This is a genomic window from Rhizobium sp. AP16, from assembly GCF_000281735.1.
GTDB lineage: Bacteria > Pseudomonadota > Alphaproteobacteria > Rhizobiales > Rhizobiaceae > Rhizobium > Rhizobium rhizogenes.
In genome coordinates this window covers 1-50,610 of the sequence record NZ_AJVM01000044.1, presented here as the reverse complement: position 1 = coordinate 50,610, position 50,610 = coordinate 1, and the positions used below count along the sequence as shown (strand labels likewise).

Here is a 50,610-nt window from a genome sequence, read left to right as displayed (position 1 = left end):
ACGTCATGCAAACCTTCCTGAAGTCAAAATTATTGGATTGCGCAAGGGGACCTTGCTCATCGACAGATCATCAAAATCATGAAAAAGCACCGCAGACGGTGCGGCCGATCATCGGCTTGATCCGTTCCATAGCATGCTCTACTTAATACATCGATAAGTAGTGCTCACGCTACGACGTCGCATGCCCGTTTTTGGAGAGCCGTGTGCATTTTGCAACATAGGCGGATATGGACGACAACCACCTTGTCATAGCTTTCTTGGCGGCCCAACGCGGCGCAATCGTCGCCACGCATGACGCAGTCATGATAATGATCGACCGACACGGCATTTTCAGTATGGGCATTGGTTACACGGATGCCCACTTGCTGGCGTCAATCCTCCTTGACCACAAAGCGTCCTTGTGGACCAGAGACAAGCGCCTGCGGGCAGCGGCCGAAAAGGCAGGAGCGTCACTGCATATACCGGTCTGTGAACCGGCTCTGAACAATGACCCTATTGAGATCCCCTGCAACAATTTGAAATTGATAGGAAAATCGGACCATCAACGGGGTCATGGGCCACGCCGGTATATTCGCCACGTTCTCGGCAAAACGGAATATATTTCAATTACCTAAGCTTCATCCCAGCGGGGTCATCCTTGGATGCTTTTTCACATGCAGGAGCGCTGAACCAGATGGAAAGCTCCGCAAAGCCAAAAAACCAATCCAGAAGGATGCACGAAAGATGATGACCGCACGGAGCTCTTTGCATATCGGCTTATTATCGGGTCTCGCTTTTATGTTGTCAGCGTGCGTTGGAGTGACAAACCAGGAGCCTGAGACAAGCACGGTAAAGTCCGGCCGCAGAACCGAATTGGGAACGATAAGTGCCATCACACCTGGATGTAGGGACGTCACGGGCATCTATCCCGATACGGTTGATTATCCGAAACATGGGCAGGTGAGCTTCGAGTGGAAAGATGTGCTTGTTGGATTGATTAAGGAAGGGCCGCGTCGAGCCTGTAGTGGCAGGCGGGGAGCGATTGCCTTTGTCTATTATCGCCCAGATCCTGGTTTTACGGGTGACGATCACTTAACCGTACGTCTGGGTTCCAAGATTACCCGGATCAATATCAAGGTCGTGAAATAAGAGAAACCCGTCTAGACGGTTCTCTGTGGAAATCAACAAACTACCAAATGTCAGAAATTGAGCAAAGAACTTGCCTGAAACAGCTAATTCACCTATTTTAGGGGAAAGGAGATTGTCATGGCGAGTTTCACCCTCACAGATCTTGGCAACAAATCCGGGGAAGTCGTGGAGGCCGCCTTCGGCGGCCCTGTCGACATCACCAAGCGGGGCAAACGCAAGTTCGTCCTGTTGACGGCCGAACAGTTCGACCGTCTAGCAGGGCGGAACACCCAGCGGGCGCATCGTGTCGAGGATTTGACGGGCGAAGAGCGCGATGAGTTCCTGGCTGGCCTTGACGCTATCGTACGTGACGATGGCCAAGATGATTGAACCCAAACATGGGCACATCATTCTCTATTCCTATTTGTGGGCACGGGAGCATGATCAAGGGGAGGAAAGTGGTCGTAAGGCGCGCCCGACCTGCGTAATGCTGATTGTTGTGGGTAAGGATGGTCGCCAGAAACCCCTACTTTTCCCGATCACGAGCCAGCCGCCACGACCTGGCGCACACTATGTGGAAATTCCAGAAACCGAAGCCCGCCGCGCCAAACTCTATACGCCGGCTTGGGTCATTGTCGACGAATTCAACACGGATGATCTCGCGACGTCTTGGGCACTCGAGGATGCCAAACCGCTTGGCCAGTTCACGCGCAAGTTCATGTCGCGGATCGCCGCCGAAGCCGCAGCAGCGATCCGCGTTGGCGCCGTGCGCAGCGTACCAAGGCGATAGTCGGGCCAGGAAGGGAGACAATCGGCCCACTCGTGATGGCTGAACTCCCTACTGATTGGCTGTACATCACTCGTCTCTATGGGTGGAAACTGAAGATGGCCGCCGATTTGTTCCGCGCAATGGGCTGGATAACCAGGCACGGAGGCTCTGAGAATGTCTGGCCTCTGCCTGGAGTCTTCAGGCTCAATTTTCGTCGACTAGAGCGGACTTGAATTTTCGACCCCGTCATTTCGTTGAATCGAAGAAATTTTCTACGAAAGCCGCAGTTGGCGCTCCTGACAGGATTCGAACCGCGGCCCCCGATAATCCCATCAGCGCTAACATCATATTTCCATTACGTAACTGCTTTCCAATGGGGCCTGTCGTAGGAACCTTTAGAATATCCCTTAAAATGAGGTTTCGCCGCAGGTTATAATGCTACACAACTGGACATTGCGACGAAATTTTCACTCGCAAACGATCAGGATCGTTGATCTGGGATTCGCGACATTTGGCCGTATTTCAACGCGACCTCCGCGCCGCCATACGGATCAGCTTTGAGGGCAGCATAGCCAATAGCGTTTGAAGACGGACTGTTTAAATCCATACCAAACGCACCCCGATGCGGTCAAAACACGGCGAAATTTAACACTCGGCTGTTCTAACGTTTCGCTCGCTTCTTCTGACGATAGACGTCGATGGCCACGGCAGCGATGATGATGACGCCCTTGGCGATTTCCTGATAGTATGCGTCGACGTTCAGGAAGGTGAAGCCCGAGATCATCACGCCGAGGATGACCGTGCCGATCACCGTGCCGGCGATGCGTCCGACGCCGCCGGTGAGCGAGGTGCCGCCAATGACGGCCGCTGCGATCGCATCCAATTCATATGTGACGCCCATGCCGGCCTGCGCCGTCTGGACGCGAGCCGCCGTGATGATGCCCGCAAGACCCGCCAGCAGACCGGCGATCGCATAGACCTTGACCAGATGCGCCTCGACATTGATGCCGGAGACGCGCGCGGCCTGAATGTTGGCGCCGATCGCATAGGTGAATTTGCCGTAGCGCGTGTAGCGCAGCACGATATGGAACGCGAAGGCAACCACCAGGAAGACGATGACGGGCCAGATGCCGGTGCCGATGAAGTTGAACTGGTCGGTGAGGCCCGAGATCGGCTGTCCCTTGGTATAGAGCTTCGACAGGCCGCGCGCCGACACCATCATGCCGAGCGTCGCGATGAAGGGCGGTATTTTCGTTCTCGTGATCAGCAGGCCGTTGACATAACCGGCGGCAAGACCGATCAGCAGGCCGATGCCGATCGGAACGAAGAACGGCAGATCGGTGAGCGCCGGATAGAGCGCCCGCGCCCAGGTGGAGGACTGGGCAAAGCTTGCGGCGATCATCGCCGTCAAACCGACGACGGAGCCGGATGAGAGATCGATGCCCCCGGTGATGATAACCTGCGTCACCCCGACCGAGATAATCCCGATGACCGAGACCTGCAGGATCATGATCTTCAGGCGCTGGATGTTGAGCAGGAAGCTCTGGCCGACGAAAATCCAGCCGAGAACCTCGCAGACAAGTGCAATGCCGATCAGCACCAGAAAGATACCGAGTTCTGGCGGCACGCGACGGCGTCTCGAGCGCGTCAGCTGCGGTGCGACCGTCTCTGCGACTTTGCTAACCATGGTTCAATCCTCCCTTGCGATGGCCGGCGCGGATCATTGTGCCGCCAGCTCCATCACCTTCACTTGAGTTGCATCCGCACGATCGAGGAAGCCGGTCACCCGCCCCTCATGCATCACCATGATACGGTCGCTCATACCGAGCACTTCCGGCATCTCCGAAGAGATCATGATGACGGCGACGCCGTTGCGTGCCATTTCCGTGACCAGGCGATGGATCTCCGCCTTGGCGCCGACATCGATGCCGCGGGTCGGTTCGTCCAGGATCAGGATGCGCGGATTGGTGAGCATCCAGCGGCCGATCAACACCTTCTGCTGATTGCCACCGGAGAGATTTTCGATGCGTTCGTCGAGGGTCGGCGTTTTGACGCGCAGCTTGCGCGCCATCTCCTCGCAAACGTCCGCGACCGCACCTTCCTGCACGAAGCCGCCACGAACGAATTTGTCCTGCAGCACGGCGATCTGCATGTTTTCAAGCACGCTGAGGATCAACAGACAGCCGGTATCCTTCCGGTCTTCCGTCAGGAAGGCCATGCGATGGCTGATCGCCACCGCCGGCGAAGAGACGTTGACCGTCTTGCCGAACAGCTCGATCGTGCCGGAGGAAGCCGGCGTCACGCCGAACAGCGTCTCGGCGACATTCGAGCGGCCGGAGCCGACTAGCCCGGCGACACCGAGAATTTCGCCGGCCTTGACCTCGAAGGAAACATTGGAAAAGACGCCATCCAGGCTGAGATCCTTGACGGAGAGAAGCGTCTCGCCGATCGGCACCTCTTCCTTTGGGAACATCTGGGTGATCTCGCGGCCGACCATCATGCGAATGATGTCGTCGCGCGTAACATCGATCGAGGCGTGCGTGCCAATATATTTACCGTCACGAAACACCGAGAATTCATCGGCGATCTCGAACAGCTCGTTCATCTTGTGGGTGATGTAAACGATGCCGATACCCTGCTCACGCAGGCCGCGGATGATCTCGAAGAGATGCGCCACCTCGCGCTCGGTCAGCGCCGAGGTCGGCTCGTCCATGATCAGGACGTCGGAATCATAGGAGACCGCCTTGGCGATCTCAACCATCTGACGGCTGGCGACCGAGAGCTCGCCCACCTGGATTTCCGGATCGATGCTGATGTTCAGACGACGGAAGAGATCTTCCGTCTTCCGGCGCATCTCGGCATGATCGACGAAACCAAAGCGGTTCTTCGGCTCGCGACGGATCCAGATATTCTCCGCAACGGTCATATATGGCATCAGGTTGAGTTCCTGATGGATCATCGCAATGCCGTTTTCCAACGCATCGAGCGGCGATTTCAGGCGGATCGCGACGCCTTTCAGAAGCACTTCGCCCTGATCAGGCACATAGATGCCGGCCAGGATCTTCATCAGCGTCGACTTGCCGGCGCCGTTTTCGCCCATCAGCGCATGCACCGTGCCGCGCTTCAGACGAAAGGAAACGTCATCGAGAGCCACCACGCCCGGAAACTCCTTGCGGATGCCTTCGGCACTCAGCAGATAGGGGGCGTTGGGAACAGCGCCGCTGGCGCGTACCGCAGCCATGGTGGATGGGCTGACAACCATCTTTTCTCTCCCGGAATGTGGCGGAATTTGTGAGGATGCGGGCTCACGCACCCGCATCCGTCGATATGAACGCGATCAGTTCTTCTTGACGAAGTCCTTGACGTTTGCCGGCGTCACGAGCTGGAAGGGAATGTAGACCTTCTTCTCAACCTTTTCGCCCTTGGCAAGCTTCAGCGCGGCATCCACCGCACCCTTGCCCTGGCCGGCGGCGTCCTGGAACACCGTGACCTTCAGATCGCCAGCCTGCATCGAAGCCAAGGCATCTTGCGTCGCGTCGACACCGGCGACGACAATCTTGTCCAGCGACTTGCCAGAAGCCTTCAGCGCCTGGATAGCACCAATTGCCATTTCGTCGTTGTTGGCAATGACGGCATCGAATTCGAGACCGCTGGAGAGCCAGTTGGTCACAAGGTCGGCGCCCTGGGTACGCTGCCAGTTGGCGGTCTGCTCCTGGACGATGGTGATGCCCTTGCATTCGTCGGTGGCGAGAACGTCATGCACGTCCTTGGTACGCATGCGGGCCGCCTGGTTGGACAGTTCGCCCATCATGACGACGGCCTTGCCCTTGCCGCCGAGAAGACGGCAAACTTCCTTGGCTTCCAGCGTACCGGATTCCACCTCGTTCGAGGCGACAAAGGCTTGCCCTTCCGGCAGGCTGTCGACGTTCGCCGGCTCGCGGTTGACGAAGATCAGCGGGATCTTCGCTTCTGCCGCCAGCTTCGAGATGGCAGCCGTCGCATCCGTATCGACCGGGTTGACGATGATGGCATCGACCTTACTGGCGATGAAGTTCTGGATCTGGCTCTGCTGCTTGGCGATGTCGTTCTGCGCGTCTTCGACCTGCAGCTTCACGCCATCAACCGTCTTGGCATAATCCTGCATGCCGTTGCGCAGAACGGTCAGGAAGTTGTCGTCGAACAGCGCCATCGACACACCGATGGTTTCGGCATGCGCCGCCGTCGAGAGCATAAGCGCCATAGCGGAGCCAATGATAAGTTTTCTCATGATTTTCCTCCCAATTGCGGTGTCCGGCCACACCCCTCATTAATACCGGAACCCTCGGCTTCGACCGTAGGGCCAACAATCCAAGCTGCCATCACTCCCATAACGGCGGCCTAAAAACGGAACAAACAAACCGTAAAATTCACTATGCGGAATATTTATTCCATTTCCCAAGGAAAACGTCAACACTATTTTGTAACCGTCCCGGCGGAGACGAAGTTCTCAGGGCAATAGCGGAATTTTTGATGGGGAAAGGCTGTAAAAGCCGGCGTTCGAACCCACATCTCAGCCACTCGATCCGATGGAACGGACATTCCATCGACATCGAAGTGGCGTAAAACGCCGATACTATCGGGCCGAATACCCCCACCGGCCGACAATGGAGAACCAGCATGCCCTCGATGTACAGCTTCTCAGTTCCCGTCTTTCAACGCGGTCTTACGATCCTTGCGACCTATCTCGATGCTATCGAGACCTATGCCGCGGAGAAAGGCATCGACCCAAAAGAGCTTGTCGGCGCACGGCTCATCGATGACATGCTGCCGCTCTCCGGCCAGTTCCAGCGCGCCTCTGACAGCGCCAAGCTTGCCATTGTCCGGTTGACCGGCGTCGAGGCGCCGCGTTTCGAGGACAATGAGACGACCGTTGCCGAACTGCGCGAACGCCTGAAAAAGACACAGGATTTCCTGGCGACGATCACGCCGGAGACGATGGCGGGCAGTGAAAGCCGTGAAGTGACGATTTCGCCCGGCGGCAAGACGATGGTCTTCACCGGTGAGAACCTGCTCGCAAGCTTCGCCCTGCCCAATTTCTTCTTCCACATCACGACCGCACACGCCATCCTGCGCAGTCGCGGCCTGCCGGTCGGCAAGATGACCTATCTTGGCGCGTTCTCTTGATGGACTGCTGCTGAACGTTGATTAGGGCCGGCGTGAAACCGGCCCTTTTTCTGTCAGCTCGGTATAGGCAAGCGTCTGGTCGAGATGCTGCGCCCGCAAGGACAACAGCTTTTCGGCATAATCCAGCCGCACCGCCGCATAATCGGCGTCAGCGGCAACATTGGTCAGCTCCATCGGATCCTTCGCCAGATCGTAGAGCAGCGGCGGCAGACCGGCAAAATGCACGTATTTGAAACGCACGTCCCTGATGACGGCGAGATTGCAGGCATTTGACTTCAACCCGAAATGCCGCTCCGCCTCGCCCTTGGCGATATCGCGGAAATCGAACTCCCAGAACGCCGCGTCGCGCCAACCCTCCGGCTCGCCGCCCTCCAGAAAAGGCACGAGTGTCCCGCCATCGAGATGATTGTCGGGCACGAGGCCAAGCCGGTCGCAGAGAGTCGGAAAGATATCGGCGGCACTGGTGAAGCGTTCGACCTGCCGGCCCGCACCCGCCGGATGGCCGGGATCACGGATGACCAGCGGCACATGATAGCTGCCGTCGAAAAAGCCGCCCTTGCCGAGCATCCAGTGATCACCCATCATTTCGGCATGGTCGGAGGTGAAGATGATCAGCGTATCGTCCCAGGCTCCGACATTCTTGAGCGCCTGCCAGATCCGCCCGAGCTGCGTGTCCACCTCGGCGATCATGCCGTAATAGATGGCGCGGATGGCCGATAGATCCTCTGATGTCCAGTCGCTCGCAGATCCTTCACCGCCATAAATGAAGCTGTCCTTGCCGATCAGCGGCAAGGCGAAGGCGAGAAGGGGATGAACCGCCTGTTCCGCCTCACGATTTGCAGCACGCGCAAAGGCCGGTCCGTCGCTTGGCGTAAACATGCGATTATAGGGTTCCGGCACTGAAAACGGCGGATGCGGCCTCAGGAACGAAACATGCGCGAACCACGGCGCGTCCTGTTCGCCGAGCCAGCGGATGAATTCGCCGGCGAGAAAGGCCGTCTGTGTCTCATCCTTGGAATAGGCCGGCGCGGCATCGGAAATTTCGCCAGGCTTTGCCCCGACGGGAATATGGATATCGCGGCTCGTCGCTTCCGGATGGCCGCGCGAGCGCAGCCAGGAAAGCCACTGCTTCTCATGCTCGGGCAGGAGTTGGCGGGCACTGAAGCCGGGGAGCACACCTTCATAGGTGGTCAGATGCGGATCGTTCGGATCCATGCCGCGCGGATCGGGAGCCGTATCGGTATAGCCAAACAGCGTCGGATCGTAACCGCCGCGCCGGGCGGCAAGCGCCAGATTGTCGAACCGGGCATCCAGCGGCGATCCATTGCGGCAAACGCGATGGTTCATCTGATAAAGGCCGGTATAAAGCGTCGCTCGCGCCGGCGAACAGGGCGCCGTCCCGGCGAAATGCCGGGTAAACAACACTCCATCTTGCGCTAACGCATCGACATTCGGCGTCTTCACGCTGGCATGGCCGACAGCGGAGAGGCAATCACCCCGCCACTGATCGGCCGATATCAGCAACACATTGGGGCGCTTACCCGAGGGACGCCACTCAATGCTGGTTGGATTTGGCATGCCAGTTCCAGGCGGATTCTATGATCCGCGACAGATCGTATTGCGGTGACCAGCCGAGAATATCGCGAGCCTTGTCGTTGTTGGCGACCAGCGTAGTCGAATCACCCTCGCGCCGGCCGACATATTCGACCGGGAACGGCCGTTCCGACACAGTTTCGATGGCTCCCAGCAGTTCCTTAACCGTCGTGCCTGTGCCTGTGCCGAGGTTCAGCGCAACGGACCCGCCGCCCCTGAGCAGATATTCCACCGCCCGCACATGCGCGTCCGCAAGATCGAGGACGTGGATATAGTCGCGCACGCAGGTGCCGTCGCGCGTGTCGTAATCGCTGCCGAAGACCTTGAAGCCCTGGCGGCGGCCGAGCGCCGCGTCGATCGCCAGCGGAATGGCGTGGGTTTCCGGCGTATGCCATTCACCGATGCGCCCTTCGAAATCGGCGCCGGCAGCGTTGAAATAGCGCAGCACCACGGAACGCAGGCCCTTGTACTGATCGTAGTCGGCGAGCGCCTGCTCGACGATATATTTGGTGCGGCCATAGGGATTGATCGGCACCTGCCGGTGGCTCTCGTCGAGCGGCACGCTCTGCGGCAGGCCATAGGTGGCGCAGGTAGAGGAGAAGACGAAGGCGCCGATACCGGCCGCCTGCGCCGCCGCCAGCAGCGTCAGCGTGCCAATGACATTGTTTTCATAGAAGGAGACGGGATCCTTGACGGATTCGCCCACCTCGATCAGCGCCGCGAAATGCAGGATGGCGGCCGGCTTGTATTTCGCCAGGACTTCATCGAGGCGCGCCCGGTCGCGGATATCGCCTTCTTCGGCCGGACCCCATTTGACGAATTCGCGATGACCGTTGGAGAAATTGTCGTAGACGACGGGCTGGAACCCTTTGTTCGCCAGATCCAGACATGTGTGCGAGCCGATATAGCCGGCGCCTCCGACCACAAGAACCGTTTCCCCTGCCATAGTCATCCCTTCTCAACGATGTACTGCCCAAGCATGCAAGATCGTGCTTGATCCGACGCCTAGAATTAGAGACCTCTGGACGAGTTGCAAGGCTAGAAAAATTTAGGGAGAAACAGGCCGATCCAAAACCGGCATTCAGGCCTGTCGCTATCTCGCCACCACTCATCACCAGCCGGACAACCCGCATCTTCGCTTCCGTTGCACTACCCGAAGGCGGCTCCTCGACAAAGGACCCGGATATGAGCCTGTCGTTTCCCTATAACATCTCCGCACATTCTCAGCGATCAACTCCGCGGGCACGGCTGATCGTTCGACGTTGGCGCTCGGCGATAATCTCTTCTGCCCTATCTATGGCGACGGCACGCTGAACTGTGCGCAATTGCCCAAGGATGGCTTTGAAGGCCGATTGCTGAGACTTTGAGACCATGTTGGCAACGCCAGCCTCGTTGCGTGAAATTGCACCCGGTCCGAAGCGAGCATCAAGTGCCTTGCTGACAAGAGAAAATTCCTGCCGGACGTCCGGTGACAACGACCGGACCAGTCGTGCCAACTCACGCGGGTTCTTCTCCGTCTCGGACGTGATGTGACGCAGCTCAGTCTGGGCAATTCTTGTCAACGCTGGAATAGGGACTGCCATCCGCCCCCGCTCGATCACGACCGCCGATTTTTCGTTCTCAAAAGCGCTCAAGTAATATCGACTGAGAGAGTGAATATCAGCACTAACTGCGTCAACCGCCTGCAGCGCTTGCCTGCGCTCGCGACCACCGGCGAGCAGCCTATCCATCGTCCTGCCACTACCGCGTAGAGGGCCATAGGCAGTTGGTTCTGTGGCAACGGCACGCGCAATACGCTCAGGGTCGACCTGCTTGCGCACCAGATCTTCGATTGTCGCCACGGCGGCTGCGGGGTCGCGCCAGATCACGGACGCGGTGGCAGCGAGTGCTGCTCTTGCCTTTTTGTAATGCGCAGTCTCGCTCACGCGCACCCGCGCCTCTTCATCGAGGCTTGCCTTGAATTTTGTAACCGCCGGCAACATCGCAGGTATGCTGTTGAGGTCGTCGGAGGTGGCCGCGGCAACGATCTTGGAAGGATCCCGTTGCTCAGCGAGCTGATGCTCGGCGGCGAAGCGTTTGACAGCAGCAAATATCGCGATCAACTCGGTCCGCTTTTCCTTGTCAATCGCTTCCGGCATGCCCATCGCGATATCGCGCTCTGCGAGCTGATCAGTCTTTTCCGTAAAGGCATTCCATCCGAACCGGCGGCTCAAGGCTTCACTCACCGCCTTGATCTCCTGAACAACGAAACGATCCTCCGCGGCAATGCGCAATACTGTGCGGTTTGCTTCCTGCCTATTCTTCTGCCGGACCGCCTCGACCTCAGCAAGTCGCCTTTTCGCATTGTCGGAAAGGCCTGGCACCGCAATCTCCATACGCAACCGACGCCTTCGTTCGCGACCGTCGAACCGATCCGCCTGCTTGCGAAACTCGGTTGCGTGCGCCCGTGCAAGAGCCGCCAATTCGGGCACCGCGGCCAAGGCGGCGGCCCTCTTCGCTCGATCACCGCGGCCGTCGATCAGCGTGTTGCTGCCCTGCAACGCACCTAGGCTTTGCGGAGAGCGTGACAACCGGTCCGCCATGATGCCTGGATCCAGTGGGAGGTTCCATGATTGTTCGTTCAGACGGGAAAGCGCTCTATCTGGCTCACGATAGATTCGCTCAAGCAGCGGACGCAGGATCGCTTCTCGTTCCTTCCATTGAGGAGATGCCAGTTGGGCAAGACGCGCATCTTCCGCAATCGATCGGGTAAAGGATTTCACTGCGGGCAGTAGATCGGAAGCATCCGCGATTGAAGCGGGCAATGCGTTTTTGTGCTGTGTTGCGTGAATAGCGGTATTTCGACCCGGAGTTTCGATCGCGATACCGAAAGCAACGCTTGCCCGCTGCCAGAGCCGCACCACGTGATCACGTTGTTCGGCAAGCCAACTGGATAGACGCTCAGTCTGCGCCTCGACGGCGTGACTATAATCCGCGATGGTGTCGATGCCGCGCCGCCGAGCGAAGTCGAAAGCCACGGATCGATAAGACGCCTCATTTTCGAAATCGAGCGTCGCCGTCTTTTCGCCGGAGCGCGACAGCCGTTCGACTAGTTGCGCAAAGAGCGCCGGCCGGTGATGTTCGGTGGCAAGCTGCTCCATCCGATCCTCGGCCTTTTCAATTGAATACGCTGTCCAGATATTGCGTTCGACAACACGATCCTCAAAGTGCTTCGCGCCCGTTTCCTCATCAATGACAGGCACTTTAACGATAACTTTTTCGGTTCCATCCTTGCGCAGGGTCGCGGTATCGCCGATCCTCACGCCGGCATCCTCAAGCGCCTTGGGCAGACTGACGCCCCAAAGGCGATGCGTGGTTCCATCGCCCGTTTTGACGTCAACATAAGGAGAAGGACCGGCATCGTCCTGCTTGCGAAACGTCGCAAGCCCGGTTTCAACAAGCTCGCCGGTGATGCCGGCGGCATGTTCGACACGTGCCGTCTTGCCCCATTCCAACTTTGGCTGAAAATCTTCCATTGCCGCATAAAGATCGACACGCTCGCGATGACGCGTCATGGCAACATAGGTCAGGTGTCGGTCCATCATCCCGCTTGCCAGCACGAAAGCGCGGTCGAAGGTCGATCCTTGGGTCTTGTGAATCGTTGCGGCGTAGCCATGGTCAACATTGCGATAAGTGTCTTCCGCAAACATGACGTCCCGACCATTATCCAACCGAACGAAAAGGAATGGTTTTCCACCCCGATCCGCTGTCGATATCACCGTTCCAAACATGCCGTTCTTGACATGCTGAACAGTTAGATGAGAGGCCCTGGGTTCGACGAACCGCGCATTTTCCAGAAAGATGATCCGGTCGCCCACGGAGAAATCACGTCTGCCGCGCTCGGTGCGAAACGACCGACCCTCCCCGAGCACATCCTGGTGCAACATAACTGCGCGGATCGCGTCGTTGAGGCGTCTCACATCGCTATTGGTGTGGGCGAGAACCATCAACTCGTCGCCACGCAACTTACGACCTTCAACCTCTGCCTTGGCAATGGCATCATTGCGAGCGTTGGCCCAGTCGGAGACGATCCGTTGAACCGCATCGTTCCGCGTGTCACTTTCGAGGAGATGGCCATGGGCGCTATAGACACTCAAGGCTTCCTCGACCTTTCCACGGGCAAACAGACGAGATGCATCTCGAGCCCATTCGTGTCTCTGGCGGCGAACGCCGACCAATTCGACAAAGCCGATGCGCTCGACGATGGCACGGAAGGAAGCTCCCGCCCGGATCGGCTGGAGTTGCATCGCGTCGCCGACAAGAACCGCTTTCGCGCCGGCATCCTCGACGCGTTTGAGAAGACGCGCCATCTGTTCCGACGACACCATGCCAGCTTCGTCTAGAACCAACACGTCGCCCTTCTGCAGCAGGTCATGTTCGTTTTCCCAGGCAAGCTCCCAAGCGGCAATCGTACGCGAGCGGATCCCGGAGCTATCATTCAATGCCGCCGCCGCCTTACCGGCGAGCGCTGCTCCGAGGACGCGTCTGCCTTCTCCTTCCCAAGCGATGCGTGCCACACTCAGCAATGTCGATTTGCCAGCACCCGCAATACCGACGACTGCGACAATGCCGCTGTCAGCTGTGATATACCGGACCGCATCCACCTGTTCGGCGTCCAGGCGGATGACCTTGCCGAGTGTTGCTTCAAATTCAACCATCGCGGCATCAACTTGGGATGACGATACCGCGAAGCCACCGATGTTCGAGAGGTTGAATGCCGACCGCGCCATATGGAATTCGGTCCTGATCGTCGCGCGCGTAGTGAAGACTGCCGGCTGCTCGACCCCACCAGTTTCCGCACTCATCTGCTGCGGCCGCAGCATCACCAAATCATCCGACGCCATCAGTTTCGCGCGGATATTGGCAAAGACGATTGGATCATCAACATAGCGGTGCAGGGCGCGGGCGATCTCGGTTTCATCGAAAGTCGAGCGCTCGTTGCTGAGTTGCCTAAGCAGTAGGCCGGGGTCGGCGGCGAGACGATCCGCCCTCTCGTAACGCTGCGCCAATGCTGCCGGGGCGAAATAGACATCGGCACCTTTGCGTAGACGCGCCGTACGGACAGGATCGAGATGGCGCTGCCCCATTCCCCGCAACCCCTGCTCCTCGTAGGAGCGGCCGTCTATGCGGATATCGTGACCGGCAAGTGCCAGATGGTGCGTTACCGTTTCAGCCCAGGCAAGCTTCCACTCCTCCATCGTTGCCTTGTTGCCCGCCCACGGACGGTAAATGTTTTTTCCTTTCGGCATGTCGGGGGTTTTGAGGCGCAATGGCTCACCGCTGTCGTCGACGACAGCGACTCCCTTCGGCCCGAATCCGTCCGCTGTCAGTGGACGTAGCGTGGTCATGACGTGGACGTGCGGATTACCCTTCTTGTCGTGATAAACCCAGTCGGCCACCATCCCGCGCGACACCAAATTCTCGCGAACGAAGTCGCGCACCAGGGCGATATTCTCCTTCCTGCTGAGCTCGTTTGGAAGCGCAAGGATGATCTCGCGGGCCAACTGTGCATTACGCCGGGTCTCGAAATAATCGACCGCATTCCAAAGCGCTTCGCTGGCGCCGGCAACCGATCGTCCGTCGATCGCAATTCGCAACCATGCCGGCGTGTCGTCAGGCAGAGCGAGTTCCTCATGGACGAGTTCGTCCGCCCCTGCGGTGTAGCGGAACTTAGTACCCACCTGTTCATCCATCATCTTGGCGCGATGACGATAGGCAGCAGCCGAGACGACGTTGTGTCCCGCTCCGCGGCTAATCGATTTCACTCTCAAAAACATAATAGCCAAATTTGACTCCCTTATTTAAAGCACATCGATACCGCGGCAGATATCGAGGTATTTGGCGACAAGACCTATGAATTGGCCGATTTTCAAAGATGCATTCCATTTTCCTACATTATTCGACCTGATTTGACTACCGTATTTAAATTAGTATAAAAGATGCCATCAAACTCGACCCTGATGAAAGAAAGGACAGCCATGCGTGCAAAAACCACGGTCTCCGAGATCGACACACAGATCGAACTGCTCAAGGAGAAACGCGAGAACATGGTCGCGAAGGCCAACGAACGCTTTGTTCGCGCGGCACTGAAAGCCGGCCTCGCCGAACTGGACATTCCCGACGCCGAGCTCAACACCGCCTTTGCCGAGATCGCGGCGCGATTTCGCGATGACGAAAAAAGGGCGACCGGCGCATCCGCTTAAGAGGCTTCATCAACGAATTTTATTTCTCGAACGAAGGCGGCAGCGTGACATGACAAACGATCGCAAGCGCGAAACGCGCGACAAGATCATCTTCGGCGGATTGATCATCAAGGCTGGCTTGAGAAAAGCCGATCGCGCATTCCTGCTCGGCGCTCTGATCGAGGCAAGCCGGATTCCGCTAGGTACGGCGCAATATCGTCAACTACATGAGATCGGAATGGAAGCATTCCGGGCCGACGCGCGCGTGACCAACTCAGAAGGCGACGGTCTAGCGTGACGGTGAAGTGACGATCGAGCCTAATGCTTCTGAGGACATTGCGTCAGCGGTGGTGATCACTACGACACTATTTTTCGCGGCATATAGATGGCCGGCGACGACAACGATATTTTCGCCTCGGCACGTCGAGTGGTTCAAGCCTGCTACGCCGGCTATGTTGGCTGTGGCGGTTGATTGAATTTGTGTCTGGCATCGCAGAAATAGGCTCATATCCGTGACGCAATGCCATAAAGACAACGCCAGCACACATAGGACACGAATGCACATTCGCGCGTTGAACATTTCGTGCTCGGCCGAATAATAGTCAGGCAATGGTAGATAGACAGAGCAATGCCTAAACCGGCCTTGCCGCCACCCTGCCTGCATGCAACAGAATTCCAGCGAGTGCCAGAACCGGCGGCACGATGAAACATGCGACGCCGATCAACAAGAAAAGCAGGGCCGCCGCGGCACAGCCAAAGACAAAGCCGCCAAGCGTCGCCCCCATCCGGCCAAGTCTCGCCTTGGCGGCGGCCTTCGCCTCGGGTTCTACCCCGCGCAGGAGATCGGCGATATCGATCATGATCTGCGTCGTCGTCCCTGTCATCATCGTCGTTGGCGGCGCCGTTCCGAGATGAACGCGGTGCAAGGCGTTCTGAACGGCCATCGCCGACACCAGGGTCATTCCCGTCAGGATCGCCTGCCAGCCGTCGCCGCTGACAAACGGGCCGAAGCCAAGGGTAAAGACAGCGGCAAGCGCCAATAGCAGGAAATTCAGCATCAGGATCACCGGCAACACCGGCAAATTGCGCCGAGACAGCTCGCCGCCGAGCAGACGGGCAAGGATCACGACCATGCAGAAGACCGGCAGCGCCAGCAGCTTGGCTGCAGCGCCCGAGGTTCCCAGCACCATCGCGGCGGCGAAGGTAACGAAGTTACCAGTGACATGGGCGGTAAACAGGCCATGCAGGGCCAGAAAGCCGGCGGTGTCGACATAGCCGCCATTAATGCTCAGAAGGGTGGGCAGGCTCGGCTTCATCGACAACCTCGTCTCCGCTGCGATCCATCAGAGAGTATGAATCCTTATCACGCGGAAACGAAGATGATGTCTAGCTATTATGTCCCTGTTCCAGCACGGCGATCTCGTCGGATATCTCGCGGATCCTCTCTTTCAGATCCGCTTCGGTGCCGTCCTCGACCTCTCCGTCGCCGAAACAATAGCGCGCTATATACAGTTCGAGCTTGGATTCCAGCTCCGTACGTCGGGCATATAATTGCTTCAGATATTTGTTACGCATAACGAACCACGCATTCCGAGAAAACATGTCTCAGGATACTAAATAGGCATGCGAGCAAAAAGTTTCGATAGATGCGACCAAAAGCACCTATCAGCGCGCCGGCATCATCCGCGCAAGTACACGGTCGCGGAGCACATAATGATGCACGAGGGCGGCCGCGGCATGAATGCCGGCTATGGCGATAATGGCCCAGGCAGTGGCGCTGTGCAGTTCGCTGAACAGACGCCGCATTGCCGGATCGACGATGACAAAGGGCGGGATGGAAAACAGACCGAAGAATTCCGGGTCGCTCGCAGACGCCCAGCGCATCAGGAACCCATAGGACACCTGCGAGATCATCAGCGCATAGAGAACGAGGTGCACGAGGGTAGAGGCCACGTGCTGAAGCCCGGAGACGGCGGGCGCCGTGCGCCGATACGTCATGAGGCGCCAGACGATGCGCAGGACAAGGACGACGGCAAGCAGGATGCCGAGCGAGACATGTAGCGAAATCAGCCCCAGACGCAGGGGCGTGCCGCGATCGGCAAAATCCCAGACCTGCGCCATCACAAACAGCGTCAGCACCAGGAGTGCGGTCAGCCAGTGCAGCGCAATGGTGAAGGCGTCATAGTGGGTTGCGCGCTCGTCTGCGGTAGCCCTATTGAAATTGCTCATGATTTAAGATCTCCTTGGGAGGAACGAGCAGCAAACACCTGGGGCCTCCATTTTATTCGGCCGCCTCAAGGTGCCGGGCGACATACGGCAGCGCTTCGCGGATCCGCCTATTGCAAAGCCTCCGCCTGATATTCACATTGATCTGACATGCACCTGAATTGGCACGGTACTGCAAAGATTTGCGCTGACACGCGGCTCGGATATGCGCTAATTCAGGTCGATTGTTCGAGGTAGAGTGTGTTGAGCGAAAAAATTGCCGTGATCGGCCTGGGTTATGTCGGGCTGCCCGTCGCGATTGCCCTGGCCGGAAAATTTCCCGATGTCGTCGGTTTCGATATCAAGGCGTCCCGCGTCGCGGCCCTGAAAGCGGGCGAGGACGACACGCGCGAGGTCTCGCCGGAGCGTCTGAGGGAAAGCGGGCTGCGCATCAGCAGCGACATCGAAGACTTGCGCGACCGCGACATCTTCATCGTCGCCGTTCCGACACCGATCGATCGCAACCGGCAGCCGGATCTGCGCCCGATGATTTCCGCCTCGCGCACCGTCGGCAAGGCCCTAAAGAAGGGCGGCATCGTCGTCTATGAATCAACCGTCTATCCCGGCGTCACCGAGGACGTCTGCGGCCCCGTGCTCGCCGAAGTCTCCGGCCTGCGCCAGGGCGAGGATTTCCACCTCGGCTATTCGCCGGAGCGGATCAACCCCGGCGACAAGGAGCACACCTTCGAGCGCATCGTGAAGGTGGTCGCCGGCGACAGCGAGGAGACGCTGGAGAGGATCGCCGCTGTTTATGGCACGGTGGTCGAGGCCGGCATCCATAAGGCGCCCAGCATCAAGGTGGCGGAGGCCGCTAAAGTCATCGAAAATACCCAGCGCGACCTCAACATTGCCCTGATGAACGAGCTCTCGATCATCTTCGAAAAGATGGATATCCGCACCGCCGACGTCCTGAAGGCGGCGCGGACGAAATGGAATTTCCTGCCATTTACGCCGGGCCTCGTCGGCGGCCATTGCATCGGCGTCGACCCCTATTATCTCACCGCCAAGGCCGAGGAACTCGGCTACCACCCCGAAGTCATCCTCTCCGGCCGCCGCATCAATGACGGCATGGGCGCCTTCATCGCCCAGAAGCTGATCAAGATGCTGGTTTCGGCGCAAAAGCCGATCAACGGCGCCCGCATCGGCATTTTCGGCCTGACCTTCAAGGAAAACGTGCCGGATCTGCGCAACAGCCGCGTCCCCGACATCATCCGCGAGCTGCACCAGTTCGGCATCAAGCCACAGGTGCACGACCCCATGGCCAGCCATGAGGAGGCAGAAGAGGAATATGACGTGCGGCTGGCGGCGCTCGAAGACTTCGGCGAACTCGACGCGATCGTGCTGGCTGTACCGCACAAATCCTATCTTGCCGATGATGCAGCGGAAATTCTCAACCTCCTGGGCGAGAACGGCGTGGTGGTCGACGTGAAAGCGGCGCTGGAACGCGACAATCCGCGGCTCGACGGGCACGCCGTGTGGAGCCTGTAAGCAGCGCTTAGCGGTCGCCAGGCGAAGCAGCGACCGCCAGCCGCAGCCCCTCATCGACCGAATAGGGCGGTGACCAGCCGGTGATCGCCATTGTTTCGCCGATATCAACCTGCAGCGAACCGAGAAGGCGCTGTGCCGCCGCACGACGCCCGAGCAGCGCCGCCAGCCCTTCCAGCAGACGCGGCGGGATCGGCAGCAGCAGAGCTTTCCGCCCCATTGCCGTAGAAAGCTTGCCGATCAATTCACCAATGGAAAGATCAGCACCGTCGCTGATCAGGAACACCCGATTTCCGGCTGCGGGATGATGTGCCGAGAGCAGGATGAAATCGACGAGATTGCCGACAAAAACCAGCGATCTGCGGTTGGTGACAAGCCCGAAAGGCCAGGGAAACGGCCGCCCAGCCCATTTCATCAGGCTCGCAAAATTCGCCTTCACGCCCGGCCCGTAGACCAGCGGCGGGCGGATGACGACGATCTCCATGCCTGTCTCAGCACCGATGGCAAGGAGCGCCTCCTCCGCCTCCCGCTTCGACTGGCCATAGGGATCCTCGGGATGCGGCATATCGGACGCCCTAAACGGACGACCTAGCACCGTCGCCTCGCCATTGACCTTGATCGAGCTCAGGAAGATGAAGCGCTTGACGCCAGCCCGTGCGGCCTGACGGGCCAGATTGACCGTGGCATCGACATTGGCGGCGCGAAAGGCGGCGAGCGGATCGGACGAAGTATCGTTCATCACGTGAACGCGCGCCGCCAGATGCACGACGGTTTCGACGCCCGCAAGCGCTCTCGCCCAATCGGTCGCACCGTCGAACGTGCCCATGGCTACGAAACCCGGCTTTGGTGCACGGCTGACCGGACGATAATCCATTTGTCGCCTGGCAAGCTCGGCACAAAGCGCCTGCCCGACAAAACCCGTTGCACCCGTAACCAGGATCATGCGCCCATCGTCCCTCAATGACGCCCATGCGTCCGCTCAGGCCATGCTTCGCACATTATCTTCCTGAGAAACAAGGCGCCCTTGCGGGACAAGCCCAGCAAAATTCGTGCTCCGAACGATTGTGCAGAAATGCCTGATATGACATGGACAGCGCAGAAACCATCACCGACGCTGCGAAACCAGCGCCGGTAAAACCATCAGAGACGATGCCCTATACGATCGCCAAGCGCCTTTTCGACTTCCTCGCCGCCTTTGCGGCTGTCGTCGTCTTTTCCATCCCGATCCTGATCGTCGCGGTCGCCGTGCGGCTGACCTCCCCCGGCCCCATTCTTTACTGGTCGAACCGGGTCGGCCGACGAAACCAGATCTTCCACATGCCGAAGTTTCGCAGCATGCGGACCGACACGCCCGCGGTCGCGACGCACCTCCTGAAGGATGCCGACGCCTATCTGACGCCGATCGGCTCCTTCCTGCGCAAGTCCAGCCTGGACGAGCTGCCGCAGCTGTGGTGCATCCTGAAGGGCGAAATGAGCATTGTCGGCCCTCGCCCGGCTCTCTTCAACCAGCATGACCTGATTGCTCTACGCACCGAGCGCGGCGTCGACGCCCTGCTGCCGGGTCTCACCGGCTGGGCGCAGGTCAACGGCCGCGACGAGCTGCCGATCCCGCAAAAAGTGGCGCTGGACGAGGACTATCTACAGCGGCGTTCCTTCTTCTTCGACCTCAAGATCATCATCCTAACGGCACTGAAAGTCGTTCGCAGCGATGGTGTGACCCATTAACAAGACTCGGGCAGAAAAAGGCATGGCAGGTGCAAGACCGCCGAAATGCCGTATTCATGCCCCTTTACAGCCCTACTGGCTGTCGTGAATGCTCCGGCATACCAGACGAATCGAACGTGGACGAAGGCGGAGATACCATTGGACGACTTGCGCGCGAAGAAACCGCATGCTGATCCCGCAGCCGGGGCTATCGCCGGCAAGATGACCACAGGCATCATGGCGCAGCCGGTGGCGATCTTTGGGAGCCTGCTCTGGATTCTCGTCGCATCCGCTACGCTCGTGGAAAGCGACGCCTACCGCTATGCCGTCGCCCTGCTCTCGTTGATCGCGCTCTATTACTATCTGAAGGCACCGGTGCGGCCCCGCACCGATTGGATCGGCTGGTTGTGCATGGGCTGGGGTGCCTATGTCATGACCCGCTTCGGCATCACCTATTGGCTGACGCCCGAACACGATATCGGCGCCTCCGACTGGCTTTATGCCTTTCCCTTCTTCTTCCCGATCCTCGGCGTTGCGGTCCTGCTCTACGAACCGCTGTTCGAAAAGATCATCGCCGCCTATTTCGCCGCGACCCTCGCGATGCTGATTGCCACGCAGCATTTCCGTGAGGTTTTTGCCGGCGAAACCGTAAAGCCACTGATCATGAACAACCAGATCCACGGCGCCGTCGCCTGCGGCATGATCGTGATCTTCACGCTGTTCTGGCTGCTGCACTATCTGACGGACAAGTCGAGCGACCGCAGGATCGCGCGCTTTGCTTATATCGTTTCGCCCTTCATCGTCGGTCTCTGTTTCATCGCGATCTATGGCGCCAAGTCGAAAGGCGTCTGGCTGGCACTCAGCATCACCCTGCCGCTACTGGCGCTGGTGGCTCTGAGCTATCTGCGCCTGAAGCTCGGTACCATCGTCATCGCCGTTGCCGCGGTCCTGCTCGTCGCCGGCATCTACACCGCGCGCCATAATCTCGACAAGACGGCCGGCCCGACCGTGTCGGCGACCATCGCCATGCTGGAAAGCGTCACCGGCGGTCATGACCTGGGTGGCACAGTGACAAGCACCATCGGTTCCACCGACACGCCGGTACCGATGGACGAGCGGCTGCAGCTCTGGTCGAACAGCTGGGAAGTCTTCTCCTCCGCACCGGTCTTTGGCTGGGGCAACCGCTGGCTGGAGCGCTGGTATCAGACGCGTTATTCGCATATCCAGTATACGCTGCTGCACAACGGCTATCTGGAAATCCTGGTGCGCTACGGCCTGTTCGGCGCCGCCATAATGGCCTTTATGCTCGCGATCTTCATCCGGGCGGTCTGGCGCGCCTACAAGGCCGCCATCATCCCCCGCGCCGCCTGGCACGCCTATTCCGTCTGCCTGTTCTTCTTCTCACTGACGCTGCTCAGCAACTCCAACAACCGCCTGGCTATCGGCGAAAGCCTGGCCTTCGCCAGCTCCGCCTTCGCCTGCTGGTGTCACATGCGGCTGAAGGGCGAGTATTTGGCGATGTCGAAGGTGGAAAGGAAAGATGCGGCGGTGGGAACTTGATCATGACAGTTGCACGAGAGCCTCGATAGCAACACAGAGCACCCCACGATCGAATGTAGGATGGTTCGCCCTTCCGGAGGCATTGATTGTGATGTCGTCGTTTCGAAAGGCGAGTGCGGCTGTTAAGTTTCATGTCCTTTTCAGCCATTTTGCCGTTCACAACGAACCGCGGCTGAAGTGAACAAAGTAAAATGCCGGGACTAAACATCTCTGCGCTCGATCATGGCTCAAAGTAAATCTCGTTCACCCGAAACCGCCCGTCGATCCGCTTGCACTGGACAATGATATCGATTGCGACCTTGAGCAAACTACGAACATCGTTGCGCTCGAGGTCGCGACCTCCTTCCGACTCTTTCACGAGCAACGTCAGTTGCTCGAATGCTAGCGCCGCAGAATCGGCATGCACCGTTGTGATCGATCCAGGGTGTCCTGAATTGACATTGCGGATGTAGTAGAAGGCCGAACCGTCGCGCAGCTCCTGTAAAAGAATGCGATCGGGTCGCATCCTAAGGCACGATTCGAGCAGGTCTTTCGCGCTGATTTTCGCCAGCCCCTGCCCTCCTTTCGAATAGAAAAGCCTGACGTGATTGGGCTGCGGGATGATCAGCTCCGGCGTATCCTCGATCGAGATAATCCGCTCATGCTCCGGGATATGCCGGATCAATGCCTTCGACAGGGTGGTCTTGCCCGATCCGGTCGCGCCCGAGATGATGATGTTCTTGCGCGCAAGAACCGCCGCACGCAGAAACGTCGCGTAATTGCCTGCCTTAAGGATCTTGTCCAACTTCGCATCGGAGGATTCGACATAACGGTTCAGCGAGGAGACATTGGAAAATAATCCACCCTCTTCGAGATCATCCAACGTCAGCGTCACTGACGACGGCTTTCTGATCGTGACGCTGACCGTGCCCTTGGTCGTTGCCGGCGGAACAACGACCTGAATCCGCTCTTCATCTGGCAAGGTGGCCGACAAGACCGGCCGGACCTCGTCGATTGCCTGGTTCGAATAGCTTGCAATGGCCCGGGCCAGACGCATGAGCTTCTCGAAGCTAAGATCCGGCAGCGCATGGTGCTGCCATCCCTCCGTTCCCTCGGTCAGGACTTCACCCGGGCGGTTGATGACGATCTCATAGAGCGACGTATCCTTTAGGAAGCGAGACAGTGGCAAAAGCAATTCACGCACGACACCAGCATCTGAAGCTTCCGCCATCTTCCCCCCTACTTCGTGACAAGCGTCGATCGGGGCCTGAAATCCCCCAATACCGCCCGATCGAGGATCCTGTTGCGGGGTTCGGTGACACGCAGGCTATAGACGCCGGAAAAATCGAGATCGCGGGCGACAAAGATCGAGACAAGTTCGCCCTGATGCTTTGTCAATGTCGGCACAATATTGATAGATTGCTCGACGGCGGTCGCTGCTGCCTGCTGGCCAGCCGTCGTCGTATTTTGCGCTTGAACGTCACTATCCTGCAGCCGGCTCCCGGCATAGGTCGTCGCATCGCCAACGATGGAGAGCAGGATGGCGCTACCGAAGCGCTCCCACCAATGCGTGTCGACATAGCCATCCATGCCCGCCCGCCCGAGTGCATCGGTTGCGGGCGAGGCGAGCGTGATAATCACACCTTTTGGCGTCTTTGCCCGGTTCCAAAGCACGAACAGACGCTTCTGGCCGCGGTTCAAGCCGCCTCGATATTCTCCGACGATCTGGGTTCCTTTCTCCATGAGAACCACGCGGCCGTTGTCGGAAATCACATCGCGGTTGATGACGCAGCTGGCGAAGCCCGGCTGGTCGGAGGCGAGCGCCGTCTCCAGCACGCAGGGAATGGAAGTTCCCATCGCTACGATGAAGTCGCGATTGCCGAGCGTGCCGGCGCGTGACCCTTCCAGATGGGTCGGCGTCAACATCCTGGTGAAACGCTGATCCTCGGTTTCAGGTTGGGAGCCCCCAAGGCTGCCCGGAACAGGTAGATAATTGGAGCCGGGGTCTTGCGACACGGCAGCTGCAGTGTCACGGCGCTGCGATGAGGACTGCTGTCCATTATAGGCCATCACCGGCGCGCGGCGGGCGGAGTCCAGCAAAGTGTCCTCGGCGGGTGTGGCCTGCTCCTTTGGCGCAGGCGTTGGTAACAGCACCTGGGGAAGCGGTGCAGCCGTCTTTACCTCTTCCTTCGCCGGCTCGAAGTCGGCCGTCTGGCGAATGACGACATGTTCGGGCTGGGTTGGCTCGGCCTTTTGCCCGTCACGCATCGACCACAGCGAAAATCCAACAAAGGCGATCATCGCCAGAACCACGGCGCCGCGCTTCAGGAATGGACTGGCCTCAGTTCGCGGGTTGACATCCGTCTCGGCGCGTTCACCTGGGATACGGTCTTCCGTCTCATCCGCCATGACCGCCTCCTGTTGCGGCACTTGCCGCCTGCGCTTTCATGACACGCTCCACCGAAGGCGATGTCGTATTGGTGTCGGGATCGATGCCCACTGGATCGTAGGCTTCGTTGAAGATGCAGAGCACGTCCCCTCCCCGCCGCAGGATAAACTTGCGGCTGATCGCATGAGCGAGCACGAGATCGCCATCCACCGACTTTGGCACCAGGCTCTCCGTGCCGTCGGAGTTTTCCATATAGATTGCCGGCATTTCCTGATTGCCGGTGAAGGCGAAGGTGGTGATCTTGCCGTTGTCATAAACGGCCTGCGGCTCAAGCGTCGCCGACCCTTGCGCCGTATAGCGCCAGTTGCGCGGCCCAATTTGCTCATGCAAAGCCAGTACCGTGTCGGCTTGTCCCGCTTGCGCCGCCCGCGCTCGTGCAGTTGCCTCCTGGCGCCGGCGTTCCGCGTCATCGGCAGGATAGCGGTATTTGACGTAGAAATAGGTGTCCTGGCCGCCGGCGACCGGACCGTCGCGGACCGTCAGCTCCATCTGGTAACTGCGCGTCGAACCATCGCGGCGCGTCGTCACCACCGAGATGTTCGTGACCGGCTGGTTCTCTCGCGCCTTCAGGAAGAGGATATTGCCGGCTGGTGCCACTTCCCAGGCGACCGTGTTACCAAGCGCCACATGGGCGATTTCCTCATCGGCGGCAAACTCCACCTGGACGGAGGAACGCAACGAGCCTACGACCCTGGTGATATTATAAGGCTGATAGTCGACGAAGCGGATGCGGCTGTCCTGGGGCGCACCGCGCGGCGTTTCCAGCGCAAGGGTTACCGATGACCAGCCGGCGGTCAGCAACAGAGCGATCAAACAATGACGTTTCAGATATTTCAATTGATGGCCTCCGGATCGGATCGATAGTCGCTGACGACGAAGCCGAGCGGATTGACCAGCCGATCGGTCGAGGACATTGGAGCGTTCACATAGGCGAAGGTAAGCGTTGCTACCCAATGGGTCGTATGGGTCTCGTCGCCGCGGGTAATGGTGCGCATATAACGAACGGAGACTACCTTGGCGTTGATCAGCGAGATGGAAACAATGCTGATCCGCGATGTGGCACCGCGGCCGTAGATATTTTGCGGGGAATCCGGATTGCCGCCGCGATAAATCGCGGCAAAGCGGGTCTGTTCCGGCGCCGTTGAGAGTAGCGAAACCGTGCGAAAATTCTCCTCCGCCTCGCTCCAGACATAACTCTCGCGGGCACGAACATAGCGGGCGGCAAAATATTTGGTCACCGCTTCGTCGTAGGTGCCAGCGGTCGACGTGAGTGCCGAAACGACATCGACAATGCCGGTGGCATTGTCGACTCTCACGACAAAGGGCTCGACCGTCTTCAGCGGTGTCAAGCCTGCGATAGCTACGGTCGAAATCGCCGCAAGAACACCGGCCCCGGTGGCTACGAACCAGGCAATCCGAACCGAACGCTCCATCTGGATCATGCGGTCCTGATCGAACCGCCGGGCCTTGTCGAAATAAGCCTTGAGACTGTCCGTCGTCACCATCACCGCGGCCCTCCGCATGGACGATAGGAATTGCCGACATCGAAATGCGCGAAGGCGGCGGGAACGATATCCGGCTCTGCCTCGACATAGGCAGGTGGCTTGCCGCCGGACAGTGCTGGTGAAGAGTTAGGAGGTTGCGGCATGGACCGACTATCGCCGTCCCATTGCCACATAGCGCGATTGAGTGGTCGGCGCGAATAGCCGTCGCATTTGGGCAGGGGATAGGAAAGTGACGCGCAGCCGCCGAGCGTTGACGCCACGCAAAAAAGCACGAATATTCGGATCATTCTGAACCAGCCATTTTGTTGTTTGCTTGAAGTTCCACATCAGTCGGTTCTTTCGGAACGAAAGCTGCGGCCAAGGGCACGTGCACCCCGACCGGTCGCTCGCGCCATGTAGGTAGCACCTCGGGCAAGCGTGCCTTCATGCGCGTCGCGTGCCGCGCCATAGCCGTAGGTGAGCGACGCCCCGCCCGCGGCAAGTGCCGATGCGATGCCTGGAAGCTGATAAAAGACGTAGAGGGAGGCAAGGCAAATGGCACCGAGCGCAACGGGTCGCATGAGTACGTCGCTGTAGCTCTCGATCATTGTGAAGGTGGAATCGATACAAGTAATGAGCAGCGAGCCAACCGCCACGACCAGTACCTGCAGGATCACGAAGTTGGCGAGTTGCCCGATCCAGGCTTCGGTAAAGCGGCGTGTCGAGCGGAACATGGCGAGCGCTACGAAAATCGGTCCGATAGCAAGCACGATCGCCAGTGCCAGACGGGCATAGAGCGAGACGATATAACCGATCGCGGCAACCACGAAGCTTGCCAAGATGACCAGCATGCCACCGAGACCGGTAACGATATCGACACCCCATGAGGCGCGTGACCAGATCTCACGCGCGCATTTCTGACCCTTGTCCAGCAGGCTGTCGAAGGTCGAGGCGCTTGGTATCGTGCCGGAGTTCAACGCCTGCGAAATCTCCTTGGGCAATGTGTCGAAGAAGATACTGCCGATATAAGTCTGGTACTCGCCAGCGTTCGTGACCAGCATCAGGATGATGGCAAGCTTCATTGCGCGGAAGGCGAAATCCATGATCGGCTCGTGGACCGATCCACGCAGGATCAGGAAGCCATAGAGGATGACATAAAGTGTCAATGCTGCCGTCAATGGGCCGGTGACCCAGCTGGCGATATTCGACGTACCTGACGATATGAAATTCTCCAGCGGCGCCTTGAACTGCCCATCGACGAAGGCAAAGATCTGATACATGCCTCAACCTCCGGGTGCTTTGTCTATGCCAAGGAGGAGTGACTTTCTGTCCGCGGCCTCGGCATTCACGCAATTCGGCGTCGCTCGCAACTCACCGGGATTGCTTTTGCATTTGGCGATGAGATCCGATAGCAGCGTCTGGTTGGCCACCAGCTCATCGACCGAATAGGTACGCTCGGGCTGCTTCGAGCAGCCGAACAAAGAGACACCGAGCGTGAAGAAAACAAGAAACTTCATTGAAGGGCCGCTCCCATTGTATCCATGCGCTTGCGCCAATCCTCGGCCTTGCGCTGTTCATCGACCTGAACCTCGGCCTGCTGCACCATCTGTAACCCCTGCATCCTGAGCATATCGGTCTGGAGAAAGGCCGTTTCGGCCTGCAGCCGCGCCTGCAGATCGGCAATGTCCTTGGCGTCGCTCGCCGAAGAAATCTGCTGGCGCAATTGATCAATCCCGTCGATCCGCTTGGTCGCGGCGTCGTAGATTTGCTGGCCGAGGCTCATCTGCCCTGCATTCTTGTTCTGAAGACGCGACAGTTCCTGGGCATAAAAGTCATTGGCGCTCGTTTTGTAGGTCGAATTGTCGGTTAAGAACTTTGAGGCGGCATCGCCAAGCGTGCCTGAACCTGAGCCCTTGAGCAGGCCTTCGACGGCAGAAAAGTCCCCTGGCAATGCCTTGCGGATCGACGGATCGTTCAGCAGGCTGGCGACGTCGGCCATATTGGTCAGCTTGTTTAGCGAACCGTAGAGCTGCTGAGCCTGCTGTAGTTGCTGGTTCAGCGCATCGAGCTGCGATTTCAGTTGGGTTATGCTTTCGATCTGCTTGGCAATCGCCGTCTGGTCGATGACGGGGATACCCTGCGCGTCGGCGGCGTAGGAGGAAAGGAACAGTACTATCGCTGTCATGGGAATCATTCTGCTCTGCGCCATCAGCTTGCACTCCTTCTCTGTTGGAATATCCGCAGCCATTCGTCCCGGTCATCGCTAAGCTCCGAGCGGATCGCCTCGGCAAGTTCCACGTTTGCCGTTCGCCCGGAGAGGATTGCGAGCTCATCGTCGAAGCCGTTGAGATCGAGTTCGGCGACAACGCTGTTGTGACCCTGTTTAACGATGAAGCGTCGGCTTTCGGCGGAGAGCTCGCGGGCAACCAGCTCGAATTCGCGTTCGGTGAGCTTGAAGCCACCGACATAGTCGTCTCGATCACCGCGGGAATTCGGCAGGAAAACCTGTGTTGGGCACTGCTCGATGATCGTATGCGCGATCGGTGAGTTGATGGCGTCCCGCGGGCTTTGCGTGGCAAACAGCATAAGGCCGTTCTGCTTGCGAATAGTCTTGAGCTTGTTCTGGGCAAGATCAAGAAAGCTCTCGTCTTGCAACGCCTTCCAGAACTCGTCGATAACGATGATGATCCGTCGGCCATCGATCAACTGTTCGACACGGTAGAAAAGATAAGCCATCAAGGGATTACGGATTTCCTCATTGTCGAGAAAATCGGTCATGTCGTAGCCGAGAAATTTGGCGCCAATACCGATCTCATCGGCCTCGTTGTCGAAGACCCAACCAAGCGGCCCGCCTCTTTCCCACCGACGCAGGCGCGCGGCGATCCCTTCCGGATCGGTATTGTTGAGAAAGGTGCGCAAAGCGCCGATCGTGCGCTGATCTTTCGGCAGATCGGCAAGGCCATCGATCGCCAACGCGATATCGCTGACATCGCTGGCCGAAAAATCGCGCACTGCCGCGCCGGCTAGCTTGGCGATAAATCGTGCCAGGAATATCTTGTTCTCCGGTGTCAGCTCCAAGGATTTCAGCGGTGCACATCCGGTCGGCAGCCCATTCTTAAGCGGCAAATAGGTGCCACCGGCAGCCCGGACGAAGAGGTCGGCGCCACGATCCTTGTCGAAGAAGACCATGTGCGGGTCATGCTTTTCGAGTTGCGACAGCATGAAATTGAGAAGCACGGTCTTACCAGCACCCGACGGACCGCAGACGAAGGTGTTGCCGAGATCGCCATAGTGGAAATTGAAATAGAACGGCGAGCCCGACGCCGTCTTCAGCATGGCGACGGCCGGTCCCCATTCGTTGCCGTCCTTCCTACCCATAGGATAGGAATGAAACGGAGAAAGTGCTGCAAAATTCCGAGAGGTAATCGCACCGGAACGGGCCCGATAGCGAAAATTACCGGGCAATTGCGCCCACCATGCAGCTTCGAGCCCTAGATCCTCGCGCGCTACGACCGCGCCGCCATTGGTCAGATGCGAGCGCGCCTTGGCGAGATTATCAGTAAGGTCTTTGACAGAGGAAGCGAACACCCCAAGCGTCAGATGGTGCTCCCCGAGCACGAAACGGTTCGATTCCAGCTCGTCCATCGCCGCATCGAGCTCTTCGATCTGTGAGGCTGCCCTGTCGACCGCACTCACCATCTGGTTCTGCTTGCGGCCCATGATGGTGCGGGCATCGGTTTTAGACCTGAACGCCAAGGACTGAGTGAGGATCAGTTCGAAAGGCGCCGTTAGAATACCGTCCAGCATGCCGCCGCGGGTTCTCGCCGGATATTCCTTGAAACCGAACATGCCTGCATAACGGCTTGTCCCTTCATGACGGATCTCGACCGTCTCGCGTCCGACGATTACGCGATCGGAATAGATCGCCGAGGAGATCCTGCCTTCCGTCAATGGTATGGGTTCACGGCGGCCGCCGATCAATTGATGCAGCACCTCGCTCGGTTCGGAAAACAGGATACCGTTTTGATCGTAGAGCGACAGCACGCGCGGCGCGAAGCGCCGCAGTCCCGCGGTGACATCGGCTACCTTGTCGCGCAGATGCTTCAGACTGCCCTCATCGAGCTCGACTGCGGCTCGTTGGAGCTTGCGAAGCCGTGACAGCAGATTTGCGAGCTGTTCAGCCGGATCGCGGCCCGGATGCCAGAGCAAGGTGAGATAGAGATCGTTGCGAAACAGGTCTTCGCTCACCATCCGCTCCCGATATTTGCCATTCAACGTTGCCGAGAAGGGATTGGTGAACTCGCCGTCGGGATAAGTGTTGTCGCGCCGCCGGATGAGATGGGTCCAGATTGCCAGACGCTCGTCGGCGATGTTGCGGTAGAGCGTATTGAGGTCGCGCTGCAGGCTGTTCAGGTCGGTCGCATCGGCCGTCTCGAAAGATACGCCCTCCAAAGAGATCATCGCCAGCAATGCTCTGGAATCGAGTGCGATCACGGTCTCGTCCACGTGCCGGACATAGGGGATAAACGTTTCTGGCTCGACTTCACGGAATTTGAGACGGGACACATTAGGCATGGCCAAGGTCCCTTTCGTCATAGTGCCGCACCAGCCTCAACGGCGTTAGCGAAGAACCACTCCAATAGGTGCCGTTGCGTGAACGACCACGGGTTTCGATCCAGGCAATCAGGATACGGAACATGTTGTGGTCATGCTTGACGAGCGAGCGAAAGATGAAATGAAAGACCACACCGACAAGGCCATAGGCGATCGAGCCGGCAATAATGTAGAGGATCGTCGTCAGCATAATGTTGACGCCCATGGCCTCCATCGTCACCCCGGCAATCATCGCCGGCCGGGTGCAGGCCAAAAACAGAGTGTCTTCCTCGAGCGAAACCTTCTCCACCATGATCTTCAGCCCCCGGAAATCGTGCTGACGATCTGCGAGGCGCCGAAGAGAATGCCGATGCCGAGCACGACATAGGCCGCCTTGCGAAGGTCGAGGTAGCCGAACATCCAGGCGATGCCGACGATGATGACGGCGATGGTCGCCAGAAGCTTGGCGACGTTGCCCGTGAGCAAGGTGACGATATTCTGCAGGACCGTCTCGATACCGCCGGCGCTCTGGGCAAAGGCTGGCTCGATCATGGCGATCGAAAGGACAGTTGCCATCGCAACGGTGACACCAAATGCACGAATATTGATCCTCGACATCATTCAGACTGCTCCGGTTGATCATTTTGGAAGACCAGCGCAGATGATTGCCGCGCTGCATGGAAGACATCCCAAGACGGGGGGTTCGCCGACCGTTCGGGCAAAGGCCTTTCCTCACCGTTCAAGGACGGATCACTGGTCTGGGGTTCGGGAACTGTCGGCCGCCCGACACTCTGCCCTATCGCTATGGCCGACAGCATCTTCGAAAGCCGTTTGGCCTCGCTTTTGACCTGATCGTCATACTGGGCCATCTTTCCGACCGAGGGATCGGAACGCCCGTAGTAGGATTGCAGCATCACGCGCTCCGCCTGTTGCCGTGTCGCGCCGGCGCGCACGGCCAGACGATAATAGCCATCGAGCAGTGTCGCCGTTGCCTTGAGGTTGAGGCATGGATCGAACGCATCCGCGATGCTGAGATCAAGCTTGCGCAATTCGGCGATGCCAATGCCGCCAAGCCCTAGCTGGACATCCTGATGCTCCGCCATCAGCGCCGTTGCGGTTTCGATCGCCTCGGCCTTGCTCTTCGGCTGTTCATGAAGAGATGAACTCTCACCCACACGAATATCAAAAGGCTGGAACTGGCTTTCGAGACTGACAACCGCCGCAAGCGTTTCGATCGCAATCGCCGGCGCACAGGTCTGGGCAAGATCGGTAAAGGCGACGGCCATGGTCAGTACCACACCCGCTGGCTTCCAACGCCGTCGATGGTCACATCGACATAATGGGGCTCGGATCGCACATTCGGCCGCGCCGTTGGATAGCCCATGCACTGTACGTGCCGGCCATCCCGCTGCCAGCGCGCCGATATCACCAGCCCATCGTCTCTAGCGCTGCCATCACGGCCGGGGGCGCAATAGCCTCCGTCAACCTTGGAAAGGGTTAGCGAAACGCAGGTCTCCTGTTGGCCGCGCTCGCCATAGCGTGTCGCCAGGCGATAGCTGTCACTGCAGAAATAGGGCTCGTAACCAGGACGCGATGCCCGGAAGCCGACACCGCTGCAGGTGGGAAAGGAATGCCCCTTGGCAAGCTCCTGCCAGAGTTTGTTGATCGGGGGACGGCAGGCGTCATATTGTGTAGGCCCACCCGGATTGGAAAGGCACAGGATAACCTGACATCCCCAATCATCGGCGCGCGCATACGGCTCGGAAATGAGGTATAGAGGGATGCAGCCGGCAATGGCGAAGACTGTTCCAACCAGAAGGCGTTTCATCAGCATGATCCTTCGATGTGGCGATATCAAACGATCCGTCCGGCGACGATCTGACGCCGTTCGTAATTTATACTGACTTATATAATGCAGTTAAAAAGATGACAAGTACCCTAACCACGCAGTGGCACAGTCTTTCGTTCGCAGCCTTCATCCTGCATGAGATCATGGATCATCCGCAGGAAGACGAGACACCGCAATCCCGGCTGAAACAGGTCGGCATGATGAGTGTTCTTTACATCATGCATCAAGCTCATCAGGCGCTAAACATCTCAAATATAGTCGAAATTACGAAGCTCACACGCATGGGCGTGACGGAGACAATCGAGCCGCTGGTGAAACGTGGGATCCTGACGGAGACGTTCGTGAAGAATTCCATGGGGCGCGGCAAGGCCCGTCAGTTTGAGATCGCGCCGGAGATTTTCGAGAAACTGCGGAGCTTTCAGGGAAAATAATTGAGTTGGGAAAGCCCACTCACAGCGAATTAAATCATATCAAAAGCGTCAGTTTGATTCTTGACCGGTCTTGGCCGATGAGTGCCTCGCCGTCTACGATCGAACTCTCTCTTTGTCCGAGCGGTAGCAAAAGCTTGGACACACTCTCCCTGCGCACATTACATCATACATTACGACACTGGCGGGAGCCTAGAAGGTATCCATCTGGGATAATGCAATCATCCAGAACCTGGGGAATATCAACACCGACAGACGCTGACATGGAAGATTGGTCTACAGCGGAACGTGATGTAGGCGAACAATGCTGATGCAGACCATGCCGAGCCTACATTTATTCCCTTTATGCTTATGAACCGAACGCAGCCGCCAATTCGGCGACGGTCAGCTGCATGGCTTTACTGAGCTGGCGCCCCTTCTGCCAAAAGACGACGTAGTGGTAGATTGCGCCCGGTTCGAATGGACGAGAATCCAAACCGAACAGCTCGTACTCTCTCGCGATGACGTTGTTCGTAATTGATATTCCAACGCCGGCTGCGACAAAGCCGGCATCGTGCCCGTTTGCATCATATTCAACCACCAGATCGGGCTCCACCCCCATATAACGCAAGGCATTGATGTTCATCTGGTGCGCTGAGAACTGCGGCTCGATGTCGATCAGCGCCTCACCTATGATATCCTCCGGCGTTACGAGATCCTTTTCAGCCAGCCGATGCCCTGCCCAAAACAGGCAGACATTCCTCGCAATGGAAACGGGAACCCAGTCAAAAGCGCGCTCATCGAGTGGCAGGCGGGAAATTCCAAGATCCGCTCGCCCATTCAAAACATGCTCGGCAATCTGCTGATAACTGCCCGACTTCACCTGAAACGAAGACGGATTGCTTTGACGAATTGCTTTTATGGCTCTTGGAACGACGCTCAGGCAGAATACGCCCGGAGCCGCCAAGCCTATTGTTCTGGTGTCCTCGCTACGCAAAGACGCAATCGACTTTTCGATCCTGTCAACGCCCTGAAGCGCCCCGTCGACGCTGCGCAACAGTTCCCATGCCCGGTCTGTCGGGACAAGACGGTTATTCTCCCGGGAGAACAGAGAAAAACCAATCTCTGCCTCAAGCTGTTTGATTTGCTGACTGACAGCGGACTGGCTGATCTTGAGAACTTTGGCGGCGAACCTCTCCGATCCCGCGCGCAGGACTTCCCGGAAAATCTGCAGCTGCCGAAGCTTTACGCCCGAGGTGGCTTTACCGACCATTTTTTTAAACCTGGTTCTCTTGGTTCGGCGCCACCCCAATCCCCCCTTGATGCAAGACGCCACCTACCGGTAGCTCCTGCAAGGGCTATAAGCTGCGCTTATCAAAACTATCTGCACCTTATAGATTGACGCAAATCACTCAAAGTATAATTTCTGGATATCGCAAATATTATCTCCGATAATTACACAATAAAAATACTATTATCGGTAGTATTTACGTATTGAAATAACAGATATCAAAACTGAAAGAGCTTATCCTCTCGTAGCGTGAGAATAGGCAGAGAGGATTCATGCCTTGTCCGGATTTTTCGTCCAATTCGTTCATGGACTTCAAGTAACCGTATTGGTGGCAGCGGCGAGCGGCATACTAGGCACGCTTCTTGGACTGTTCGTCGCCGTCATCAAATTGTCCCAATTGCGTCTGCCGGTGCTAATCGGGCAGGCGTATACGACGATAGTCCGAGGCCTGCCCGAATTGCTGGTGATCCTCGTCGTCTATTTCGGTGGAACCGCCGCCATCACTGCGCTGACCGGCCGCTATGTCGAGATCAGCGCTTTCGCCGCTGGTGTGGCGGCGCTGACAGTTGTCTTCGGCGCCTATTGCGCCGAGATCTTCCGCGGAGCGATCCAAAGCATACCCCAGGGGCAAACGGAGGCAGCGTTATCTCTGGGGCTCGCCTCATGGCAAGTCTGGCTGCTTGTGATCCTGCCACAGATGATACGCGTCGCCCTGCCCGCCTTTGGCAATCTCTGGGTTTCGCTCCTCAAAGACACGTCGCTGATCTCGATCGTCGGCCTTACCGACATCATGCGCGTCGCATTTATCGGCGCCGGATCGATGCGCGCTCCGCTTACATTCTATCTCGCCGCCTCGGCTCTTTATCTCGCGATGACGAGCTTATCGCTCGCGTCATTCCGATTGCTGGAGCGACGTCTCCTGATACCCGATCATCAGAAGGGCTAGGATCTTGGACCTCAATTTGATCTTCGAAAGCATCGGCGTTCTTGCCGACGGCGTCCTTCTGACCTTAGCCCTGACTTTGCTGTCATTGGCGATCGGTTTTGTCGTGTCGGTACCGTTGAGCTTCCTTAGGGCGTCGTCCAACAGGCACCTGTCTGGATGCGTTCTCATCTATACCTATGTGTTTCGCGGCACTCCTCTGCTGGTGCAACTCTTTCTGATCTACTATGGCCTAGGGCAGCTGGAAATTGTCCGCAACAGCATGTTTTGGCCGCTGCTTCGCGAGCCATTCTGGTGTGCTTTGCTTGCGTTATCTCTGAACAGCGCTGCCTACACGACGGAAGTGTTTCGAGCCGGCATTCAGGCCGTCCCACGCGGTGTCGTTGAAGCTGCTCAGGCGCTCGGTCTGTCACGCATCATGCAGATACGCCTGATCATATTCCCGTTGGCATTCCGGACTGTGCTCCCGTCTTACGCAAACGAGGTCATAGGGATGCTGAAGGCGAGTTCGCTGGCAAGCACCGTGACCCTCCTGGAAATCACCGGGCTTGCCCGCCGCATGGTCTCGGAGACTTTCGCTCCTTACGAGATCTTTCTGGCGGCGGGTCTGATCTATCTCTTTCTGACCTTCGTCATCTCGAAACTCTTCCAAATGCTGGAGACGCATCTGGCTCGCTCCACCCAGAACCAGAAAGAGGAACGATCCGCCTACATCGGACCGGCGCGATGGCGATTTCAGCTGCGAAGAAATTCCCGCCGTAGAAACATCGCTGCTGCTCAGCGACATCGTACCCAGTCATTCATCCATTCAATGCAACCAAAAAGGGGATCTGCACATGAATAAGTCTGCATTCGTTCTTTCACTCGCTCTTTTGGCAATCAGCCAACTGGGGGCCAACGCCAACGACCGGAAAACGATAACGATCGCGACAGAGGGGGCATCTCCCCCTTGGGATGCGATCGATGCGAATGGAAAACTGGTCGGATACGATATCGATGTGGGCAAAGAGTTGTGCCAGCGCATAAAGATCGAGTGCAAGTTCGTGGCACAAGACTGGGACGGCATCATACCAGCGCTGACGGTTGGAAAGTTCGACGCGATCATGTCGGGGATGGCCATCACGGAGAAACGAAAGAAGTCCATTGCCTTCTCGGATCCCTATGCCGGCGGGTTCAATCAGCTTGCCATTCGCAAGGATCTTCATCTTCCAGCAACGGATACCAAAGCCAAGATCAATCTCACGACCATCGGCAGTGAACAACAGGCGATCCTCGACCAGCTTCGCGCAACACTCACCGGCAAAACCCTGGGGGTCCTCAGATCGTCCAATTCCGAAGCCGTTTTGAACGACTTGTTTGGCAAGGTGGCGACCGTCCGCAGCTACGACACACAGGACAACCTGCATCTCGACCTTGCCGCAGGACGCATCGATGGCGGACTTGCCGATTATTTCACATGGAAGACATTCCTCGACAGTAAGGATGGAGAAACCGCCGCCTTCTACGGTCCTGAACTGTCAGGTGGCCTTTGGGGACCCGGCGTTGGGATTGGTATTCGTAAGGCGGATGCCGATCTTGTTGATGCCTTCAACAAGGCTATCAAGGACAGCATCAGGGACGGAACGCTCAAGACGCTCAGCCTGAAATGGTTCGGCATCGATATTTCCCCGTCTTCACCCGAATAGCGCCAGCAAAAACTGGCAGTTGCCATCGTGAATGCATATGCCATGAGTCTAGCGGCATATCTCGTGGCACGTCAAAACTCGGTCATTGCGTCCCAACTGAACATTGCAGGTATTCCCATGCCGTCCCCTTTCATCATCGCCATGACAGGCCAATCCCTGATTCACCACGATATCCGCAACTCCTGTGATCGAGGGTTCGCGTCTATTACCGACATCCTGAAACGAGCCGATGTCGCCTTCACCAATTTTGAAAGCACCATCCTGGGCCGCCACGGCGGGGCGCCCATGAAAGGCTCGTATTTCGGATGTTCGGACCCCAGTGTCCTCGATGCATTGAAACAGGCTGGCTTCAACACCCTCGCGCTCGCGAACAATCACGCCTTTGATCTCGGACCGCCGGGCATCTTGTCTACGCTGGAGGAGGTCGAAGCGCGTGACTTCCTCCACGCCGGCATTGGCCTCGACCTAGATCATGCCATCTTACCGGGCGTAAAATCGCTGGGCGGCAGGGATGTCGCCTTGGTGGCAATGGATGCTGGCCCCGGACCGGAGACGATGTACGCCGATAATGCACGCTTCCGACGACCCTCTAGGCCCGGTGTAAACAGATTGGATGTGACCAGGATCTTCGAGACCGATCAAGCGACGTTCGACATGTTGGAAACCGTCCAGACGACGTTTCAAAGTTCGAAACTTGAGCGCGCCAACTACGCGCAACCGGACGATCCCGCAATAGTGGATGAAGAAAGCGAGATTGACTTCTACGGAACCATTTTCCGGCGATCCGATACCAATCGGCGCAAAGTTGTTATTGATCCGGATAGTGCGTTAAATCAGCTAGCGGTAATTGCCAGGGCGGCGATGCATGGGCAGTTCGTTATCGCTTACCTCCACCACCATCATTGGGAGCCAAACTGGCAGGAGGTGCCAGACTGGGTCCAAGCGTTTGCGCATGCATGCATAGATGCCGGCGCCCACGCCTTCGTCAGCCACGGGACGCCAGCCTTGCAGCCGATCGAGATCTACAAAGGAGCGCCGATCTTCTTTGGTCTCGGCAACTTCCTCTTCCATACGGAAAAGGGCGAGACTGAATGGAGCCCGCCGGAGGTCTGGAAAAGCGTGGTAGCAACCTGTGCCTTCGATCCAGACGGACTGCTGCAATCTATTGATATTTTGCCGATCGTCATCGGTGGCGAGGAACGGCTGAAGGATAACCATTTCCATGAGCGGTACGTGCCGACGCCGGCGAGCGGCAAGATGGCGGCACAGATCATTGATGATCTCGCCAAGCGCTCAGCCCCATTCGGGACAGTCATCAAACGTCACGGCACGATTGGAAGGATCTCCGCGACAGACTGAGGTTTCCAAGGCGAAGCTCTCTATTACAATATCCGCTCAAACACTGACGGCTACTCGCCGGCCGTCTCTTCTTCGTCTCCAGCAAGCACCTTGATCACTGCAAGGGTGCGCGTTCGAAGTCGCGGTGGAAGCCGCAGGATCTCCTCGACAAAACGGCGTCCTTCAGCGGTGGCTATATAAGCTATGCGTTCGTCGACTTCGGGAACTATACCGTCGGTTACTTCTGACTCAGATGGCGGCAAGCCGTCAAAAAACCGATTCACGGGAACATTCAGTCGGCTGGCGATCACATAAAGCATCGACGCACTGATGCGATTTTTTCCACTCTCGTATTTCTGAACCTGCTGATAGCTCAAGCCAACTTCATGCCCGAGTTCGGTCTGAGAGAGGTTGGAATGGATACGCAGAATACGAAGTTGCTGTCCGACATGACGGTCGACCGGATGGATCATCTGCCCATCCCCTCCCCTGTCAGCGAAGAGCCTGCCATGTGAGTTATCGATGAAGATTTTAGCTGCTCGATCATGCATTGCTTAGCGATCTCACTATGAGGGATTTCACGCGGCGCGCGCTCGATAAAAATCTGCTTAAGGCCTTGGCCCCTGCCCTATCCGTGTGCAATAACTCGTTGATCGCAACCAGATAATTGAGCTGGAGTAGTTCCATTTGTGAGCTCGCTCCGCATTGATCTGGACCTTGCTTTACCGCGCCGTTCCGCCGCCTTACTTCCCTTTGCCTGCGCCTTTGAAGCGCGCTCCGGCTTCAGCCAGCAATATCTCAGCGGTCTCGAAACGCGGTCGACGGAACCCGACCGTGATTACCCTTTACGAACTGGCTCAAGCACTCGGCGTCTCTCACGTTGAATTGGTCAAACCCGATAACGACATCTGATCGCCACTTCCACGACCATGGCAAAAAGTAAGATAGCCGGCATATTTCCATGTCGCGCCTCTCAGTCTGAAACGTCATAGTCAGTAAGATAAATCATTATGTATAGAATAGCCAGTTATTTAATTGGCAACGCAATGGCCATGTGGAGTGATGACGCCACGTGATCTGCTAGCATGGAATGTACGCAAACTTCGTGTCCAAGTAGGCCTCTCGCAGGAGCGCCTTGCGCTTGAAGCCGGCTTGGAACGCGTGTCGATTTCTCAACTTGAGCGTAAACAAGTAAATTTGGGAATAGATTCTTTGGGTAAAATCGCAAGCGTGCTCAACTGTAAAGTCTTTGAGCTTCTAGTTGAACCCGCGGAAGGCGAGCAACCACCCAACAACCTCCGCCGAGGTCGTCGCCCATAAGCGTTCCCCACAAGACGTTATCCAATCTGAGCTTGCCTACAGACAGGACACTTGCGGCAGTTTCGGGCTAAGCTATACCGCCTACATCGCCATCTGCATCCAGCCAGCACACCGGCAGATTAAGCTTGTTTGGACGCCAAGAAAATCTATATCGAAATTGGTAAGGAACAGCCGCTGGCTGCCGAACGATTTTTCCAACAGTTCCGGTACAAGGCCAACCTTCTTGCAGATCACCTGCGTCTTGGGGAACAGCATCCCGAAATTTTCGGTACAGCCCACATGCTGGTCGAAGCCCCGTATATCATCCTCTATGAAACATTTGCCGATGCGGACGAAAGCGAAATCCATATGGTTGAAATCGTTCAAGTAGTGGACGGTCGACGCGACCTAACGACCCTTTTCTGAAGCCGTGGCGGCCGACCGGTAGCTAGAGCAAGAAACATGGATACGGTGTTGCACAGCCGCGATGCGCGTCGACAGTCACAGAATCTCCGTTGATCGACAGCGATAGGTGACCGCCTCCCTGAACCGCATAGTCTCCTCCCTATATTTTGCCCGCCCCAATCCGTGTTGAGCAAGACAGCTCCCCTTGTTTGACCAATAGAGAACAAGAAGATTATTGTGAAAACGCCCACTCCGGACTCTTAGGGCTTATGCCCTGATTCATCAGGCCGTCTTTGAGGTGAACCCACATCGGGTCGGTTGCAAAGCTCTCTAGAGCACCGCACGCCTCTTCCAGCGATAGTGCGCGATATCTCTCAAGCACGACGGAGATATCGCCTCTGCGCAACGACTCAAGCTCCGAGAACGGCTCGGTGCCTGCCAAGAGCACCCGATGTCCCCACATGCCTGGCTTGGTGTCCGCCGCTATCGTTGAAAGCAGATCTGAATCTGAATCGTTGGCTTCGAGAGCCCGACACAGCACATATCGCATAAGCGGATAGTAAACCGTATGCCGACTTCCGCCGAGGACGCGAACCCCTGGCAATATAGCCGTAACGATAAACATCAGGAAAAGATTTGGAATGATCTTTCGAGCATGCAGCGCGTCAATCAGGTCGGCAGCAGAGAACCTTAAAACGAAGTTTTCCGCCCCCCTTGCCTGGAGCTGGGAACTCACAAGACGCAACGGGATAAGGCGACCACTTTCGTTACCCCAAAATAGGTCCGTTGAGTTCTTAAACCATCCACACCATGGACCTTCGGAGAGCGCCTCCGTATAGCGGATGAGATTTTGGGCAAAATCCCCATCATTGAACAGGCGACGAGCCAGCCACGATGATCCGTCCTTCAGATGCTCTGCCACCAGGTCCGCCACGTCCTCGTCATCGATTTGGAGGAAATCAATGACCGGATCGAAAAATTGGCTCCACAAACACCTATTGGCGCACTTGATCGCAAGAGCTGCCGAAGGAAAACTCTTCTGCGGCAACATCGATTGAAGTCGAGCGGCCGTGTCGCCGGCGGCTCCAGATCGATCGACGTTCTTCAATGCGAAACGATAGATGCCGTTTCGCGCAAGAATACTATAGGGGATCATCTGGCTTCGGCTTAGCCCAAACACATTGACTGAGTCACCATCAAGCTTCAGCCAGCCGGGCCCCTTCCGGCCCCTTTCGACGAATTTGACCGTAGAGACAGCATACGAGATGTAGGTTGACCGATGATGCGCCTTAAGGCCCGTCAGGCTGAACAAATGTGTGTAGTAGGCATCCGGCTCGATCAACAGGTGCAAGTGTGGGCCCGTTTGCAAGACTGGGGCCTTTGCCATCCCCGCTGCCATTGCATAAGCACGATCTTCGGACATACCAATCGCAAGCGCCGCGCGACGGATACATTGCTGCAGGAGCAACATCGCATGGTCCCTAGCGCCGCAATGGCCCTCGTAAGGCTGGGCGTCGAAGGCAGCGTGAGCATAATCCTGCAGGCTTCGCTGCCTGAAATCCGCAATCCATGGAAACAGCGTGCAGATCAGTTCCAGGGCATCACCTTTGGAAAGCAGAGAGTCATTGACGTCGGACGACTCGATCATTGTGGCGGCCTTAGATGAGAAAAGAATTTGCCTCTCACGAGGTTGATGACATAGCTAAAGGCAACACAGGCAATCATGCCGCTTCCAAAGACAAGGAATGTTATCGAGGACGGGATCGCGTTTCCAATCATCGCAAGAGCGGCATAAAGCGCCAGGCTAAATCCCATGCACGCAACGTGCACTCTTCCCTTCACGAGCCCCAATTTAGCACTTGGTATTCGCCGCTGTATCTCAACATCAACGAGCACTCGCGTGAGATTGTAGCCGGCACCAAGAACCGCCATCAACACAACGGCACCTTCCAAGTTCCGCATCATATGGAAACCGGCCATCGCCGCGCCTAACAGCATGACGATTATCGGAATTGCACGGCCATCCGCATGGTCGAACGCCTTTAGCATCAATATCGACATGCTAACGACGGCACCTGCAGCCCAGCAGGCTTCCAGTCTGCCAAAGTCGGTTGAACTTCCACCGAGTTCCTCCCGCACGAATATCGAGGCGAGAGCGCTGATCAACATGCCCATCGTATAGATCAGAATATAGCTGACGATAAGGGTCAGCGGCACGCGACCTAAACGCTCGGACGCAGCTGTCTGCCGAGGTATAGACGAGCGATGCACATGATCAGCAGCGGGGCCAGAAACGCGAACCGCGATACGGCCCATGCTCAGACATGAAACGGCGAATGTCCCTGCCGCAAGCAAGAAGCATAGCTGTTGCGGCGCGATATCCAGGAGCCAACCGGTGGCTATTGCCGCAAGCATATTGCCGACCTGTATTCCGATATATGCCAGTGAGTTGAAGGAAACCAGGCGTCTCGGCCGCGCAATCGACGGGATGATTGCCGAGGACGCAAGCAGATAAATCCGATCCGCAACCGCATATAGGATGACCGAGCTGTAAAGCACGTAAGTAGGCTTGCCAGGAAAGAGGAGAGCAGCAGACACTGACAGCAGAATGAATATCCTTGCCGTATCACTTATCATGCAGAGATACCGGCGATCTAAGCGGTCGGCGAGGCGTCCCACTGGGGCGCTCACCAGAAACTCGGCGATGCTCCCGAGAGCGAGAAACAGGGCTATAGAACCGGCTAATTCACCGGAAGCCGCAAGCACCCATACCGCCCCAACGTAATAGGCATTGCGACCTACCGCTGCAAAAGACGTGCTGAGCAGATAAAAACGGCGGGCCGAACGCAGGTGGCGGTGCTCTAAAGTAAGACTTGGTTCAGTCTGTTCGGTTCGGTCCATCTATCGTTGCCAGAGGTTCTACTACGGACAGGGATCACATCAGCCCGACGGCACTGCATGTCCCAACGCCCAAGCTAGATCATGGCTCGAAATCGAACTTTCGAAATCCTGCTACAATCTGATCGGCAATCCACGGCCAGGATCATTTCCCCCAGGCAAGCCTATATTGTCGCGGAGCAATACCCATTTCACGTCGGAATGCCGTCGAGAAGTGGCTGGGATTGGAGTAGCCGCACATGTAAGCGACTTCAGTAATCGACGCGTTGGAGAACCGAAGCAACTCTCCCGCACGTTCCAGTCGTCTTCGAATTATATAAGTATGCGGCGGTAATCCCGTCGACAGTCGGAACGCTCTCGACATGTGATGGTCACTGAGATCGGCTTCCCGTGCGAGATCAGCGATACTCACGGGCCGCTCAAGTGAGGCCTCAATCATTTCAATCAATCGCTTGAGCACCGTTGGTGCAAGCCCACCCTTTATAAGCTGACGCTTATTGCCGACACGGCGCAAGAGCTCCACAAAGATCGTCGCGATCTGGCTCTCTACCGACATAATGCCCATAGGATCCTGTCGGCTTATCTCCGATCGGATGCGCCGAGCCGCAAGTTCGACCGCTGAATCCCGAAATCCAAGAGCTGGCGCAAGCCTATTGAGATTCGTCCCGGGCACATTCTCGAAGCGACCTGTGATGAAGCTCTTATCGACGCTAAGGAAAAGATAGGAGGCCGTCGGATCGCCGTTGTCCCAGCCCGTCCAGCTATGATCTGCTGGAATGAAGGATACCGACCCAACTTGTCTTGGCGTAAACGCAACTTTGCGGCCGTCCAGATAATCCTCGCCTTCTCTCGCAATGCCGCCAATGTTCAACATGATTGTGTGATCGCTCGCGACCACCTTTGTTTCCTGCCGTCCGACGCCGGTTCGCCGGATAAGGTCCGCGCGGACCGATCCCCAGACGGCATGCTGATGAGCAAATGTCAAATGCTCTGCGCGCTTGACTGAGTTCGGATCAAACGCTGCAGAACCAATCATCCATTATTCCTTTCGCCGGCTAAACGGCCCACCTGACGCTTAAATCTGAGTGAGCCCACACCTGCTACTTATGGTCGGTTTAAGCATTTTCCGCTGCGACGCAAAAAAATCATGTCAAGTTTTTGAAAGAACAGCAAGATTTCGAATGTGGACCGAGGATACATCTCGTAACTCTCTCCTGGTGTCGATCCTCATTTATTGCACCGCAAACAAAGCGCGGATCGCAAGTGGGGGAATGTCCTAAAGAAAATGCCGCCGGCCCTAGGAATTTGGGCTGATCATATCATGGCACCGATGCGTGTCGACCCAACCGGAGCGAGGCAAGAGATGCGGGACTTCTCCTCATTTTTTCAAGAATGCGAAGGTGCTCCCCGGTTGAATGAACTCTCCAGTTTCTTCGCGGCCACCGCCGCCGGCCGGGCCGGAAAACCAATAAGAGAGCCGCAAGTCGATAGGCGATTGCTGAAAGGTGACCACCTCCTCGACAGCTTTGTCAGTTTGCACGAGCGACGGCGGGGTCCTTTCGACCAGCATTATCATAGCAGCATTCCCTATCGGCTCGAGGAAGAATGCCGCCTTGGACACGCGATCCTCCAATACAGCCAAGGCATGCCTGAACCATTACATCTTTATTCATTAGGCACCGCCGAAGGCACTATGGCGCGTACGATTTCGGAGCTGGCGGACGGCCGCGTCGAAAGCCTGTCTTGCAGTCCCAACATTGAGAACCAGCACAGCTTCCTTGCATATGGTGATCCGCCGCACGCAACATTCTTCGTTGGCCCTTTTCACCATTTGACCCCCGATAAATTTCATACCCGCGAAAATCTGACCAAGTTTGCGTCAGGCTTCGACGTCATCTTCGAGGACACGACATTTCAAATGTATTCCCCCAATCGGCGAGACCAAATTGGCTTCGTTTCTCAACATCTGAAGGATAACGGCCTCTTTGTCTTCGTTGAAAAATTCAGAAACGTCGACATCGAGGAATACAAGCATCGCGAACGCCAGAAAGATCACGGTTTCAAGGCTCGCTTTTTCAGTCATACGGACATCATGGCGAAAGAGGCCGCAGTACTAACCGTCATGAATCAAAATGAGGTGACGCTTGACGGCATGGAAGCGGCCCTGACACCCTATTTTCGCTACTCCTACATTACCTGGAATAGTGGGAATTTTTATTCGCTGGTGGCAGGCAATAGTCTGCCAAATATCGAGAGATTCATCTCAGGCCTAATCGAACCGGCCATTCCAGGCGAATATGTTTACGGACCTTTACCGCGACCGCTTTTTAGCAGCATTGGCGGAGGCCCAATATTGTGAGTAATTCAGAATTTAGCAGATCCAATTGTCAAGAACGATTACCCCCATCGCCCTACCCAAGAACTGATGCTTTTGCGATGTACGAGCACGTTGCCGAAACTTATGTCCCCTTACTCAACGCAAACTGCTCGCTTGACCAACTCTGCAGCACGATCGCCGCATTCTCTCGTTCGGTGATTGAAAAGGGATCGGAAAAAGCATTCGTGTTCGAAGGAGGTCATGCAACCATCAGACTGGTGGACAGCGGCCTGCTCTTTCGGGTCACAGCAGAGAACATACTCATATTTTTTGGGATACGAACGATACTTGAAACCAGCCTGTCCAAAATCTCCCGCTGCATACCGGAATGGAACCGCTGGCATCCGACTAAGGGCGCCCACTCACCATCGCCAAATGCTCGAACGCTCACTGGCTGACACTCCAAAACCGATGCGTGGCTCCACTATTGATATTTGCCTTGGTATAGAGGCTTACATCGAAGTCTTTTCCTTTATGGAACTTCGCAGCGTCGATGTCACGGTACCGGGTATGCCGTTCTTCGCCTATTGCGCCCTCAAATCGATCGGCCCGCGAAGGCCGATGCCACTCTCTAACAACGAGGACTGCGAAAAAGGCGAGTCTGACGGAGACGGAAATTCCTAACGACCAGCTCGATTCTATCTTTCGACGCGATCGCCACACGACTTTGAGGAGGACGTCGCCGTATCTGCTGAAACGCCTTGGCCAGCGTTTTGTGAAGCTGGAACGACGGCGCAGATTTCTGATGTCAGGTGAAAGCAAGCATGGCGCCCACCAGCGTTTCTAGTTGGCACCCTGGTTCTCCGGGCCGGCTTTTCGGCAATGAACCGCGAGTTCCTATTAGGGGGCCTGATAGAGTTGGCGAGACAGTGTTGAAGGCGTTCATCATGACGCGAAGACGCTATTTCTGGAGGAGACGTCTCAATGGCGCTAAGGTACAGAGTGCATCCGAGCTTGATGCTCACCCTGGTGCCGATCGCAGTGACAACACTGACACTCTGTATCACCGGATGGCGGTGGCAGGATTTGGCGATCGGCATGCCAGCACGGATCGCCTATTGGTTCCTGCGAGCGGTTCCTCTTCCCAATCTCGTCCTCGGACCTATCGCCTCACTTCTGATGGTTTGGGCATTGCCACTGCATCGCCGTCGGCCGATCGCTTTTACGAGCCTTCTTTGCTTTTTATGCGTGGCAAGCTTTTACGCCCTGCGGGAATATGCCCGTCTCGCTCCGTGGGTGGAGAATGGTGTCATCACATGGAACGAGGCTCTCACTTATCTCGACTCCTTCGCGGTTGCCGGGACTATTCTCGGATTTGGTATTGTCGCAATCTCCGCGCGCATTTCGATCGTCGTTTCCAATGCGATCAAGCGCGCCAAGCGCGGCATCTTCGGCGATGCCGATTGGCTGCTCATGTCGGAGGTGGCGAAGCTCTTCCCCTCGGACGGGGAGATCGTCATCGGCGAGCGCTACCGCGTCGACCGTGACCGCGTGCATGCGCTGCCTTTTGATCCGAACGATTACGGGACTTGGGGGCAAGGTGGCAAGGCGCCACTCATGACTTTCAATCAGAATTTCGATTCCACCCATATGTTGTTCTTCGCGGGCTCCGGCGGCTTCAAGACGACCAGCAACGTCATCCCGACGGCGCTGCGTTACCGAGGGCCGCTGATCTGCCTCGATCCATCGACGGAGGTCGCACCGATGGTTCTCGAACATCGCGCCCATGCGCTAGGCCGCGAAGTCATGGTACTCGACCCCACCAATCCGGTCATGGGCTTCAACGTTCTTGATGGGATCGAGAGATCGACGCGCAAGGAAGAGGACATCGTTGGTATCGCCCATATGCTTTTATCAGAAAGCCTGCGCTTCGAATCCTCGACTGGCTCCTATTTCCAGAACCAGGCGCACAATCTACTAACTGGTCTTCTGGCGCATGTGATGCTGTCGCCAGATTATGCCGGCCGCCGCAACTTGCGCAGCCTGCGTCTAATCGTTTCCGAGCCGGAACCGTCGGTGCTTGCCATGCTGCGCGACATCCAAGAAAATTCCGCGTCCGCCTTTATTCGCGAGACGCTAGGCGTCTTCACCAACATGACGGAGCAGACTTTCTCCGGGGTCTATTCGACCGCATCCAAGGATACACAATGGCTGTCGCTCGACAATTATGCCGCGCTTGTCTGCGGTGATGCGTTCAAATCGAGCGACATCGCTTCTGGACGGAAGGACGTCTTCCTCAATATCCCCGCTTCGATCCTGCGCTCCTATCCGGGCATTGGCCGGGTGATCGTCGGCTCGCTGATCAATGCCATGGTCCAGGCCGACGGCGACTTCTATCATCGAGCGCTCTTCATGCTCGATGAGGTCGATTTGCTGGGCTACATCCGTATTCTTGAAGAAGCACGGGACCGCGGGCGGAAGTATGGCATCACACTGATGCTGATGTATCAATCCGTCGGCCAACTCGAGCGTCATTTCGGCAAGGACGGAGCGACCTCCTGGATCGAAGGTTGCGCCTTCACATCCTACGCCGCAATCAAGGCGCTCGATACGGCACGCAATGTCTCCGCCCAATGCGGAGAGATGACCGTCGAAGTGCAGGGGCGTTCGCGCAATGTCGGCTGGAGCAACTCGAATAGCGGTGGCCGCAAATCCGAAAGCATCAGTTTTCAACGCCGACCGCTGATCATGCCGCACGAAATCACCCAGTCGATGCGCAAGGACGAACAGATCATCATCGTCCAGGGTCACAGTCCCATTCGCTGCGGACGAGCGATCTATTTCCGACGCAAGGAGATGGACAAGGCGGCGAAGGTCAATCGCTTTTTAAAATTCTAGGCTTTGGCGTTGACCACGAAGCCAGTAACGAATTCCGGCAGCCAGCGGTCATAGAGCGTGACCTGGCATTGATTTTTCAGTTGTGCGATTTGCTCGACAAGATACGAGACGGCACACCCCCAAGGCATAGGCCAGGTGATGAATTGAAATCGTTAGCGATAGATCGCCCTGCTTCTATCGCCCAAGTGCAACGGATATAGAACTTTTCTTCGATTGAAATCGGGAAGTAAAAGCGGCCCCCGGAAGAGCAAAACGGCGGCCGTGGCCTTAGGTTTTTCAGCCCGGCGATCACATCATACGGAGGCTGGTTCTCGACCTTCACGCACGTCTTCTAGTTGACAAACGCCTAGCGACTATCATTTTCCGCGGCTTGCTCTATATCGGTTTTTTCAGCACGTCCTAAAGCCGCCATTCTCGCGGTCGTTAATGAGTGGAACAACAACAAGCTAGCCGACAACGAGCTAAGTGATTCTGCGCAGGAATAAAATGCGGATCCTACATTTCTTCAAGACGTATTGGCCAGATACCTTCGGAGGCGTCGAGCGGACGATTCATGCGATTATCAGGGGCGCCGCCACAAAGGGTATAGAATCCGACGTCCTATCGCTGAGCAAAATTCCAACAGAAAACACAGTCAGATTTCATGGGTACATGGCCTATAAATCCAAGCTCGATTTTGAGTTTGCATCAACTGGATTTTCGCGCGACGTCTTCGGACGGTTTCGCGAGCTGTCAAATGTGGCAGATATTGTTCACTACCATTTTCCCTGGCCACTGATGGACCTAGTTCATCTTGTTCATCCTCCCCATAAGCCGACCGTTGTTACCTATCACTCCGATATCGTGAAGCAAAAGTTTCTGTTGAAACTGTACAGGCCGCTAATGCACCGCTTCCTCGATAGCGTCGACAGGATCGTCGCCACGTCGCCAAACTATCTCGCAACCAGCGATGTACTGCAGCGCTACAAAGAGAAGACGGTCGTCATTCCATTGGGGCTCGACGAAGCGGAATACGCCAGGGCGGAGGAAGACACGAAGGCGCGCTGGCGCGAGCGTCTACCTCGGCCCTTCTTCCTTTTTGTCGGTGTTCTGCGCTACTACAAAGGCGTCCATATTCTATTGGAGGCCGCGAAGAGGACTAATCTGGATATTGTCATCGTGGGAGACGGTCCGATGGATCGTACGTTGCAAAAATATGCAAAGGTCAACAATCTGGCAAACGTGTCCTTTCTTGGTGCGTTGCCAGACATCGACAAATCTGCCCTTTTCGAACTGTGTACCGGCTTCGTATTCCCTTCCCATTTACGCTCGGAGGCCTTTGGCCTTTCCTTAGTCGAGGCCGCCATGTTCGGAAAACCTATGGTTTCCTGCGAGATCGGAACCGGAACAAGTTTCGTCAATGTCGACGGAAAGACGGGGGTCGTCGTCCCCCCCAACGACGCAGAAGCCTTGGCAACGGCAATGAATGCCATAGCCAATGACCCCATACGTTCAGCCAACCTAGGCAGCGCGGCACGGACGCACTACCAGGAAAGTTTCACCGCAGAGCGTATGGGGAACGCCTATGCGGAGCTTTATCGGGACCTGTTGGCACGGCCATAAGCCTGTTCTTCGCGAAAATTCGTATAGCAAGGCCTTATTTCGAAGCTCTGCTTTTCAATAATTTGAGATATTCTCTCCCACAATTTTGAGTGCTGTAGCGATCCATCGTCTGCTTGGCAGCGATAATAAACTGTCCGCGTTTTTCAGCGTTGCTCTCGCAGTCTCTAAGGGCTTCCGCCGCCGAACCGACATCCGGCTCGAACCAAATTTGATCCTGATAAAATGGATAGTCCCCAAATAGCACGGGAAGCGTTTCGCCGCTCACGAGCCAGCTATTCTTATCGTTCATAAAATCCATATTGCCAGAATATGCGGATGCCACGACCGGAATTCCCAGCGCCATCGCCTCCGCCATAAGACGTCCAAAGCCTTCCGCCCGATGCAGCGACAAGACCACGTCACAACACTGCAGCAGTTCGTAATACTCGAGGCGATCCATGACCGTGTTGCGGATGATAATGCGTGGATCCTGCGCGGCCTTGCGCATGCATTCGCGCCAAAGCGAATCGTCGTGCACATTCATTGCCTTGACAATCAGCCGCGCCTTGCGGTGGGTTTCACGGGGGAAAGCCGATTGAAACGCAAGGACAGCGCCCAAGGGATTTTTGCGCGAGATAGAGGAAGCGCCATCGAAACTGGTGAAGACGACGAAGCTGTCGTCCTCTAGGCCAAAATTTGATCGCGAAACTCTGGGGAGCTCAGGCACCATCACGGGCAGCGGCACCCTGATGACAGGCTTGTCCGTCGCGCCTCGAAATGCACGAGCTGAATGTTCCGAGTGGCACCAGATCTCGTCGACCAATTCCATTGCCATTCTGGCAGGCGGCGGAAACCGTTCCAGCTCCCATTGCCAGAAACCGATTTTTCGTCGAGCGGAAAAGGCGCTAGGGCCGACCTTGTTTAACAACGTTAGAGTATCGAAGGCCGGCATGACATAGATCATCACGTCACCGTCGAAAGTAGCCACATCCGCTTCGACCGACGGTTCGTCGATCGCTTGGCGCGCCATAATCGTCCAAGGTGCGTTGACGACAGTCGGCTTTATTTGCACTTCGTTTAATGATGCTCGAAGTAGCCGTATGTCCTCGCCCAGCCCGAACTCCCCCCTTGGATATCCAACGAGCGATACCCCGGATGTAGAGGCGTTGGTGACGGCATGTTTGGCGGCTTCTTCGCGTGCTTCCGATGCCGCCTCAGCTGCTGGAACAACTGGAACCGTAATACCAGCGACAACCTCACCGGTATCGGCGAAATATTCAGCTTGACCGTATGTGGTCCACCACTCCCAAAAGGCCGTACGACCCTC

The 50,610-nt window shown here is 56.9% G+C and carries 49 protein-coding genes and 2 pseudogenes; 22 read left to right on the top strand and 29 right to left on the bottom strand.

Going from position 1 to position 50,610, the window contains the following annotated elements; all coding sequences use genetic code 11:
* Positions 1 to 233: 233 nt before the first annotated feature.
* From PMI03_RS31710 to PMI03_RS15150, 4 genes and pseudogenes are all read left to right on the top strand, one after another.
* Positions 234 to 464: pseudogene (locus PMI03_RS31710) on the top strand (type II toxin-antitoxin system VapC family toxin); the annotation flags it as partial.
* 259 nt (positions 465 to 723) lie between these two features.
* Positions 724 to 1,128, top strand: a complete 405-nt coding sequence (locus PMI03_RS31015) for a hypothetical protein (protein ID WP_007694721.1) — start codon at positions 724 to 726, stop codon at positions 1,126 to 1,128.
* A 117-nt stretch (positions 1,129 to 1,245) separates the two neighbouring features.
* A complete protein-coding gene (locus PMI03_RS15155; RefSeq protein WP_007694720.1) occupies positions 1,246 to 1,497 on the top strand; it encodes a type II toxin-antitoxin system Phd/YefM family antitoxin in 252 nt (83 codons plus the stop codon).
* Positions 1,442 to 1,897: a hypothetical protein gene (locus PMI03_RS15150; protein WP_007694718.1), complete on the top strand. Its 456-nt coding sequence runs from the start codon at positions 1,442 to 1,444 to the stop codon at positions 1,895 to 1,897. The genes PMI03_RS15155 and PMI03_RS15150 overlap by 56 nt, the downstream gene beginning before the upstream one ends.
* A gap of 640 nt (positions 1,898 to 2,537) precedes the next feature.
* On the opposite strand, the gene PMI03_RS15145 is transcribed toward PMI03_RS15150, so the two are convergent.
* From PMI03_RS15145 to PMI03_RS15135, 3 genes are all read right to left on the bottom strand, one after another.
* Positions 2,538 to 3,563: an ABC transporter permease gene (locus tag PMI03_RS15145; RefSeq protein WP_007694717.1), complete on the bottom strand. Its 1,026-nt coding sequence runs from the start codon at positions 3,561 to 3,563 to the stop codon at positions 2,538 to 2,540.
* Positions 3,564 to 3,596: 33 nt separating this feature from the next.
* Positions 3,597 to 5,138 carry a sugar ABC transporter ATP-binding protein gene (locus PMI03_RS15140; RefSeq protein ID WP_007694716.1) on the bottom strand — a complete coding sequence of 514 codons (1,542 nt, stop codon included), beginning with the start codon at positions 5,136 to 5,138 and terminating at the stop codon, positions 3,597 to 3,599.
* A gap of 75 nt (positions 5,139 to 5,213) precedes the next feature.
* Positions 5,214 to 6,143 carry a sugar ABC transporter substrate-binding protein gene (locus PMI03_RS15135; RefSeq protein ID WP_007694715.1) on the bottom strand — a complete coding sequence of 310 codons (930 nt, stop codon included), beginning with the start codon at positions 6,141 to 6,143 and terminating at the stop codon, positions 5,214 to 5,216.
* Positions 6,144 to 6,532: 389 nt separating this feature from the next.
* Between PMI03_RS15135 and PMI03_RS15130 the strand changes: the two genes are divergently transcribed.
* Entirely contained in the window at positions 6,533 to 7,039 is a 507-nt protein-coding gene (locus tag PMI03_RS15130; RefSeq protein ID WP_007694714.1) for a DUF1993 family protein, read from the top strand.
* Between the two features lie 21 nt (positions 7,040 to 7,060).
* Here the strand turns inward: PMI03_RS15130 and PMI03_RS15125 are convergent, their stop codons facing one another.
* From PMI03_RS15125 to traA, 3 genes are all read right to left on the bottom strand, one after another.
* The gene (locus PMI03_RS15125; protein ID WP_007694713.1) at positions 7,061 to 8,617 is read right to left on the bottom strand and encodes an alkaline phosphatase family protein; all 1,557 of its coding nucleotides are present in this window, start codon (positions 8,615 to 8,617) and stop codon (positions 7,061 to 7,063) included.
* Complete coding sequence (gene galE / locus PMI03_RS15120) at positions 8,595 to 9,578, bottom strand: UDP-glucose 4-epimerase GalE (RefSeq protein WP_007694712.1); 984 nt, start codon at positions 9,576 to 9,578, stop codon at positions 8,595 to 8,597. The genes PMI03_RS15125 and galE overlap by 23 nt, the downstream gene beginning before the upstream one ends.
* 277 nt (positions 9,579 to 9,855) lie before the next feature.
* Positions 9,856 to 14,457, bottom strand: coding sequence for a Ti-type conjugative transfer relaxase TraA (gene traA / locus PMI03_RS15115; protein ID WP_007694711.1), 4,602 nt, complete (start codon positions 14,455 to 14,457; stop codon positions 9,856 to 9,858).
* 192 nt (positions 14,458 to 14,649) lie between these two features.
* On the opposite strand from traA, the gene PMI03_RS15110 reads away from it, so the two are divergent.
* Positions 14,650 to 14,874 (top strand): TraC family protein, encoded by a 225-nt coding sequence (locus PMI03_RS15110; protein ID WP_007694710.1) that lies wholly within the window; start codon positions 14,650 to 14,652, stop codon positions 14,872 to 14,874.
* Positions 14,875 to 14,923: 49 nt separating this feature from the next.
* The gene (locus PMI03_RS15105; RefSeq protein WP_007694709.1) at positions 14,924 to 15,151 is read left to right on the top strand and encodes a conjugal transfer protein TraD; all 228 of its coding nucleotides are present in this window, start codon (positions 14,924 to 14,926) and stop codon (positions 15,149 to 15,151) included.
* Positions 15,152 to 15,485: 334 nt separating this feature from the next.
* Here PMI03_RS15105 and PMI03_RS15100 read toward each other — a convergent pair whose 3' ends face one another.
* The 3 genes from PMI03_RS15100 to PMI03_RS15090 all read right to left on the bottom strand — a co-directional run bounded on the left by PMI03_RS15100 (position 15,486) and on the right by PMI03_RS15090 (position 17,082).
* Positions 15,486 to 16,169, bottom strand: a complete 684-nt coding sequence (locus PMI03_RS15100; RefSeq protein WP_007694708.1) for a YoaK family protein — start codon at positions 16,167 to 16,169, stop codon at positions 15,486 to 15,488.
* A 70-nt stretch (positions 16,170 to 16,239) separates the two neighbouring features.
* Complete coding sequence (locus tag PMI03_RS15095; RefSeq protein WP_007694707.1) at positions 16,240 to 16,428, bottom strand: hypothetical protein; 189 nt, start codon at positions 16,426 to 16,428, stop codon at positions 16,240 to 16,242.
* 90 nt (positions 16,429 to 16,518) lie between these two features.
* The gene (locus PMI03_RS15090) at positions 16,519 to 17,082 is read right to left on the bottom strand and encodes a cytochrome b (RefSeq protein WP_007694705.1); all 564 of its coding nucleotides are present in this window, start codon (positions 17,080 to 17,082) and stop codon (positions 16,519 to 16,521) included.
* 237 nt (positions 17,083 to 17,319) lie between these two features.
* Between PMI03_RS15090 and PMI03_RS15085 the strand changes: the two genes are divergently transcribed.
* Positions 17,320 to 18,606: a nucleotide sugar dehydrogenase gene (locus PMI03_RS15085; RefSeq protein WP_007694704.1), complete on the top strand. Its 1,287-nt coding sequence runs from the start codon at positions 17,320 to 17,322 to the stop codon at positions 18,604 to 18,606.
* 7 nt (positions 18,607 to 18,613) lie between these two features.
* Here the strand turns inward: PMI03_RS15085 and PMI03_RS15080 are convergent, their stop codons facing one another.
* Positions 18,614 to 19,546 (bottom strand): NAD-dependent epimerase/dehydratase family protein, encoded by a 933-nt coding sequence (locus tag PMI03_RS15080; protein WP_007694703.1) that lies wholly within the window; start codon positions 19,544 to 19,546, stop codon positions 18,614 to 18,616.
* 206 nt (positions 19,547 to 19,752) lie between these two features.
* On the opposite strand from PMI03_RS15080, the gene PMI03_RS15075 reads away from it, so the two are divergent.
* Positions 19,753 to 20,328 (top strand): sugar transferase, encoded by a 576-nt coding sequence (locus tag PMI03_RS15075; protein ID WP_012652914.1) that lies wholly within the window; start codon positions 19,753 to 19,755, stop codon positions 20,326 to 20,328.
* 138 nt (positions 20,329 to 20,466) lie between these two features.
* On the top strand, positions 20,467 to 21,867 hold the full coding sequence (locus PMI03_RS15070; RefSeq protein ID WP_007694700.1) for an O-antigen ligase: 1,401 nt from the start codon (positions 20,467 to 20,469) through the stop codon (positions 21,865 to 21,867).
* Between the two features lie 220 nt (positions 21,868 to 22,087).
* Here PMI03_RS15070 and virB11 read toward each other — a convergent pair whose 3' ends face one another.
* The 13 genes from virB11 to PMI03_RS15010 are packed head-to-tail and all read right to left on the bottom strand — an operon-like array spanning position 22,088 to position 32,200.
* Complete coding sequence (gene virB11 / locus PMI03_RS15065) at positions 22,088 to 23,077, bottom strand: P-type DNA transfer ATPase VirB11 (RefSeq protein ID WP_007694699.1); 990 nt, start codon at positions 23,075 to 23,077, stop codon at positions 22,088 to 22,090.
* Positions 23,078 to 23,085: 8 nt separating this feature from the next.
* Positions 23,086 to 24,255, bottom strand: coding sequence for a type IV secretion system protein VirB10 (gene virB10, locus PMI03_RS15060; RefSeq protein WP_007694697.1), 1,170 nt, complete (start codon positions 24,253 to 24,255; stop codon positions 23,086 to 23,088).
* Positions 24,245 to 25,123 carry a P-type conjugative transfer protein VirB9 gene (gene virB9 / locus PMI03_RS15055; protein ID WP_174006165.1) on the bottom strand — a complete coding sequence of 293 codons (879 nt, stop codon included), beginning with the start codon at positions 25,121 to 25,123 and terminating at the stop codon, positions 24,245 to 24,247. Before virB9 ends, virB10 begins: the two co-directional genes overlap by 11 nt.
* Positions 25,124 to 25,128: 5 nt before the next feature.
* Complete coding sequence (locus PMI03_RS15050) at positions 25,129 to 25,800, bottom strand: virB8 family protein (protein WP_007694693.1); 672 nt, start codon at positions 25,798 to 25,800, stop codon at positions 25,129 to 25,131.
* The gene (locus PMI03_RS32030) at positions 25,800 to 26,087 is read right to left on the bottom strand and encodes a hypothetical protein (RefSeq protein ID WP_012652919.1); all 288 of its coding nucleotides are present in this window, start codon (positions 26,085 to 26,087) and stop codon (positions 25,800 to 25,802) included. The genes PMI03_RS15050 and PMI03_RS32030 overlap by 1 nt, the downstream gene beginning before the upstream one ends.
* 39 nt (positions 26,088 to 26,126) lie before the next feature.
* The gene (locus PMI03_RS15045) at positions 26,127 to 27,059 is read right to left on the bottom strand and encodes a type IV secretion system protein (protein ID WP_007694690.1); all 933 of its coding nucleotides are present in this window, start codon (positions 27,057 to 27,059) and stop codon (positions 26,127 to 26,129) included.
* Between the two features lie 3 nt (positions 27,060 to 27,062).
* Positions 27,063 to 27,296, bottom strand: a complete 234-nt coding sequence (locus PMI03_RS15040; protein WP_007694688.1) for an EexN family lipoprotein — start codon at positions 27,294 to 27,296, stop codon at positions 27,063 to 27,065.
* The gene (gene virB5 / locus PMI03_RS15035; RefSeq protein WP_085946447.1) at positions 27,293 to 27,973 is read right to left on the bottom strand and encodes a P-type DNA transfer protein VirB5; all 681 of its coding nucleotides are present in this window, start codon (positions 27,971 to 27,973) and stop codon (positions 27,293 to 27,295) included. The genes PMI03_RS15040 and virB5 overlap by 4 nt, the downstream gene beginning before the upstream one ends.
* Positions 27,974 to 27,987: 14 nt before the next feature.
* Positions 27,988 to 30,375 (bottom strand): VirB4 family type IV secretion/conjugal transfer ATPase, encoded by a 2,388-nt coding sequence (locus PMI03_RS15030; protein ID WP_012652920.1) that lies wholly within the window; start codon positions 30,373 to 30,375, stop codon positions 27,988 to 27,990.
* The gene (locus tag PMI03_RS15025) at positions 30,347 to 30,685 is read right to left on the bottom strand and encodes a type IV secretion system protein VirB3 (RefSeq protein ID WP_007694682.1); all 339 of its coding nucleotides are present in this window, start codon (positions 30,683 to 30,685) and stop codon (positions 30,347 to 30,349) included. Before PMI03_RS15025 ends, PMI03_RS15030 begins: the two co-directional genes overlap by 29 nt.
* A gap of 5 nt (positions 30,686 to 30,690) precedes the next feature.
* Positions 30,691 to 30,993 carry a TrbC/VirB2 family protein gene (locus tag PMI03_RS15020; RefSeq protein WP_007694680.1) on the bottom strand — a complete coding sequence of 101 codons (303 nt, stop codon included), beginning with the start codon at positions 30,991 to 30,993 and terminating at the stop codon, positions 30,691 to 30,693.
* Positions 30,990 to 31,658 (bottom strand): lytic transglycosylase domain-containing protein, encoded by a 669-nt coding sequence (locus PMI03_RS15015; RefSeq protein WP_007694679.1) that lies wholly within the window; start codon positions 31,656 to 31,658, stop codon positions 30,990 to 30,992. Before PMI03_RS15015 ends, PMI03_RS15020 begins: the two co-directional genes overlap by 4 nt.
* A gap of 2 nt (positions 31,659 to 31,660) precedes the next feature.
* On the bottom strand, positions 31,661 to 32,200 hold the full coding sequence (locus PMI03_RS15010; protein WP_007694676.1) for a hypothetical protein: 540 nt from the start codon (positions 32,198 to 32,200) through the stop codon (positions 31,661 to 31,663).
* Positions 32,201 to 32,298: 98 nt separating this feature from the next.
* Between PMI03_RS15010 and PMI03_RS15005 the strand changes: the two genes are divergently transcribed.
* Positions 32,299 to 32,652 carry a hypothetical protein gene (locus tag PMI03_RS15005; protein WP_007694674.1) on the top strand — a complete coding sequence of 118 codons (354 nt, stop codon included), beginning with the start codon at positions 32,299 to 32,301 and terminating at the stop codon, positions 32,650 to 32,652.
* A gap of 346 nt (positions 32,653 to 32,998) precedes the next feature.
* Here PMI03_RS15005 and PMI03_RS15000 read toward each other — a convergent pair whose 3' ends face one another.
* Positions 32,999 to 33,901 (bottom strand): LysR family transcriptional regulator, encoded by a 903-nt coding sequence (locus PMI03_RS15000; RefSeq protein ID WP_007694672.1) that lies wholly within the window; start codon positions 33,899 to 33,901, stop codon positions 32,999 to 33,001.
* Between the two features lie 295 nt (positions 33,902 to 34,196).
* On the opposite strand from PMI03_RS15000, the gene PMI03_RS14995 reads away from it, so the two are divergent.
* From PMI03_RS14995 to PMI03_RS14980, 4 genes are all read left to right on the top strand, one after another.
* On the top strand, positions 34,197 to 34,865 hold the full coding sequence (locus PMI03_RS14995; protein ID WP_007694670.1) for an ABC transporter permease: 669 nt from the start codon (positions 34,197 to 34,199) through the stop codon (positions 34,863 to 34,865).
* 4 nt (positions 34,866 to 34,869) lie between these two features.
* Entirely contained in the window at positions 34,870 to 35,706 is an 837-nt protein-coding gene (locus tag PMI03_RS14990) for an ABC transporter permease (protein ID WP_007694668.1), read from the top strand.
* Positions 35,699 to 36,547 (top strand): transporter substrate-binding domain-containing protein, encoded by an 849-nt coding sequence (locus tag PMI03_RS14985; protein WP_007694666.1) that lies wholly within the window; start codon positions 35,699 to 35,701, stop codon positions 36,545 to 36,547. Before PMI03_RS14990 ends, PMI03_RS14985 begins: the two co-directional genes overlap by 8 nt.
* 117 nt (positions 36,548 to 36,664) lie before the next feature.
* Positions 36,665 to 37,906, top strand: coding sequence for a CapA family protein (locus tag PMI03_RS14980; RefSeq protein WP_007694663.1), 1,242 nt, complete (start codon positions 36,665 to 36,667; stop codon positions 37,904 to 37,906).
* Positions 37,907 to 37,956: 50 nt separating this feature from the next.
* Here PMI03_RS14980 and PMI03_RS14975 read toward each other — a convergent pair whose 3' ends face one another.
* Positions 37,957 to 38,436, bottom strand: coding sequence for a helix-turn-helix domain-containing protein (locus PMI03_RS14975; protein WP_012652927.1), 480 nt, complete (start codon positions 38,434 to 38,436; stop codon positions 37,957 to 37,959).
* Between the two features lie 216 nt (positions 38,437 to 38,652).
* On the opposite strand from PMI03_RS14975, the pseudogene PMI03_RS31005 reads away from it, so the two are divergent.
* The 3 genes and pseudogenes from PMI03_RS31005 to PMI03_RS14970 all read left to right on the top strand — a co-directional run.
* Positions 38,653 to 38,797: pseudogene (locus PMI03_RS31005) on the top strand (helix-turn-helix domain-containing protein); the annotation flags it as partial.
* A 150-nt stretch (positions 38,798 to 38,947) separates the two neighbouring features.
* A complete protein-coding gene (locus PMI03_RS31000) occupies positions 38,948 to 39,205 on the top strand; it encodes a helix-turn-helix domain-containing protein (RefSeq protein ID WP_081500814.1) in 258 nt (85 codons plus the stop codon).
* 129 nt (positions 39,206 to 39,334) lie between these two features.
* Positions 39,335 to 39,610 carry a type II toxin-antitoxin system RelE/ParE family toxin gene (locus PMI03_RS14970; RefSeq protein ID WP_052034277.1) on the top strand — a complete coding sequence of 92 codons (276 nt, stop codon included), beginning with the start codon at positions 39,335 to 39,337 and terminating at the stop codon, positions 39,608 to 39,610.
* Positions 39,611 to 39,821: 211 nt separating this feature from the next.
* On the opposite strand, the gene PMI03_RS14965 is transcribed toward PMI03_RS14970, so the two are convergent.
* The 3 genes from PMI03_RS14965 to PMI03_RS14955 all read right to left on the bottom strand — a co-directional run bounded on the left by PMI03_RS14965 (position 39,822) and on the right by PMI03_RS14955 (position 43,523).
* A complete protein-coding gene (locus PMI03_RS14965) occupies positions 39,822 to 41,237 on the bottom strand; it encodes a hypothetical protein (protein ID WP_007694656.1) in 1,416 nt (471 codons plus the stop codon).
* Positions 41,234 to 42,490 (bottom strand): MFS transporter, encoded by a 1,257-nt coding sequence (locus PMI03_RS14960; protein ID WP_007694655.1) that lies wholly within the window; start codon positions 42,488 to 42,490, stop codon positions 41,234 to 41,236. The genes PMI03_RS14965 and PMI03_RS14960 overlap by 4 nt, the downstream gene beginning before the upstream one ends.
* A 142-nt stretch (positions 42,491 to 42,632) precedes the next feature.
* A complete protein-coding gene (locus PMI03_RS14955; protein WP_007694653.1) occupies positions 42,633 to 43,523 on the bottom strand; it encodes a helix-turn-helix domain-containing protein in 891 nt (296 codons plus the stop codon).
* Positions 43,524 to 43,850: 327 nt separating this feature from the next.
* On the opposite strand from PMI03_RS14955, the gene PMI03_RS14950 reads away from it, so the two are divergent.
* From PMI03_RS14950 to PMI03_RS14940, 4 genes are all read left to right on the top strand, one after another.
* Entirely contained in the window at positions 43,851 to 44,846 is a 996-nt protein-coding gene (locus PMI03_RS14950) for a class I SAM-dependent methyltransferase (protein ID WP_007694651.1), read from the top strand.
* A gap of 813 nt (positions 44,847 to 45,659) precedes the next feature.
* Positions 45,660 to 45,740: a conjugal transfer protein TraD gene (locus PMI03_RS30995; protein ID WP_131596122.1), complete on the top strand. Its 81-nt coding sequence runs from the start codon at positions 45,660 to 45,662 to the stop codon at positions 45,738 to 45,740.
* A gap of 48 nt (positions 45,741 to 45,788) precedes the next feature.
* Positions 45,789 to 47,702, top strand: a complete 1,914-nt coding sequence (gene traG / locus PMI03_RS14945; protein ID WP_007694649.1) for a Ti-type conjugative transfer system protein TraG — start codon at positions 45,789 to 45,791, stop codon at positions 47,700 to 47,702.
* Positions 47,703 to 48,188: 486 nt separating this feature from the next.
* A complete protein-coding gene (locus PMI03_RS14940) occupies positions 48,189 to 49,304 on the top strand; it encodes a glycosyltransferase family 4 protein (protein WP_007694647.1) in 1,116 nt (371 codons plus the stop codon).
* Between the two features lie 34 nt (positions 49,305 to 49,338).
* Here the strand turns inward: PMI03_RS14940 and PMI03_RS14935 are convergent.
* A partial coding sequence (locus PMI03_RS14935; protein WP_007694645.1) for a glycosyltransferase occupies positions 49,339 to 50,610 on the bottom strand: 1,272 nt, incomplete at its 5' end.

Bases quoted from the DNA above. Each gene is read 5' to 3' on its own strand.
- PMI03_RS31015 (WP_007694721.1), top strand. From the start codon at position 724: ATGATGACCGCACGGAGCTCTTTGCATATCGGCTTATTATCGGGTCTC.
- PMI03_RS15155 (WP_007694720.1), top strand. From the start codon at position 1,246: ATGGCGAGTTTCACCCTCACAGATCTTGGCAACAAATCCGGGGAAGTC.
- PMI03_RS15150 (WP_007694718.1), top strand. From the start codon at position 1,442: ATGAGTTCCTGGCTGGCCTTGACGCTATCGTACGTGACGATGGCCAAG.
- PMI03_RS15145 (WP_007694717.1), bottom strand. From the start codon at position 3,563: ATGGTTAGCAAAGTCGCAGAGACGGTCGCACCGCAGCTGACGCGCTCG.
- PMI03_RS15140 (WP_007694716.1), bottom strand. From the start codon at position 5,138: ATGGTTGTCAGCCCATCCACCATGGCTGCGGTACGCGCCAGCGGCGCT.
- PMI03_RS15135 (WP_007694715.1), bottom strand. From the start codon at position 6,143: ATGAGAAAACTTATCATTGGCTCCGCTATGGCGCTTATGCTCTCGACG.
- PMI03_RS15130 (WP_007694714.1), top strand. From the start codon at position 6,533: ATGCCCTCGATGTACAGCTTCTCAGTTCCCGTCTTTCAACGCGGTCTT.
- PMI03_RS15125 (WP_007694713.1), bottom strand. From the start codon at position 8,617: ATGCCAAATCCAACCAGCATTGAGTGGCGTCCCTCGGGTAAGCGCCCC.
- galE (WP_007694712.1), bottom strand. From the start codon at position 9,578: ATGGCAGGGGAAACGGTTCTTGTGGTCGGAGGCGCCGGCTATATCGGC.
- PMI03_RS15110 (WP_007694710.1), top strand. From the start codon at position 14,650: ATGCGTGCAAAAACCACGGTCTCCGAGATCGACACACAGATCGAACTG.
- PMI03_RS15105 (WP_007694709.1), top strand. From the start codon at position 14,924: ATGACAAACGATCGCAAGCGCGAAACGCGCGACAAGATCATCTTCGGC.
- PMI03_RS15100 (WP_007694708.1), bottom strand. From the start codon at position 16,169: ATGAAGCCGAGCCTGCCCACCCTTCTGAGCATTAATGGCGGCTATGTC.
- PMI03_RS15095 (WP_007694707.1), bottom strand. From the start codon at position 16,428: ATGCGTAACAAATATCTGAAGCAATTATATGCCCGACGTACGGAGCTG.
- PMI03_RS15090 (WP_007694705.1), bottom strand. From the start codon at position 17,082: ATGAGCAATTTCAATAGGGCTACCGCAGACGAGCGCGCAACCCACTAT.
- PMI03_RS15080 (WP_007694703.1), bottom strand. From the start codon at position 19,546: ATGATCCTGGTTACGGGTGCAACGGGTTTTGTCGGGCAGGCGCTTTGT.
- PMI03_RS15075 (WP_012652914.1), top strand. From the start codon at position 19,753: ATGCCCTATACGATCGCCAAGCGCCTTTTCGACTTCCTCGCCGCCTTT.
- virB11 (WP_007694699.1), bottom strand. From the start codon at position 23,077: ATGGCGGAAGCTTCAGATGCTGGTGTCGTGCGTGAATTGCTTTTGCCA.
- virB10 (WP_007694697.1), bottom strand. From the start codon at position 24,255: ATGGCGGATGAGACGGAAGACCGTATCCCAGGTGAACGCGCCGAGACG.
- PMI03_RS15050 (WP_007694693.1), bottom strand. From the start codon at position 25,800: ATGGTGACGACGGACAGTCTCAAGGCTTATTTCGACAAGGCCCGGCGG.
- PMI03_RS32030 (WP_012652919.1), bottom strand. From the start codon at position 26,087: ATGATCCGAATATTCGTGCTTTTTTGCGTGGCGTCAACGCTCGGCGGC.
- PMI03_RS15045 (WP_007694690.1), bottom strand. From the start codon at position 27,059: ATGTATCAGATCTTTGCCTTCGTCGATGGGCAGTTCAAGGCGCCGCTG.
- PMI03_RS15040 (WP_007694688.1), bottom strand. From the start codon at position 27,296: ATGAAGTTTCTTGTTTTCTTCACGCTCGGTGTCTCTTTGTTCGGCTGC.
- virB5 (WP_085946447.1), bottom strand. From the start codon at position 27,973: ATGATTCCCATGACAGCGATAGTACTGTTCCTTTCCTCCTACGCCGCC.
- PMI03_RS15030 (WP_012652920.1), bottom strand. From the start codon at position 30,375: ATGACGAAAGGGACCTTGGCCATGCCTAATGTGTCCCGTCTCAAATTC.
- PMI03_RS15025 (WP_007694682.1), bottom strand. From the start codon at position 30,685: ATGGTGGAGAAGGTTTCGCTCGAGGAAGACACTCTGTTTTTGGCCTGC.
- PMI03_RS15020 (WP_007694680.1), bottom strand. From the start codon at position 30,993: ATGATGTCGAGGATCAATATTCGTGCATTTGGTGTCACCGTTGCGATG.
- PMI03_RS15015 (WP_007694679.1), bottom strand. From the start codon at position 31,658: ATGGCCGTCGCCTTTACCGATCTTGCCCAGACCTGTGCGCCGGCGATT.
- PMI03_RS15010 (WP_007694676.1), bottom strand. From the start codon at position 32,200: ATGAAACGCCTTCTGGTTGGAACAGTCTTCGCCATTGCCGGCTGCATC.
- PMI03_RS15005 (WP_007694674.1), top strand. From the start codon at position 32,299: ATGACAAGTACCCTAACCACGCAGTGGCACAGTCTTTCGTTCGCAGCC.
- PMI03_RS15000 (WP_007694672.1), bottom strand. From the start codon at position 33,901: ATGGTCGGTAAAGCCACCTCGGGCGTAAAGCTTCGGCAGCTGCAGATT.
- PMI03_RS14985 (WP_007694666.1), top strand. From the start codon at position 35,699: ATGAATAAGTCTGCATTCGTTCTTTCACTCGCTCTTTTGGCAATCAGC.
- PMI03_RS14980 (WP_007694663.1), top strand. From the start codon at position 36,665: ATGCCGTCCCCTTTCATCATCGCCATGACAGGCCAATCCCTGATTCAC.
- PMI03_RS14975 (WP_012652927.1), bottom strand. From the start codon at position 38,436: ATGCATGATCGAGCAGCTAAAATCTTCATCGATAACTCACATGGCAGG.
- PMI03_RS31000 (WP_081500814.1), top strand. From the start codon at position 38,948: ATGACGCCACGTGATCTGCTAGCATGGAATGTACGCAAACTTCGTGTC.
- PMI03_RS14965 (WP_007694656.1), bottom strand. From the start codon at position 41,237: ATGATCGAGTCGTCCGACGTCAATGACTCTCTGCTTTCCAAAGGTGAT.
- PMI03_RS14960 (WP_007694655.1), bottom strand. From the start codon at position 42,490: ATGGACCGAACCGAACAGACTGAACCAAGTCTTACTTTAGAGCACCGC.
- PMI03_RS14955 (WP_007694653.1), bottom strand. From the start codon at position 43,523: ATGATTGGTTCTGCAGCGTTTGATCCGAACTCAGTCAAGCGCGCAGAG.
- PMI03_RS14950 (WP_007694651.1), top strand. From the start codon at position 43,851: ATGCGGGACTTCTCCTCATTTTTTCAAGAATGCGAAGGTGCTCCCCGG.
- traG (WP_007694649.1), top strand. From the start codon at position 45,789: ATGGCGCTAAGGTACAGAGTGCATCCGAGCTTGATGCTCACCCTGGTG.
- PMI03_RS14940 (WP_007694647.1), top strand. From the start codon at position 48,189: ATGCGGATCCTACATTTCTTCAAGACGTATTGGCCAGATACCTTCGGA.